Genomic DNA, 57,244 nt, shown 5'->3' on the forward strand with positions numbered 1-57,244 from the left:
CTATCGCGTACTTCCTCTGACTTGCGTGGTCGTCCACCCACGACACACCACCTACTCCCTGATCAGGAGCGGTGGCGCATCCACCGGTTGAGCCCGCCCTGAGTGACCGAACGGCACGTTCGCTCCACACACCCCGGTCGAACTCGCTTCCTTCGTCCACGCGCAACGAGAAAACCCCCGACTGCTCTGGGCAGTCGGGGGTTTTTCCGTAGTGCAGGTTATCCGAAGCGACCGGAGATGTAGTCCTCGGTGGCTTTCTGGCTGGGGTTGGAGAAGATCTTCTCCGTGTCGTCGATTTCGATGAGCTGGCCGGGCTTGCCGGTGGCTTCGAGGTTGAAGAATCCGGTCTGGTCGCTGACGCGTGCGGCCTGCTGCATGTTGTGCGTCACGATGACGATGGTGAAGTCTTTCTTGAGTTCACCGATGAGGTCTTCGATGGCGAGGGTGGAGATCGGGTCGAGGGCCGAGCAGGGCTCGTCCATCAGCAGTACGTCGGGCTGGACGGCGATGGCGCGGGCGATGCACAGGCGCTGCTGCTGGCCGCCGGAGAGTCCGCCGCCTGGCTTGTCGAGGCGATCCTTGACCTCGTTCCAGAGGTTCGCACCTTTGAGGGAACGCTCGGCGATTTCGTCGAGCTCCTTCTTGCTCTTGCCGCCCTGCAGCTTGAGGCCTGCGACGACGTTGTCGCGGATGGACATCGTCGGGAACGGGTTGGGGCGCTGGAAGACCATGCCGATGGTGCGTCGCACACCGACGGGGTCGACGCCTGCGCCGTAGATGTCCTCGCCGTCGAGCAGGACGGAGCCTTCGACGCGTGCGCCGGGGGTGACCTCGTGCATGCGGTTGAGGGAGCGGAGGACTGTCGACTTACCGCAGCCGGACGGTCCGATGAAGGCGGTGACGCCGCGCGGCGGGACTGCGAGGGTGACGTTCTGCACGGCGTGGAATTTGCCGTAGTAGATGTTCACGTCTTTGAGGTCGAGACGTTTTGCCATGGTCGGCTCCTGAAGTTTCGGGGTGGGCGTGTGACGGTCAGACGTTCTTCGGCGAGAAGAACTTCGAGACCAGCTTTGCGCCGATGTTGAGCAGGGCAATGATCAGGATCAGCGTCAGGGCTGCTCCCCACATGCGCTCGGAGGTGAGCGCGCCGGTTCCTGCTTTCTGCAGGTCGACCATCATGAGCGGCAGGGACGTCTGCGGCCCGGAGAACAGGTTGAAGTTGATCGCCGTGGCGGATCCCACCAGGATCAGCACCGGTGCGGTCTCTCCCATGACGCGGGCCAGGGCGAGCATGATGCCGGTGACGATGCCGGACAGTGCCGTCGGGACGACGATCTTGGCGATGGTCTTCCACTTGGGTACGCCGAGGGCGTAGGACGCCTCACGCAGGTCCTGAGGAACGATGCGGAGCATCTCCTCGGAGGACCGCACGATGACGGGAATCATCAGCAGGACGAGAGCGAACGACACGGCGAGGCCGGACCGTTCGAAGCCGAACGTGGCGATCCACAGTGCGTAGATGAACAGGGCTGCGACGATGGACGGAACACCGGTGAGGATGTCGACCATAAAGGTGGTCAGGCGAGCCAACCGCGTACCCGCACCGTATTCGACGAGGTAGATCGCGACGAACACGCCGATCGGGATGGAGATCAGGGCGCAGAACAAGCCTTGCGTCAGGGTTCCGACGATGGCGTGGTAGGCGCCACCACCGGCGATGAACTGGGTGATGCCTGCCTGCGAGTTCTGCCACCACGTCGGGGAGACGACGGCGGAGAGCCCGCGTGAGATCACCGTGTACAGAACCCAGACCAGCGGCACGAGCGCGATGAGGACGGCCAGGCTGACGAGGACGGTGGCAGCGCCGTTCGAGAACTTGCGACGCGCACTGACGCCCTTGAACGTGGGCTCTTTGACCGGGCGATCCATGGTTGCGGTCATGGCCTAGTCCTTCTTTCCTGCGATCGCGGCGCGAGCGCCTGCGTTGACCACGAAGGTGAGTACGAAGAGCACGAGGCCTGCGGCGATGTAGGCGCCGGCCTGCAGCTGGTTGTTGAACTCGCCTGCGGCAAGGGCAATCTTGGTCGCGAACGTGCTGCCACCGTCGAACAACGTCCATCCGAAGCTCGACTGGACGCTGCGGATGATGATGTACAGGGCGATGGTCTCACCGAGGGCGCGTCCGAGGCCGAGCATCGAGCCGGAGACGAAGCCGGACTTGCCGAACGGGATGACGGTGGTGCGAACGACTTCCCAGCGAGTGGCGCCGAGGGCGAGTGCAGCCTCGATCTGTCCGCGCGGGGTCTGTACGAACACCTCGCGGGTCACTGCGGCGATGATCGGCAGGATCATCACGGCCAGCACGATGCCACCGGTGAAGATGGTGCCGCCGCCCGCGATGGACACCGAACCGGTGGAGAACAGCGGGAACCAGCTCAGGTTCTCGTTCAGCCACTCTGCGAACGGGCTGATGGCGGGAGCAAGCACGTAGAGGCCCCAGAGGCCGAACACGATCGAGGGAACCGCGGCGAGCAGGTCGATGACGTACCCGAGTGGGCCTGCGACCTTCTTCGGCGCGTAGTTGGTCAGATAGATCGCGATTCCAAGTGCCACCGGCATGGCCAGGATCAGCGCGAAGATCGACACGGTCGCGGTCACCAGGAACAGGTCGCGAATACCGAAGATCATCGCGGAGGTGTTCGAGGTGTTCCACTGGCCGTTGTAGGTCAGGAAGTTGACCGTGTTGTTCTGCAACGACGGGATCGCGCGCCACAGCAGGAACACGCCGATGGCCGCGATGAGAACGATGACGAAGACACCCGAGCCCGTGGCGAGGGTGGAGAAGATCCGGTCACCTGGGCGCGTGACGGTGCCGCCCTTGGCTTTTTTGTCGGGCAATTGCTTGGGTTCTTCCGTGTTCCGCGGCACGCCGCCCGCGGAAATGCTCGCCGCAGATGGTTCGCCGGTGATCGAGTGGGTGTCGCTCATACCGCTCACGTCTCTCGTTTGGTGGCTTAGAGAGACGGGAGTCCCACCCGGGCGCCGCGGCTGTTGCTCGCGGCGCCCGAAGCGGGGTCTCGTCTCAATTGAATCAGGCGATCGCGTTGATCGCCGTCTCGAGGCGTTCCTTGAAGGACTCGGGCAGCGGGACGTATCCGGCTTCCTCGAGGCCCTGCTGGCCTTCGTTCGCTGCGCTCAGCAGGAACGACTTGACTGCTGCGGAGGTGTCGGCGTCGTAGCCGGCGGAGCAGACGATCTCGTAGGTGGCGAGAACCAGCGGGTAGCTGTCCGCTGCGTTCGACGCGTAGAGAGCGTCGATGTCGATTGCGAGGTCGTTGCCTTCACCGGAGAACTCGGCGGTGTCGATGGCTGCGCCTGCGGTCTCGCTGGACAGCTCGACGGGTCCGTTGCCGAAGTCGACCGCGGCGGTGCCGAGGCTTTCCTGGTCGGCGAAGCCCTTCTCGACGTAGGTGATGGAACCGGGGGTGGCTGCTACGGCCTGAGCGACGCCCGAGGATCCGTTGGCGCCTTCACCGACTCCACCGGCCCAGTCCGAGCTGTGGTCGAGGGTCCATGCCTCGGGTGCGGCTGCGGAGAGGAAGCGCTGGAAGTTGTCGCTGGTGCCCGAGGAATCGGAGCGGTAGATCGGGGTGATCGGGGTGGACGGCAGGGTCGCACCCTCGTTCAGTGCGGCGATCGCCGGGTCGTTCCACGTGGTGATCTGGCCGGTGAAGATACGTGCGGCGACGTCCGGGCTGACGACGAGGTTGTCGACGCCTTCGACGTTGTAGGCAACGGCGATCGGGCCGAAGACGAGGGGGAGGTTCCATGCCGGGTTGCCCTGGCAGCGCTCGGCTGCTGCTGCGGCCTGCTCGTCCTTGATGGTCGAGTCGGAGCCGGCGAAGTCGACGAGGCCCGCGACGAACTGGGTACGGCCGTTACCGGAACCGCTGGTCGTGTACTCGACGGCCTGCCCGGCGCAGACACCGGAGTAGATGGACGTGAAGTTCGACATCGCGTTCTGCTGAGCAGACGATCCTTCACCGGTCAGAGGGGTCTTGCCCTCACACGTTGCTGCCGAGTCCGTGCCCGCAGCAGATTCGACGTTCGCGTCACTGCCACATGCGGTCAGCAGCATGGCGCCGATCGCCACTGCGCCTACGAGAGACGCGCTGCGCTTGAGCTTCACCTGTTTCCTCCGGGGAATCTTGTGCCGTGTCTCGTGTCCGCACTCGGGTCGTGCGTGTCACGAGGATCGAGGTGCCGGCCCGTTTGTCGTTCCTCGCACCGGGCGGCGTCGGCGCCGCCCGCTGGAAAAGGTAAGGGCCGCCGGTGGACGGCTACCCCCGGGTTGGTTAACGGAAGATGAACAGAGTGGGCTGTATGTCCGGTTCTACGGACGTGCGTAGGCGACGTCGGTATGGAAACGCGTGAAACCGAGTCGCTCGTAGGTGTGCACGGCGGCAGCATTGTCCGATTCGACGTACAGGAGTACGTCTCGCAAATCCCTGCCACGCAGGTAGTGCAGGCCCGCGAGCGTCAGCACTCGGCCGAGCCCTCGGCCCTGAGCCTCGGGGTCGATGCCGACGACGTAGACCTCGCCGATCTCGTCTTCCCCCGCCTCGGCGGGGTGGACCTTGGTCCAGTGGAAGCCGAGGAGCGTGTCGGTCCCTTCCTCGAACGCGAGGAACACTCCGGCCGGGTCGAACCAGGCCTCGTCACGCCGTTCGGCGATGTCCTTCTCGGTCCATCCACCCTGCTCGGGGTGCCACGAGAACGCCGCGTTGTTGACGCGGAGCAATTCCGCGTCGTCCTGATGCCCTCGATACGTCCGAAGCGAAACATTGTCCGGCACAGTGACGTCCGGCAACGCAGGCTCGGCGAGTGGACGCCTGAGCTGAAGCAACTCGCGAGCGACCGACAGCCCGAGCGTCGACGCCAATGCCCGTGCGGCATCGATGTTTCCGTGCGCCCAGATCCGGGCCCCGGCCCCGCCGTCGGCGAAGGATCGGTCGATCAACTGTGTTCCGATTCCGCGAGCGCGGAACTCCGGGTCCACCACGATCTCGGTCATCGTGGGAGATCCGGGAGCGGTGCCCGCGTACCCGACGACGCGTGAACCGGCCGTCGCGACCAGATGGGTCGTGTCGTCGCCGGATCCGACGGATTTCAGTGCCTGCTCGGACAGCGGCGCCGTGCCGTCGACCTCGGTTGCGCGTGCGGCGATCGCCCGGATCTCGTCGACGACGTCTGGCGCCATCTCCGCGGAATCGATGCGAGCGATATCGATCGAGAGAGTCATCGTCGGTCAGTTCGTACTTCCGTTTGTCGCGCCGCCCAGTGAACTGAACTCGGCGCTGTCCGATTCGTTGTCGTCGTCGCCGTCGGGAGTCGCCGGGCCTCCCTTGGAGCTACGGCTGGGTCGCACGGCCTTGTAGCCGACGTTGCGGACGGTGCCGATGAGCGACTCGTATTCGCTTCCCAGCTTGGCCCGCAGACGCCGGACGTGGACGTCGACGGTTCTGGTGCCTCCGAAGAAGTCGTATCCCCACACTTCCTGGAGCAGCTGGGCACGGGTGAAGACACGTCCCGCATGCTGGGCCAGGTATTTGAGGAGTTCGAATTCCTTGTAGGTGAGGTCCAACGGTCGACCGCGCAACCGGGCCGTGTAGGTGCCCTCGTCGATGACGAGCTCACCGAGCGTGATCTTGCCCGATGCCTCGGGACTCGCGATGCCGCCCGACCTGCCCACGAGGAGCCGCAACCGCGCGTCGATCTCGGCGGGGCCGGTCCCGGGGAGCAGGATGTCGTCGAGACCCCACTCGGAGTTGACCGCGACGAGGCCGCCTTCGGTGAGCACCGCGACCACCGGAATCGCGGAACCGGTGCTACCGAGCAGCCGGCACAGTCCGCGCGCTGCGGCGAGGTCGGTACGGGCGTCCACCAGCGCGATGTCCGCGGAACCTGCCTCGAGCAGCGAGGAGACCTCGGTCGGAGCGGGCCGCACGTGGTGAGCCAACAATGCCAAAGACGGCAGTACGGCCTCCGGGTTCGGATCGGAGGTCAGAAGCAAGAGCTCCATTCAGCCTCCATTCTTACCGCTGTCACTCAAAGACTCCTTCGCCGAGGTCGAGTCCTTGTTCAGGCAACAAGACTAACCCGTCCGACATACCTGTCGCGTGCCGCCGTGCCCGAAAGCCCCGGCGGGCATCGGTCACAATGGGCGTCATGCGCAAACTGATCATCGGACTCGTGAGCCTGCTGGCACTTGCCGTCGTCGTGGACTTCGGAGCGGCCGCGTACTCCGAGTACCGCGTCTCACGCGCAATCCGCGACGGCGGAGATCTGACCTCCGACCCACAGGTGATCGTCCACGGGTTCCCGTTCCTGACCCAGGCCGCCGACGGCAAGTATCAGAACGTGGAGATTCGAGCCCAGGACGTACCGACCGACTACGTGGAGTCGACGACCATCGAGGCCAACCTCCGCGGCGTCGCGGTACCCCTCTCCGACCTCGTCGACGGGTCGGTGGGAGCAGTGCCCGTCGACGAACTCGACGGCCGAGTGCGCATCGAGGCGACCGACCTCGGACGGTTCCTCGGTATCGTCGACCTGCAGGTTTCCGCTCCCCCCGCGGACAAGTCGGACGGCACGGGCGGGTCGGGCGGCTCCGGTATGACCACGAACGGCGGCGTCGTCCTGACCGGCACGGTGCCCGTGGGTCCGATCGAGACCAAGGTCGCCGTCCAAGCGGACCTCATCCTCGACGGTGACAGCGTCGACATCGTTGCGAGCGACTTCTACTTCGGCCCGGAGGGGAACGCCGATTTCAGCATTCCGGACTTCGCGAAGCCTGCGGTTCTCGGGCTCTTCACCAAGACCATCGACAGGCAGACGCTGCCGTTCGGGATTCTGCCGACCGATGTCTACGCCGAGGGTTCGCAGATCGTGATCGAGGGCAATGCAAAGGACGTGACCATCGATCTCGAGCAGATCGAGAAGCCATGACCGGAATCACAATTCTCGTGGTGACGCTCGTCGTCGCCACGGTTGTCGGGCTGGTCCTCCGGTATCGATCCGGCAGGGTGCAGGTCACCGAGTCGCACGGTTCGATCGATCGCCGCGAGCTGCTTCTCGACGCCGGGGCCGTGCCGGGCGCGGCAACGGTGCTGCACTTCTCGGCGGAGTGGTGCGGTCCGTGTGCTGCTGTCCGCCGGGTCGTCGACCAGGTGATCGGCGGCTCGACCGACGGAGGAACACCGCCGAGCGGGCCACGTGAACTCGAGGTCGACATCGACGCTCACCCGATGCTCGCGAAGGAAATGGGCGTCCTGTCGCTACCGACGACGTTCGTGCTCGACGCCGAGCTGGTGGAACGAGCCAGGATTTCCGGCGTTCCGAAGGCCGACGCCCTGCGTTCCGCCCTCGAGAACCTGTAGTTCTGCTGGTCCGCGACGTCCGGTAGGATGCACGGTGTGTTCACCGCCCACGAGCTGATGCTCACCAGTCGCCGCACGGTCGATCTGTGCCGACTGGGCGGTTGTTGCTGTCGCTGCCACTGATCTCACCGCCGGCCTCGTGGCCGCGCATCCATCCGGTTCGAGATCGTCGGCGAATCTTTCGTGTTCGCCGCGCCCATGCAGTTGTCTGTCATCAGCCCAGCACGCAGGAGCACGCCGTTGTCCCCAGAATCTCCATCGCCCACAGCTTCCTCCGCCGCAGTCGACCAGGTCGATGTTCGGGGGCCACGCTTCGCGGCGTGGATCACCACGGCTGTCCTGGTACTCGTTCTGGTTCTGTCCACCTTCCAGACCACCGCTGCTGCGGTGCTCCTGGCAGTACAGGCCGTCGTGTTCGCGATCGGCGCTGCGCGGGGGCCGAGGAAGAGCCCGTACGGGGCGTTCTTCGGACACCTCGTCGCGCCGCGACTCGGACCGACCACCGAACGTGAACCCGTCGCACCGCTGAAGTTCGCTCAGCTCGTCGGCTTCCTGTTCGCTGCAGTCGGCGTCCTCGGCTTCGCGCTCGGCGCTCCCCTCGTGGGAACGATCGCGACCGGCTTCGCGCTGTTCGCGGCGTTCCTCAACGCAGCCTTCGCGTTCTGCCTGGGCTGCCAGATCTATCCCCTCGTAGCGCGACTGCGGACACAATCCGCACGCGCTTGATCGCTCGACCCCTCCACCGACCGAAGTAACGCAAAAGATCGAAAGGAAACCCATGGCTCGCTCCGACGTCCTGGTCTCTGCCGACTGGGCCGAGCAGAACCTGAACGCCCCGAAGACCGTCTTCGTCGAGGTCGACGAAGACGCAAGCGCCTACGACGGCGGTCACATCGAAGGCGCAGTGAAGCTCGACTGGCGCAAGGACCTCCAGGATGCGGTTCGTCGCGACTTCCTGAACCAGGAGCAGTTCTCCGATCTGCTCTCGTCGAAGGGCATCTCCAACGACGACACGGTCGTCCTCTACGGCGGCAACAACAACTGGTTCGCTGCATACGCGTACTGGTACTTCAAGCTGTACGGCCACAAGGACGTCAAGCTCATCGACGGTGGACGCAAGAAGTGGGAACTCGACGGCCGCCCGCTGTCGAAGGACGTCGTCACCCGTGACGCCGCGCAGTACCGCGCCGAGGCTCCCGACCTGTCGATCCGCGCGTTCCGCGACGAGGTCATCGACGCGATCGGCAACAAGAACCTCGTCGACGTGCGGTCGCCCGACGAGTTCTCCGGCAAGATCCTCGCCCCCGCTCACCTCCCGCAGGAGCAGGCACAGCAGCGCGGCCACGTCCCCGGCGCCATCAACATCCCGTGGAGCACCACTGCCAACGAGGACGGCACCTTCAAGGACGACGACGCTCTCGAGGCGCTCTACAAGGAAAAGGGATACGACGACGGCAAGGCCACCATCGCCTACTGCCGCATCGGCGAGCGTTCGAGCCACACCTGGTTCGTGCTGAAGGAACTTCTCGGCAAGTCGGACGTCAAGAACTACGACGGCAGCTGGGTAGAGTACGGCTCCCTCGTCGGAGCACCCATCGAGTTGGAGGTTCACTGATCATGTGTGCTGCACCCGTTCAGGGCCAGGCCATTCCGGCAGGCGTCGACGTCGAGAAGGAAACCGTCATCACCGGTCGTGTCCTCGGAGGCGACGGGGAGCCTGTGGGCGGTGCGTTCGTGCGCCTGCTCGACGGCACCGGTGAGTTCACCGCCGAGGTCGTCGCGTCGGGGACCGGAGACTTCCGTTTCTTCGCAGCTCCCGGCAATTGGACGCTGCGAGCACTGTCGGCGTCGGGCAACGGCCAGGCCGACATCGCGCCGGAGGGCGCAGGCATCCACTCGGCGGACGTGACCGTCGGAGTCTGATCTCTCCCGTAGACCGAAAGAACCCCCGCACCGATCGGTGCGGGGGTTCTTTTCTGTGTGGTGTCAGCCGTGCGTCGTCTCGGGAACGATTTCGGTCTTCGGCTCGGTCGACGGATCCGGCACCACGCTGTACTGCGGCGGGAAGACCCCGGGGGGAACCAGATTCAGCGACTCCAGGAACGCACCCAGATCACTGTCGCGCGTGACGGTGCCCGGGGTGGGCAACGTCTGCGGATTCGGCTCACGCGCAGCCTCGGGGAGGGGCTCGGCATCCGGCGCCGGGGGTGCGTCGTCGGTGTTCTTGCGTTCGCGTTCGGACTGCGCCAGATCGGTCACCCAGGCGACGATCTTCTCGCTCTCCCATTCGCGGCCGTCGCCCGGATTGTTGTTCCAGTACAGGAGGTGCTGGAGGAAGCCGATGAAGATGTACGGCCCGACGACGACGTCGACGATGCCCTTGTTGTTCTCGACGAGTCCCTCACCCTCCTGGCGGAGCTTCTCGCGCACCTTGTCCGCACCGGGGCCGAGAGCCCAGTTGAGATCGGCGAGGAGCTGGTCGGGAGTCAACTGCTCCCAGGCCTTCTGTTCATCGACCTCGTAGAGCTGATCGGACACCTTGAGCAGAACTTCGAGCAGCGTCTCGTCGGACTCGAGCCAGTCCTTGTTGGTGGCGATGTCGACGATGGCGCGGGTGGCGATGGAGCTCACGGCCCGCGCGAAATCGGCGACGGTCTGCAGCGGGTTGAGAATCGTCAACCGCATCTGCCCGAGAATGCCGAGAGCCAACTGCAGCGCGACGATGTTGTCCGGCGCGTCGCAGGCCAGATCGTACGGTCGGCACGACCACGTCACCTTGTCGTTCAGCGTTCCGTAATCTTTGGCGGTCTGCGACTGGAAGCCACCGTCGGTCGGGCCGGGCTCGTCGAAGTTCGGCACACCCGCCGGCCGGTACGGCGCACCGATCATGACGACTCCTGCGATGTCGTCCCCGGTGACCAGTGCGTTCGGATCACGATGGCCGAGCTCCATGGAGACGCGTTCGATGACTTCACCGCCGACGCTGTAACCGAGCAGGACGAACTTGGTGTTGTCGCCGCACTTGGTCTTGTACTCGTCGAGCAGGCGGTTGGTGGAGGCGATGCCCTCTGCGACGGACTGTTGGTAGGTGTCGACGTCGGAGAGCACGCCGACGCCGTAGGTCGACGGGTACGGAACGTAGAGCCAGCCGACGGAGCCAGGGCTGTTCGCGTTCGTTTGCCCGACGGGCAGTGTGACATTTCCCACCCAGTTCGACGCCGGGGACCGCGGCTCCTCGTTCAGGGGGTCGCGGTCGGCGTCGGAGTCCGTCGCACCGGAGACTGCGAGCATCAGCACGTCCGGGCAATCCTGGGCGTAATTGTTGGGGTCGATGTTCGGTTCGTCCGAGGATCCGGAGGACGAACCACTGTCCGCAGAGCCGCTGTCCGGGGCAGCGGAGGCTGCGGCGGGAACCACCAACAGCAGGGCCGTTGCAATTGTCGCGGTAGTGAACAGCCAAGAGCCAGCACGTGATCGGCGCTGCATGTACGGGTCCTTCCCCAGAACTTCGAAACGTTTTCGACAGCCGTCAGCGCCGGATCTCGATACTCCCCCGACCCGACGCCAGAAGAAACGTACCGTGCAGAACGCGATCTGTAGAGACGGGACGTGAATCGGACCATTCCTGTGGGCGATCGTCAGTGAGAAGCCACTATTGCGGTCACGACAATGTCGGGGCGCGGTTCGATCCTGGACCTGGCTGGGGTTAAACTCGGCGACGTGGTCATCTTCTTCGAGGTACTGCTCGCCGTCGCTGCAGTCGCCATCATCGCGTTCTCGCTCTATGTCGTCTACCGCCTGGTCACCGACGAATCGTGAGTGATCGCGCCGCCGACGAATCGGACGAGACCCGGTCTGCCAACGAGGCCATCGCCGAGGCAGCCGAGAAGTTCGCGTCCTCGTCGACGCGCAACATCCCCACGCTGCCGGATCTGCCGCATCCCGAGGACACGGCGAATCTGCGGCTGGGGCCGGATCTCAATCCCGCGCTGCTCGCACTGCTGCCGCTCGTCGGCGTGTGGCGCGGCGAAGGCGAGGGCCGCGACCCGGAATCGGGCGAGGAGTACGCCTTCGGTCAGCAGATCGTCGTCTCCCACGACGGCGGCGCGTACCTGGGCTGGGAATCGCGGTCCTGGCGTCTGGACTCCGACGGCAACTACGCGCACCCCGATCTCCGCGAGACGGGCTTCTGGCGGGTCAGTGGCGGCGACGGAGAGAAGGGCACCGAGAACGAAGAGGTCATCGAACTGCTTCTGACTCACAGCACCGGCGTCGTCGAGCTGTACTACGGCCACGCACTCAACCAGTCGTCGTGGGAACTCGCTACCGATGTCGTCATCCGGTCGACGTCGGGTGCGCTCGTCGGCGGCGCGAAGCGCCTGTACGGCATCGTCGAAGGTGCGGATCTCGCCTACGTCGAGGAACGCATCGGAGCCGACGGCGAACTCGCACCGCGACTCTCCGCCCGGCTCGCCCGGTACATCGGCTGATTCACTACGGCGGCTGATTCAGTACATCGGCTGATTTCAGCCCTACACACCATGAGCATGCGAACGGCCCCCGAGCCATACCTGCGCTGATGCAGGTCTCGGTCGGACGGACCGAGAGCTCGGGGGCCGGGTAGCTGCCGTGGATTCGCTCGCCGCTCGCGCGGTAAAAGAATCCGTCAGCGGTAGCGGCTAGCTGGCAGCCACCTCACGCGTCCTAGAGTTCTTCAACTTCAGACCACCTCCTCTCTCGTGTACTCGACAACGTACGCCCGGATTTCGAGGCTCGCAAAGGGTTTTTTCGAAGTTCGGCCGACAGCGAACGCCCGAGGTCCACGACCTGGTCCGCACGGGTGTCCGGCGGCAGCTGGTGAGTGACGAGAACAACCGTTCTGTCCTCGTCGACGAGGCCGCCGTCGCGATCGAGCAACCGCCGGATCAAGTCGGAACCGGACACGTCGTCGAGATGTTCGGTCGGCTCGTCGAGCAGCAGTACCGGCGCGTCCGACAGCAGGGCGCGTGCCAGCAGTAGGCGTCGACGCTGACCGCCGGACAGAGAGGCAGCACCGGCGACGAGAGTGGTGTCGACGCCGTCCGGGAGCTGGTCCAGCCAATCCCCCAAGCCGACCTTCGTCAGCGCCGCTCGTGCCTGGTCGGCGTCGACGTCGCCTCGGACGACCCGAAGATTCTCGAGTATCGACGTCTCGAACACGTGGGCGTCCTCGGCGAAGAACCGTGCGCCCGGCAGTTCTGCATCCCCCAGTCCACCGTCCGACGGCACGAGCCCTGCCAGTTCCATGAGCAGTGTCGTCTTGCCCACGCCGCTCGGCCCGACGACGGCGATTCTGGCGGCGTCGTGCGGTCCCTGAAGCGCCGCGCCTGTGCCCACCCGCCGAGGCTCGGGCGCGTCGGCGTCGTCCAACAGCGTCGTGATGCGCGACGCGGACAGACGCGCGCGCGTCAGAGTCACCGCTGCGGCGGGCAGGACCGATGTCGCTTCGAATGCCGCCAGTGGAACCAGCACGATGATGGCCAGGGCCATGGGCGACAGGGCGCTACCGGTGCTGCCGTACAGCGAGATTCCGACGAGCAACGATCCGAGCACGGATGCGCCGATGGACAGTGGGAGAGCCGCGTCGGCGAAGGCGGTGGGCATCGATGCGCGGTCGCGGGCGGTCACCGCGGCCCGGTTGGCGGCGGAGGCGTCGGCGAGGGTTCGTGTCAGTTTGCCCGCGACTCGCAGTTCCGGTGCGTGGTCGAGCGCGCGTACCGCGATGAGGGTGAATTCGGTTCGTGCGGCGACGCCTTCGGTTTCGGTGATCAGGGCTGCGCGTGCGGCCAGGATCGGTGCGACGACCCCGGCGAGCAGCAACGCGAGAAACAGGATCAGCGCCGCGCTCGGCGAGATCAGTGCAATCAGCACGGTTGCGCTGATCATCAGGATCGCGGACACGCAGATCGGAACGAGGGCGCGTACGACGACGTCGCCCATCGCGTCGATGTCGGCGCCTACCCGTGCCATCAGATCGCCGCGGCGTAGGTCCAGAGTTGCGCGAGCATTGCCGTCGGCGAGTCGCTCGTACAGCCTGGTGCGTGCCGATGTCATTCCGCGGAGGGCGGTGTCGTGGGTGGCGAGGCGTTCGAGGTAGCGGAAGACGCCACGGGAGATGCCGAGGGCTCGCACGGCGACGACGGCGACGGTCAGGTCGAGCACCGGCGGCATCTGCCATGCTCGCGTGATCAGCCAGGCGGAGACGGCGGCGAGCGTCAGAGCGCTGCCCAGAGTCGCGACGCCGGCAGCCACGCTCGTCGCCACTCTCGCGGGCCGCAGTTCGAACAGCGCGAGTGCTCGTCGGAGATCGGTGTACATCTACGCGGCCCTCACGTTCACCACGACGTCGGCCCACGCCAGAACCGACGGCCGGTGCCCGACGACTATCACGGTCTTTCCCTGGTCGGCGATCTCGCGCAGGGCGGTGAGGACGCGTGCCTCGGCTGCGTCGTCGAGATGCGCGGTCGGTTCGTCGAGCAGCAGGACGGGTTTGTCGGTGGACAGGACCCGGGTCAGGGCGAGCCTCTGCACTTGGCCGAGGGACAGGCCGACGCCGCCGGTGCCCACTCTCGTCTCCCATCCGTCGGGTAGTTCGGCGAGGACTCGGTCGAAACCGACTGCGGCAGCGGTGTCGCCGAGCAGATCGATGGTGCTGCCGGTGAATTCCAGGTTTTCCCGCAGGGTTCCCGGTACCAGTACGGGCCGTTGCGGCAGCCAGGCGATCTGATCCCACCACGATCGCAGGTCGAGGCTGCGGGCGTCCACGTCGCCGACGACCACTCGGCCCTCGCACGGCTCGGTGAGCCCGAGCAGGATGTTCAGCGCCGTCGATTTCCCTGCACCGTTGGGTCCGGCGAGCACGGTGACGGTCCCGGGCGCGATGTCGGCCGAAAGTTCGTACGGTGCAACGGTTCCCTCGGATTCCCGTTGCCGAGTCTGTCCGCGGGCTACGCTCCTCGCGGACACCGATTCGAATCGGATTCCGGTTCCTGCGGCATCGACGACGGCCGTTCCGGATGCGGTCGGTGCCCGTCGGTCCAGGATCGCGAATGCTCTGTCGGCGGCGGCAACTCCGTCTTCCGCGGCATGGAACTGGGCTCCGACGCGACGCAACGGCACGTACACCTCCGGTGCGAGTACGAGTGCGATGATGCCTGCCTCCAACGCCATGTCGCCGAACACGAGTCGCAGTCCGATACTGACGGCGACGAGGGCAACGCACAGCGTCGCAAGCAATTCCAACACCATCGAGGACAGGAACGCGATCTTCAGTGCCCGCATCGTCGCTCGGCGGTGCGCGTCGCCGAGCGCCTGGACTCTCGCCGCCGGGCCACGCTCGCGGCCCAGTGCGCGCAGCGTCGGAAGGCCGGCGACGAGATCGAGCAGTTGCGCGGACAATCTCGTCATCGATTCGAGCGTCTTCTCCGCGCGCCCCTTGGTCAGCAATCCGATCAGGATCATGAAGATCGGGATCAGCGGGAGAGTGAAGAAGATGATCAGAGCCGACGTGAGATCCTCGGTGAGGATGACCACGAGCGTGATGGGGGTGAGTGTCGCGGCCAGCACGAGCGACGGCACGTATCCGGTCAGGTACGGCGCGAGGCCGCCGAGTGCGCGCGTCACCACGATCGCGATCGACTCGCGTTCGGAGTCCAGGTCCCGGGGATCCATGTGCGACGCCGCATCGAGGACTTCGTTCTCGATCTCCTCCACGACTCGTGACGCGGCACGGTGGCCGTACCGCGCTTGCAACCACGCCGCGAGGGTGCGAACGACGATGGCGCCCAGGAGAATCCACAGCTGCGCTGCCCAGTCGGACATCTCGCGGGCGTCGGAGGTGATGACGCCCGCGAGGACGGTGCCGAGCATCACCGCGGACACGACGACGGCCGCGGTGTCGATCAGGGCGAGTACGACGATGAGGACGAGGTACCGACGGGCGGATCGCGAGTAGCGCCACAGCCGTGGGTCCACCGGTCCGCGGCCGGCCGTGACAGTCGTACTCACTTGGAACGACCGAGCGACAATCCGATCGAATCAGGAATGTGAGCGGTGGAAATGCGCTTGCGGAACACCCAGTACGTCCAGGCCTGGTAGCCGATCACGACGGGCGCCATGAACGCTGCTGCCCAGGTCATCACCTTCAGCGTGTACGGACTCGACGACGCGTTCTCGACGGTGAGACTGAAGGCGGGATCCGTCGTCGACGGCATGACGTCGGGGAACAGTGACCCGAACAGCAGCACGACGACGGCGATGACGGCCACCGTGGTGAACACGAACGCCCACCCTTCGCGGACCTTGGCCGTCAGCGCGACCACCGCGATCAACGATGCCGCGGCGACGCCGACGAGAATCCACGTCCACGTCGTGCCGTGGGCAAGTTGGGTCCACAGGGCGAATCCGCCGCCGACGATCAGAGCTGGGATCGACAGCCGCACAGCCATTCTCACCGCATCCTCGTGGACGTCGCCGGAGGTCTTGAGCGCAATGAAGACCGCTCCGTGGAGCGCGAAGACCAGTGCCATCGTCGCGCCGCCGAGCAGCGCGTACGGACCGAGCAGGTCGAGAAGCCCGGCTGTGACCTTCTTGTTCTCGTCGATCGCCACCCCGCTGACGATATTGGCGAACGCCACTCCCCACAACACTGCGGGCACCCACGATCCGATACCGATACCCAGGTCGCACCGCCGACGCCACACCGGATCGTCGATCTTGCCGCGGTACTCGATGGCGCAGATCCGCAGGATCAACGCGACGAGAATCAGCAGCAACGGGAGGTAGAAGCCGGCGAAGAGCGTGGCGTACCACTCAGGGAAGGCCGCGAACAACGCCCCGCCCGCCGTGATGAGCCATACCTCGTTGCCGTCCCAGACCGGCCCGATCGTGTTGAGAACAGCCCTGCGCCTCTTCTCCCCCACCTCTGCATCGGCGTGACGTTCCTCAGAGTCACTCCGCGGGCTCCGCTCCCGGCCGAGGAAAGGCATGAGCATTCCGACGCCGAAGTCGAAGCCTTCGAGGACGAAGTATCCGATGAACAGGACCGCTATCGCGATGAACCAGAATTCTTGAAGTCCCATGGTCGTCTTCCTCTAGTACGCGAACGAGAGTTGTTCGGAATCGACGTCCTCGTGGGGGTGCTCGTCGTGTTCGAGCGGTCCTTCGATCACGTAGCGCCTGATCAGGAAGAACCAGACACATCCGAGGGCGGCGTAGAGCAGTGTGAAGGTCACGAGCGAGGCGACGACCAGACCCACCGGGTGGTCGGACACGCCTTGGTCCACGGTCAACCGAATCTGGTCGATTCCGTTCAAATTCGGTGCCACCACCCACGGTTGGCGCCCCATCTCGGTGAAGATCCAACCGGCACTGTTGGCGAGGAACGGCGTCGGAATCGCGGCGAGGCTGAGCCACGAGAACCATTTCTGGTCCGGCACCCTTCCGCCGCGAGTGACCCACAGGCCGGCGAGGGCAAGCAGTGCCGATCCGGCGGCGAGGCCGATCATCATTCGGAATGCCCAGTAGGTGACGAACAGGTTGGGCTTGTAGTTACCCGGTCCGAACTGCTGCTCGTACTGTTCCTGCAGTTGGTTGACCCCTTGGACCGTTGCGCCGAAGTCGTTCTCGGCGAGGAAGGACGTCAGTCCGGGGATGGAGATCAGGTGTTCCACCGACTCGCAGTTGTTGTGGGTTCCGACGGTGAGAAGCGAGAACGATGCACCGGTCTCCGTATCGCACAACGATTCTGCCGACGCCATCTTCATGGGCTGCTGCTCGAACATCAGCTTGCCCTGGATGTCTCCGGTGATCGCGAGTGCGCCGCCCGCGACGATCATGACGACGAAGGACAGCCGAGCCGCAGGACGGAACATGCTGCGCGAGTTGTCGCTTCGCCCCTCGCCCGTCGATGTGCCGCGTGCCTCACGCACCATCCACCAGCCCGAGATGCCTGCCACGAAGGTCGCAGCCGTCAGGAACGCGCCTGCGACAGCGTGTGGGAATGCCGCGAGTGCGGTGCTGTTGGTCATCAACTCCCAGATGCTCGTCAATTCGGCACGACCGGTCTCGGGGTTGAAGCGTGCGCCGACGGGATGCTGCATCCAGGAGTTGGCGGCGATGATGAAGTAGGCCGATGCGTTCACGCCGATCGCGACGAGCCAGATGGTGGCCAGGTGAACGAGTTTCGGCAGTCGGTTCCAGCCGAAGATCCACAGGCCGAGGAACGTCGATTCGAGGAAGAATGCGACGAGCCCTTCGAGCGCGAGGGGTGCTCCGAAGACGTCGCCGACGAACCGCGAGTACTCGCTCCAGTTCATTCCGAATTGGAACTCCTGAACGATTCCGGTGGCGACGCCGAGGGCGAAGTTGATGAGGAAGAGCTTGCCGAAGAACTTGGTGAGGCGGTACCAGGAGTCCTTCCCGGTGATGACCCACATGGTCTGCATCGCCGCGATGATCGGTGCAAGACCGATCGTGAGCGGCACCAGGATGAAGTGGTAGACGGTGGTGATCCCGAACTGCCACCTCGAGACGTCCAAGGCGTCCATGGCTACTCCGAACTCTCGGCCCGCGGGGAAGATACCGCTGCTTACGGGCGTGCCCCAGCGAGTTCGAGAGTACTACTACGCGTAGTAGTAGCTCAAGCGTCGGCGGCGGAGTCTCCGATCGATTCGACCGCCAGATCGACCATGGAACGCACGTCCTCGGCGATGGCCGGGACCGGAAGTTCGACGCCGTTGAGCGTCGTCACGCGGGCGGCGAGGGTGATGCTCGAGATCAACCAAACACCATCTGCTGCAACGAGATCGGCAGGGTACACGTTCGCACGCTCGCAGGTGTACCCCTTGCTCGACGCGACCTGGAACAGTGCGTCGACCGTGGTTCCCGCGAGAATGCCCTGCTCCACCGGGGGTGTGACGAGAGTCTTACCGCGTGCGAGCACCACGGTGGACCGCGGACCCTCCAGCACTCGCCCTTCGCTGCTGGTGAAGATGACGTCGTCGGCTCCGAGACGCGCCGCGTGCCGTAGTGCTGCCATGTTGGTCGCGTAGGACAGCGTCTTGGCGCCGAGCAATCCCCACGGCGCAGACGCCGCGTAATCGACCGAGTAACCGCGGTTCAACGTGACCACCGAGACACCGTCGTCCCGCGCTTTCGTCACCCGTTCGTTCAGCGGCCCCACCGTCGCATAGCCCGTCGGTTCCCCTCCGCTCTCGCGACCGCGGCTGAGCACGAGCCGCAACGCACCCTCCGCGTCGGACGTCCGGGTCCATTCGTCCACTGCGAGGCCGACGACGAGACGCCACGAATCCAGGTCCGGTGTCGGCAGGTCGAGGGCAGCGGCCGACGCCGTCAAGCGGGCCAGGTGAAGTTCGACACCGCACGGCGCTCCGCCGCGTACCAGGAGAGTCTCGAACACCCCGTCTCCGCGTACGGCCGCGAGATCGTCCGCATGCAGCAGCGGAGCGTCCGCGTCGTGAACCTGCCCGTCCAAGGTGACTACTACGCGATCCGACATGAACGCAGCCTACGTGGGCCCTGATGTCCGTTTTCACGTCCCGCGACGACCCGCTGTCACCGTGTCGACCTACTATGGAGGACGTGTCGGATACTGCTGTGATCGCACCGAGCCCACTTCTGACTTTCCCCGACGCCGTGCCGTCCCCGGAGAACACGCCGGACAGTGCCGTCGCGTGGCATTACGGAAACCCGTTCGGCGAACAACGGGACGCGGTGTCGAACGCTGCGGTGATCGACCGGTCCCATCGCTTCGTGATCGCGATCAGCGGTGAAGAGCGGCTGACCTGGCTCAACACCATCTCCAGCCAGCTCGTGTCGAATCTGCCCGACGGGCACTCCGCGGAGAACCTCTCGCTCGACGTCAACGGGCGCGTCGAGCACCATTTCGTGCAGACCGATCTGGACGGTGTCACGTGGATCGACACCGAGGCCGCGCACGGCTCGGACCTGTTGTCGTTCCTGAAGAAGATGGTGTTCTGGTCCAAGGCGGAACCCCGTGAAGGCAGCGAACTCGCCGTGCTGAGCCTGCTGGGCGCCGAAGCCGAGGCTGTTCTGGCCGCCGTCGGCGTGCCGGTGCCCGCGGAGGTCTACGACGCCGCCCCGCTCACCGGTGGCGGTTTCGTACGCCGCATGCCGTGGCCGGGCCGCAACGCCTTCGACCTGCTGGTTCCCCGGGCCGCGTTGACCGAGTGGTTCACCAGGCTGCGCGACGCCGGCGCCTCTCCCGCCGGAACGTGGACGTACGAGGCCCTGCGCGTGGAGTCGATCCGGCCTCGAGTCGGCGTGGACACCGACGAGAAGACCATCCCGCACGAGGTGCGGTGGATCGGCGGTGTGACCGAACTCGGGGCAGTTCACCTCGAGAAGGGCTGCTACCGAGGACAGGAGACGGTGGCTCGGGTGCACAACCTGGGGCGGCCGCCTCGCCACCTCGTCCTGCTTCATCTCGACGGTTCCGCGGACGGCCGGCCTGCCACCGGGGATGCGGTGACCGCGGGTGGTCGCACGATCGGTCGCCTCGGCACCGTCGTCGATCACTTCGAACTCGGTCCGGTTGCGCTCGCGTTGGTCAAGCGAACCGTTCCTGCGGGAACCGAGCTCACCGCCGGTCCGTGTGCGGCCTCCATCGACCCGGATTCGATTCCCGATTACGACGACGTCCAGGCCGGCCGCGCCGCCGTCGACCGACTTCGCGGGCGATGATCGCTGGGCAGGTCGACGCGGTGTGCGTCGTGCACGCGGACGTTCCGGTGGGCCGTCGAGGTGTCGTGGACAGCGCCATCGACAAGCGGCCGGTCGATCACCCGGTGCTCGTGCACGCCGACGGGGTGACCGGTGACTACAGCCTGGACACCAAGTTCCACGGCGGCGGCGATCAGGCCGTCTACGCCTACGACTCGGCGGAGGCCGATCGGTGGGCTGCAGACCTGGGCCGGGAGATTCCGCCCGGGTGGTTCGGCGAGAACCTGCGGACGTCCGGGATCGCGGTCACCGACGCCGTCGTCGGTTCGCGGTGGCGTCTCGGTGAGGTGGTTCTCGAGGTGACCATCGCGCGCAAGCCGTGCTCGACGTTCGCTCGGTGGGTGGGCGAGCCCAACTGGGTCAAACGGTTCACCGAGCGTGGCGACGTCGGGGCCTATCTGCGGGTGATCACGCCGGGCGCTCTCGAAGGCGGTGTCGGCATCTCGGTGGAGGATGTTCCGTCGCACGGAGTGACCGTTCGAGACCTGTTTCTCGGCCGAAACCCCGAGGGTCTGACGGAGCTTCTCGGTCGCGGCGATCTGCCGGTCAAGGTGGAACGGGACGCCAAGCTCGCGCTCCGAAAACATACCCAATCGTGATTCTTACCGGGACTCAGCACATTTTCGCAGGTTGCGGGCACTGCCTGCGCCGCTGAGATGAAGCAAACAGGCCGGACACGTACTCCGTATGAGCATCCGAGCGATTCGCGCGCTAGAGTGTGTGCCAGGAAGAAATACCAAATCTAACGGGGCGCCCAAATTTCCCCAGGCCGCCCCGCAAGTCCGCGAGGGGGCAACGCCATGGGCCGAGGCAGGGCTAAGGCAAAGCAGACAAAGGTCGCTCGTGAGCTGAAGTACAGCTCGCCGACAACGGACTTGGAGAGTCTGCAAAGAGAGCTCTCCGGTCATTCGTCCAACTCCCACCGTGGCGGTATCACCTCGGGCGGCATTTCCTCTTCGGACGCGGACGGCTATTCCCGCGCCGAAGAAGACGAATACGAGGACTGGCGACGCTGACAGCGAGTTGACAACGAAGTGAGGGGGAGCCGCACGGCGGCTCCCCCTCATTGTCGTTCGTGCTGGTCGCTCAGAAGCGTGGGTGGTTACCCAGCAGAAGCGCTCGCTCGGTCGCGGACTTGTCGCTCGACTTCTTGACCGTTCCCAGAGTCCAGCAGTCGATGTGCCGCGCCGTCAACACGGCCAGTGCACGGTCGACGTCCTCGGGTGCGACGATGGCGACCATGCCGACGCCCATGTTGAACGTCTGCTCCATCTCGGCGCGCTCGACGCGGCCACGCTGGGCGATCAGCGAGAACACCGGCGCTGGGCTCCACGTCGTACGGTCGAGTTCTGCGACGAGGCCTGCAGGCATCACACGTCCGAGATTGTTGGCAAGCCCGCCGCCGGTGACGTGGCAGAACGTGCGCACGTCGGTTTCCGCGGCGAGTGCAAGGCAGTCCTTGGCGTAGATCTTCGTCGGCTCGAGCAATTCTTCGCCCAGGGTGCGGCCGAACTCCTCGACGTGCCCGCCGAGGTCCATGTGGTTGATCTCGAGCAGAACCTTGCGCGCCAGGGAGTATCCGTTGGAGTGCAGTCCCGACGAGCCCATCGCGATCACGACGTCACCGGGACGCACACGGTCCGGTCCGAGGACTGCATCAGCCTCGACGACGCCCACGCCGGTGGCGGAGAGGTCGTAGTCCCCGTCGGCCATGAGCCCGGGGTGCTCGGCCGTCTCGCCGCCGAGGAGCGCACAGCCGGCGATGACGCAGCCCTCTGCGATGCCCTTGACGAGTTCTGCGACCATCTCGGGGACGACGCGCCCCACGGCGATGTAGTCCTGCAGGAACAGCGGTTCGGCTCCGCACACGACGAGGTCGTCGACGACCATCGCGACGAGGTCGAGCCCGAGGGTGTCGTGCTTGCCGAGCGCCTGCGCGACGGCAATCTTGGTGCCGACGCCGTCGGTGGACGCAGCGAGAATCGGTTCGCGGTAGTCACCCTTGAGCGCGAAGAGGCCGGCGAATCCGCCCAGGCCACCCATGACCTCGGGACGCGATGCCTTCTTCGCCAGCGGCGCGAACAGCTCGACGGCCCGGTCACCCGCGGCGATGTCGACGCCGGCCGCAGCGTAGGAAGCACCACCCGAGGAGGTTGCGCTCTGTGGTCGGGTTTCCTCGGTCATGCGGCTCCAGCCTTGTACTCGTGATCGTTGCACACCAAATGCGCGCAATTGCGCTCTAACGGTACCGGAGTCCGATCCGTCGATGCAGGATGCCGTGGATGTAGCCGAGACTATTTAGTTCGCGTAACGTTCTTGTTGCGTCGATGTGCCGGTCGGGGGACTTCGGACCAGGAGGCAACATATGTGCGGAATCACGGGATGGGTGTCCTACGGGCGGGATCTACGTGGCGAAAATCGAACGCTGCGCGCCATGACCGACACCATGACCCGACGAGGACCCGATGACGAGGGACTGTGGACGTCCGAGCACGCAGCCCTCGGGCATCGTCGCCTCGCCATCATCGACCTACCCGGTGGCCATCAGCCGATGATCCACCGCAGGCTCGACGGCACCGAAGCCGTCATCGTCTACAGCGGCGAGACCTACAACTTCCGCGAGCTCCGCGGAGTGATCGGCGGCGACTTCCGAACCAGCAGTGACACCGAGGTGGTTCTTCGCGCCCACGAGAAGTGGGGCGAGAACGCGGTCCCACAACTCAACGGCATGTTCGCGTACGCACTGTGGGACACAGCAACCGAGGAACTCCTCCTCGTCCGCGACCGCCTGGGCGTCAAGCCCCTCTACTACCTCGAAACCGAGGACGGAGTCCTGTTCGGCTCCGAACCGAAAGCGATACTTGCCAATTCACTGGCCTCCAAGAACGTCGGTATCGACGGTCTGCGTCGACTCCTCGGTTTCGTCGCCGATCCGTCGAACGCGGTGTTCGACGGTATGAAGGAAGTTCCGCCCGGTCACGTCGTTCGAGTGACCGCGCACGGTGCACACGAAGTGAAATACTGGGGCCTCGACGATCACGAGCACACCCATGACCTCGACACCACGATCCGCACGGTTCGAGAGCTGCTGGACGACACTGCATCTCGCCAGCTCATCGCCGACGTTCCTCTGTGCACACTCCTGTCGGGAGGGCTCGACTCGTCGGCGTTGACCGCACTCGCGGCCGGCCGGCTCGCCGCCGAGGGCACAGGACCTGTGCGGTCGTTCGCCGTCGACTTCGTGGGGTACGCGGACAACTTCGTCGCCGACGGTCTCCGCGACGCGCCCGACACGAAGTTCGTGCAGGACGTGGCCCAGCACGTGGCGTCGGACCACCGAGACATCGTGCTGAGCAACGACGACCTGCTCGATCCGGTTCACCGGGCAGCCGTGCTGGCCGCACGGGACTACCCGGGACTCGGCGACATGGACACCTCGCTGTATCTGCTGTTCAAGGCCGTACGCGAGCAATCGACGGTGGCGCTGTCCGGCGAGTCCGCGGACGAGGTGTTCGGCGGGTACGCCGATTTCCACGACCCGAACGTGGTTGCCGCCGATACGTTCCCATGGCTGGCCGGGTCGATGGCGCAGGGCAGGGACACGACGTCGCCGTTCTCGCTCGATCTGCAACGTCAGCTCGACATGGAGGGGTACTACGAGAATGAGTATCGGCGGGCGCTGGCGGAAGTTCCGAGACGACCCGGTGACGAGGGCCTGGAAGCCCGGATGCGCGAGATCTCCTACCTCTACCTGACTCGCTTCCTTCCGTTGCTGCTCGAGCGCAAGGACAGGATGAGCATGGCCGTGGGGCTGGAGGTTCGGGTGCCGTTCTGCGATCACCGCCTGGTGCAGTACGTGTTCGGTACACCCTGGGCGTTCAAGACCTTCGACGGCCGCGAGAAGAGCCTTCTGCGTGCCGCGACGGCGGATCTACTGCCGCAGTCGGTCGTGCAGCGTGTGAAGAGCCCGTACCCGAGCACCCAGGATCCGCAGTACTCGATGACGATCCTGCAGGAGCTCGGCGCCGTTCTGGACGATTCCAACGCACCGATCGCGGCCCTGCTGGACCGAACCGGCGTCGAGAAGATCCTGGGCGCTCAGAACGATCCGCACGCCCGGCATGCCGCGGAGCGGGTAGTCGGCATCAACTCCTGGCTGGCCGATCACACCATAAGTCTGTAGCGGCTCCGCCGCACGTCAGCGGATCAGGGCCTGCTGAGAGCACTCACGTTGGCGTTGGTGGATTCCGACGCCTGTCCGGCGGCGGTGGCGAGCATGCCTTCGAGGACGTGCTTGCCCAGTGCGTTGTCGGCGGGAAGCTCGATGGGGTACTTGCCCGTGAAACATGCGGTGCACAGCCGAGATTCGGGCTGCTCCGACGCCGCGATCATGCCTTCGGTGGAGATGTAACCGAGGGAGTCGGCACCGATGGCTTGACGCACCCCTTCGAGGATTCCGTCCTCGGAGTCGACGCCGTTGGCGATCAACTCGGCGGGAGACGCGAAGTCGATACCGTAGAAGCATGGCCAGCGGACGGGCGGCGACGCGATCCGTACGTGGATCTCGAGCGCACCGGCTTCCCGCAGCATCCTGATCAGGGCGCGCTGAGTATTGCCGCGCACGATCGAATCGTCCACGACCACGAGCCTTTTGCCCCGAATGACCTCTTTGAGGGGGTTGAGCTTGAGGCGGATTCCGAGTTGCCGGATGGTCTGCGACGGCTGGATGAACGTACGTCCCACGTAGGCGTTCTTCATCAGTCCCTGGCCGTACGGAATTCCGGAGCCCTGCGCGAATCCGACGGCAGCGGGCGTTCCCGACTCGGGAACCGGAATCACCAGGTCACCCTCGGCGGGGTGCTCCTCGGCGAGCCGACGACCGATCTCGACGCGAGTGGAGTGCACCGAACGGCCACCGATGACGGAGTCCGGGCGCGCGAGGTAGACGTACTCGAACACGCAGCCCTTGGGTTCCGGCGCCGCGAACCGCGAGGAGCGAACACCGTCGGCGTCGATGGCCAGGAGTTCGCCCGGCTCGATGTCACGCACGAATGCGGCTCCGACGATGTCGAGCGCTGCGGTCTCGCTGGCGACGACCCATCCTCGGTCCAGGCGTCCGAGGGACAGCGGACGGATTCCGTGGGGATCACGCGCGGCGTACAGCGTGTGCTCGTCCATGAAGGTGAGGCAGAATGCGCCCTTCAGAGTGGGGAGCAGTTCCATCGCAGCTTGCTCGATGGTGCGGTCTGCGGCCTTGTGCGCCAGCAGTGCGGTGACGACATCGGAATCCGACGTGCCGTTGCCCTGCAACCGGTCGCTGATCAGGCCCTCTTCGCGGGCTCGCGTCGCCAGTTCGGCGAAGTTGACGAGGTTGCCGTTGTGGCCGAGGGCGATACCCGTACCGGCCGTCGTGGTCCGGAAGATCGGCTGCGCGTTCTCCCACGTCACCGAGCCGCTGGTGGAGTAGCGGCAGTGTCCGATGGCGACGTGCCCCGGCATGGCGCCGAGGGTCTGCTCGTCGAACACCTGGCTGACCAGGCCGAGATCTTTGAACACCAGGACCTGGGAACCGTCGGAGACGGCGATGCCGGCAGCTTCCTGGCCTCTGTGCTGCAATGCGTACAGGCCGTAATAGGAGAGCTTGGCTACATCCTCCCCCGGGGCCCACACTCCGAATACGCCGCATTCTTCCCGAGGTTCGTTCTCGGGTTCGTCTACAGGCTTGCCTACCAGAAGATTTGGACTGTCGACCGAGATATCGGCAGAGGTCACAACACTGCTCCCTTGGGGGACGGGGCGGGGGGCATGTACCAGTCTACGGGCACACAGGCCATGCCAACGCATCGTGGGCGAGTGACATTCCCCGGTTGTCTGTTTTGCGGTAACCGGCTGTCCACTTGGCCTACGTCAGGCACGCAGGATCGGTAACCAATGTCCGACTTCGCTCGCCCTGCTGCCCGACGCCGTGATCGAACCGTCGTTCAGCGCGTCGTCGAATGCTCGGACTCCGGTCGCGACCTCCAGCCACGTGCGCGGATCGGTCTCGACCACATTGGGAGGTGTGCCCCTGGTGTGCCGCGGGCCGACGATGCACTGCACCGCGACGAACGGCGGAACCCGAACCTCGACGCTGGATCCCGGCGCCACCTGGGCCAAGGTGCGAGCGGTGGTGCGGACGGCGTCGGCGACGGCCGCGCGCGGCGGCTTGTCGAGGGAGGCGTCGCGCACCCAGTCGGCGACGGCCAGAACGGCGGTTCGAACCTGCTCGGGGGTGACCGTCTTACTCGGAGCCATGCCGATCAGCCTATTCGGGTCGTTCCTGCAGGCTCCACTCCCGGCTCAGGACGCGGTCCCCAGTGCACAGAAGTCCGCCCGGCAGGTCACATTCGGCCCTGCGAGGTCGAATTGTGTGCAGCCAGGACCGCTCCGGAGGCGTTCACCCCGTAGTGAAGAAGCATCGGCGCGAGCACGCTGCCACTTCTTCGGTGCAGCCACGAGAACAACGCACCCGCCAGCATGGTTCCGGCAACAGTTCCGATCACGGAATCCCCGGCAGCACGGGCGGGATGGATGTGCCAGAGGCCGAAGAACACCGGCGACAGCGACGGGGACACGTCGTCGAACACGGCTCTGAACACCAGCTCTTCGGTGACGACGGTTCCGATCGGGATCCGAAACAACACCCACTCGGCGAGGTTGTCGTCCGACGGTCGAACTCGGGTGGCCAGCGCGGGTACGGATGCGATCACGACCGAAGCCAGGGCGGGTACCGCCGCCGCACCGAGCCCCCACTTCAGACCGCTTCGCCATTTGCTCGACCCGAGCGGAGCCCGTGTCACTGCGGCCAGCGAAATCCCGAACGCTGCGTTCACCACCGTGCGCGGTCGGTCAGGCAAGTTCAGCGCAGGTACGACGGCCGTACTCCATGCCGTCGTGACCGCGCCCAGAGCGAGACCTTTCACTTCTCGGGGCCGTCGCGACCTGCGTATTCGTCCATCACGGCGCGCACTTTCTCGGTGTCCTCCGCAGTCCATCCTGCGGGCGCCGCAACGGCGACCCAGCCGTCGAGAACGAGGGTCCCGTAGTTGTGACCGTGACCGTCGGGCACGCCCGCGGCGTTGGTCAGATCGGCTGCGACTTGCCAGAAGGTGACGATCGGGAACCAGCGCATGTCGGGCAGACGGTCGGGGCCAGGAGCTTCCGACAGCCAGTCGGGGCGCTCGAACAGCAGGTCGGGCGACCACCAGACGACCGGGTCGGACGCGTGCTGCACGTAGAGGATGCGGGGACTGAGCCACGGCTGACCCTCGGGCGGGATCCCGGACGAGTTGTCGGCGAAACGGACGACGAGACCATCGGCGTAGACGGGCCGTACTTCGGGGCTACCCGGGTCGCGGCGGTTCTTGAACTGGGACCACAGCCGGTTCGCGTTCGGCGGCCCGACCCACAGGACGCCGTCGACGCTGTCCCGGATCTCGGCGAGACCGTCGAAGGCACCTTCACCGGACTGCGTTCCGAGGCTTTCGCCGTAGACGTACAGCTTGGGCCTGGTGGCCTCCGGTTCCTGTAGCCAGCGCTCGTGGACCTTGTCGATCAACGCCTTACCCGCCTCGGCCGCTTTGTCGCGTTCGGCGAGGAACGAGATCCAACTGGGTAGGTAGGAGTACTGCGCGGCGACGGTGGCGACGTCGCCGCCGAACATCAGTTCCTCGGCTTCGATCGCGGTGGGGTTGACCCATCCGGTTCCCGTGGTCGGGACGACGACCAGGGCCTGACGCTCGAAGGCTCCGGTGCGTTCGAGTTCCTGTACGACGATGTCGAGCCGCTCGTCCTGTGTCTCGGCGGTCTCCAACCCGGCGTAGGCGCGGATCGGTTCCAGCGCAGGCTGTCCGAGGCCGTAAGAGATCTCCTGTGCGCTCAGTCCGCTGGAGACGAAGTTGCGTCCTTCGAATCCGAGGGTGTCCCAGGGCGCGAGAGATTGTGGGCTGCCGGATCGCTCGGGTTCGGTGGGTTGTTCTGCGCCTTCGCGAGTTTCGTTGTTCTGCAGGCTGAAGATCGAATTGGTCACGTCGGAGACTGCCCGCAGCAGAACACCTTGGACGAGCGCGATGACCAGAACGACGATGAGGACGACCCCGATGACGTTCGCGACCTCACGGGGCATCTTGACGACCTTGTTGAGCTGGCGCGCGACGAAGCGAACCAGGTCACGCAGCACACGCATGCCCGAGATGAACAGCGCGGCGACGCCGATGCTCAACGCACCGGTGCGGAAGTATCCGGTGGTGGTCGTTCCCTCGGCGTCCATCAACGCGGCAAGTTCGCGCTGCCATCCGGCGGACAGGTACAGCATGTACAGCGATGCGAGGATCGCGAGCGGCGGGATGGCGAACTTGACGTAGAGCTCGACCCGACGCGGCATGGGCCACCACGTCTTCCGGTCGAGGTACCACCTCCGAGCCGCCCAGCCGACGGCCACGCCGAAGCCGTAACCGATGGCCGCGTTGATTCCGCCGATCAGTCCCTGGAACAACCAGTCACGCGGCAGCAGCGACGGTGTCAGCGACCAGCAGAAGAACAGCGCGCTGAAGACGATGCCCGTGAAATCGAGTTTCAGCAGCCCCCACGCCCACATGACGAGGGGATGCCGTTCGGGAGAAGGCACCGCGAACTCGATCGGCAGACGGTGATGCGTGTGTTCACGCTCGACCGTGTCGACGGCCCCTTCCGATGCCTCTCCCCCGCTCACTGCCCTACCCGAAAAGTCTGGGAAGGGTGCTCTCGAAAGTGTCACGGAGTTCGGTCATCTCGACGGCGAACTGGCCCTGAACTTCGATCTCGTCCGAACCCTCGTCGACGACGCCGATGCGCGTCCACGGGAGGTTACGGGCGGTGCACATGCCGGTGAAGCGAGTCTCCTCGGTGCGCGGCACAGCGACGAGCACGCGGCCGGAGGACTCGGAGAACAAGGTGACGAACGGGTCGGCGCCTTCGGGAAGCAGGATGCGGCAACCGGTTTCGCCCGCCAACGCTGCTTCGACGACAGCCTGAGCCAGGCCGCCCTCGGAGAGATCGTGCGCGGCGGAGATCAGTCCGTCACGAGATCCGGCGAGCAGAATGTCGGCGAGCAGCTGCTCGCGGGCCAGATCGACCTTCGGCGGCACGCCACCGAGATGATCGTGCTCGACCTGTGCCCAGATGGATCCGTCGAACTCGTCGTGGGTGTCGCCGAGGAGGATCAGTGTCTCGCCGGGCTCGAGGCCGAGGCCGGTGGGGACGCGGCGGTGCACGTCGTCGATGACACCGAGGACTCCGACGACCGGCGTCGGGAGGATCGCTTCGGAGCCCGTCTGGTTGTAGAAGCTGACGTTTCCGCCGGTGACGGGAATGCCGAGGGTGACGCAGCCGTCGGCGAGACCGCGAACGGCCTGCTGGAACTGCCACATGACGCCCGGATCCTCGGGTGATCCGAAGTTGAGGCAGTTGGTGACGGCCTTCGGGGTCGCACCGGTGACGGCGACGTTGCGGAACGCCTCGGCGAGCGCGAGTTGTGCGCCCTGGTACGGGTCGAGTGCGGTGTACCGGCCCGACGCGTCCGTGGCCAGCGCGATACCGCGGCCCGTCGTCTCGTCGATCCGAATCACACCGGCGTCAGCGTTCTCGGCGAGCACGGTATTCCCGCGGACGTAGCGGTCGTACTGCTCGGTGATGAACTTGCGGCTGCAGAGCTGTGGGCTGCCGATCATCTTCAGCAGCGTTGCCTTCAGTTCCTCGGCGGTCTCGGGGCGCTTCAGCGACGCGGTGGTGTTCGCGACGAGTGCGTCCTGAGCGGCGGGACGCTGCACGGGCCGCGAGTACACCGGGCCCTCGTGGGCGACGGTCTTCGGCGGAACGTCGACGACGGTCTCCCCGTGCCACGTGATCTCGAGGTTGTCACCGTCGGTGACCTCGCCGATCACCGTCGCGAGAACATCCCACTTCTTGCAGACGGCCATGAACTTGTCGACGTTCTCCGGCGTCACCACGGCGCACATGCGTTCCTGGGACTCGCTCGAGAGCACCTCGGCCGGGGTCATGCCGGTAGCGCGCATCGGGACCTGCTCGAGCGCGATGTGCATGCCACCACTGCCTGCCGACGCGAGTTCGGACGTCGCGCAGGACAATCCGGCGCCGCCGAGGTCCTGGATCCCGACGACGAGCTTCTCGGCATACAGCTCGAGACACGCCTCGATGAGGACCTTCTCGGTGAACGGGTCGCCGACCTGAACGGCAGGAAGCTTCTTCCTGCTTTTCGATGGTCCAGCTCCGGCTCCGCCTTCGTGTTCCGCTCCGGTCTCATCACCGTCGAACGTCTCCGAGGCCAGCACGGACACGCCACCGATGCCGTCGAGACCCGTGCGAGCGCCGAACAGGATGATCTTGTTGCCCAGGCCCGACGCGAACGCGAGATGCATGTCCTCGACGCGCATGACACCTGCACACAGAGCGTTGAGCAGTGGGTTGCCCGCGTAGGAGGCGTCGAACACCGTTTCGCCGCCGACGTTGGGGAGGCCGAGCGAGTTTCCGTAGCCGCCGACGCCGGAGACGATGCCCGAGAGGACGCGACGTGTATCGGGCGCATCTGCAGCACCGAAACGCAGCTGGTCCATGACGGCGATGGGCCGCGCGCCCATGGCCATGATGTCGCGGACGATGCCGCCGACGCCCGTCGCCGCACCCTGGTAGGGCTCGACGTACGACGGGTGGTTGTGGCTTTCCACCTTGAACGTGACGGCCCATCCGTCACCGACGTCGACGACGCCTGCGTTCTCGCCGATGCCCGCGAGCATCGACTTACGCATCTCGTCGGTGGTGGTCTCGCCGAAGTACTTCAGGTGCACCTTGGAGGACTTGTAGGAGCAGTGCTCGCTCCACATGACGGAGTACATCGCCAGCTCGGCATCCGTCGGCCTGCGACCGAGGATTTCCTTGATGCGGGCGTACTCGTCGTCCTTGAGTCCGAGTTCTTTGTACGGCTGCGCAACATCCGGCGTAGCGACTGCGGCGGAGACAGTGTCAATTTTCACAAAGCTGTCGGACACGAGGAGTGGGGTCCCTTCCTGGAGCGAAATGCCAGGGGGAGTCTATCCGTGCAGGGTGACAGGCCCCAAAAGCAGCGTGCAAACATTGTGCCGTGGATACCCCTTCTGTCGCCTCTTCAGGCTCCGCTCCCATCGCGTTGACGGAGAACGATCTGGACGAATCGGGCGTCCTGACGCCTCAGATGGTGGTCAAGGGTGTGGATGTCCCCAGAAAAGCCGTTGTCTGCTTCTTCGCGGAAGTGATCGAGTCCATAGCCGGTCAGGGCAAGGCACGCGTCCTGTCGGTGCTTCGATCCGAGCACGGCGAGCATCCCGTCTACGAGATCGAGCGGGGCGGTGAACGGCTCGCCGTGTTCCATCCGGGAGTCGGCGCACCCCTGGCCGCACTGTTCCTCGAAGAGGCGATCGCGCTCGGCTGCTCGGAGTTCGTCGCCGTCGGGGGCGCGGGAGCACTGACCGATCAGCTCGGCATGGGTCACGTCATGGTTGTCGACAGCGCTGTCCGCGACGAGGGAACGTCGTTCCACTACCTCCCGCCCGGACGGGTCGTCGACGCCGATCCTGCAGGCGTCACGGTGCTGCAGAACGTGCTGACGGAGGCCGGGATCGCGCACGTCACGGGTCGATCCTGGACCACCGACGCTTTGTACCGCGAAACCCGAAGCAGAGTCTCCCGGCGCGTCGACGAGGGCTGCCTGACGGTCGACATGGAAGCGTCGGCGTTCTGCGCGGTCGCCCGGTATCGCGGCGTGCGGTTCGCGCAACTGCTGTACGCGGGCGACTCCCTGGCCGCGGACTGGGAGCACCGCGGCTGGACCAAGGCAGGCACCGTCCGCGAGCAACTGTTCTGGCTCGCGGCCGACGCGTGCCTGCAGCTGAGCTAGCTAGGCCAACGGAGCCAGGAACGCAGCGAGGGCGTCGGCGTAGGCCTTCACATCGGAGGCGCCCATGAGCTCGCGTGCGCTGTGCATGGCGAGCTGTGCGGCACCGACGTCGACGGTCGACAGGCCCGTCCGTGAGGCCGTGATCGGGCCGATCGTCGAACCGCAGGGCAGATCGGCGCGGTGAACGTAGCGCTGCAGTGGCACCCCCGCCTGGTCGCAGGCCAGTGCGAATGCTCCTGCACCCGCGGAATCCGTTGCGTACCTGAGGTTCTGGTTGACCTTGAGCACGGGCCCTCCACCGAGTTCGATGCGATGCGCGGGTTCGTGTCGGTCCGGGTAGTTCGGATGCGTCGCGTGCGCCATGTCACCGGAGGCGCAGATGGATCCGGCCATGGTGCGGAGAAACTCCTCGCGACCGCCGCCGCGGCCCAACACGATTCGCTCGAGCACCGTGTTGAGCAGGTCCGAGAACGCGCCACGGTCGGACATGCTGCCGACTTCCTCGTGGTCGAACAATGCCAGCACCGGGGTGACGTCCGCCGGATTCTGCACTGCCGCAATCAAAGCCTGAGTACCCGCGTAGCACGTTCCCTGGTTGTCGAGCCTCGGTGCGCTGACCAGTTCGCTCTGAGCGCCGACGACTGCGCTGGGCGCGAGGTCGTGCGTCATCAGCTCCCACCCGAGAACCGTCGACGGGTCGACGCCTTCGCGTTCCGCGACGAACGAGATGAACGATCGCGGTGAGTTACCCACGCCCCAAATGGCATTGACGTGTCGTTGCGGGTCCAAGGTCACGCCCTTGCGATCCTCGGACAGGTGAATTGCGAGCTGCGGGACACGGAGAATCGGTTCGTCGACCTTGACGAGCACCTCACGCAGCCCGTTGCCGTCGCGCACACTGAGTCGACCGGACACACCGAGATCGCGGTCGAGCCACGAATTGAGCCACGCTCCCCCGTACGGCTCGAGGCCGACCATCTGCCATCCCGCCGACTCCAGATCAGGGTGCTGCTTGACGCGCAGGTTGGGGCTGTCGGTGTGTCCGCCGACGATCCGGAATGCGGCGCTGCTGCTCTCGGTACTCCATGCGACGAGCGACCCGCCGCGGATGAGGTAGTACCGCCCTGCCTCGGCCGGCCAGGCTTCGGTCTCGTCGACGCGGACGAAACCTACCTCCTCGAGCTGCACCGCTACGGTGCGGCACACATGGAACGGCGACGGCGACACGTCGACGAAATTGCACAGACCAGCGGCAGACGCAAGAGACGACATGGGAACCATTGTGTCAGTAGCTGCGTCGAACAGAGCAAGGACCACACATCGACTCGGGGGCGTCATGAATCATCTGGCAGCGCAGGCATCGGGACCGGCTACGACAGCCATCGTCCGCAAGAAAGTGATCGAGGCATTCGGCAGGCACGGGGTGAAGCTGACGAAGATCGACGCCACCACTCTGAAGACCGACGACGGCCACCACGTGACGCTCGAGAATCTGACGGCACGCTGCCTCGGTGCTCCGCGGAAGTACTGGGGCGAGATCATCGAGATCCATGTCGCAACCATGCTCGAGTCACAGCGACTGAGTGACCCGCAGTATCTGCTGAACATGCCGGACGACGAGTTCTACATGCGATTGCGTGAGCGGGTCACTGCGCCGAGCGCGTTGCCGGGCAGGGGCGACTTCCGCTATTCGACTCCGCTGGTCGATGCGCCGAATTCACCACGCCGAGTGCTGAACTTGACGTTTCCGGACCTTGCGTTGACTCTCGAAGGTCGGTATCTGGAGAATCGAGACCTCGAGGCCGCGTGGGCGTTCGGTCGCGACAACACAGCCGCGATGACCTTCGACGATCGCGAAACACTGACCAAGGACGATGTGACGATCGACGTGTGCAAAGGCGATTCGATCTATCTCGCATCCAAGGTCGCGAACATGCCCACGCTGATCGCCGATCACCTCGGCGATTCACCGTTCGGCGTTCTGTTCGTCGTTCCCAATGCCTACGAGATCGACTACTACAAACCCTTCGAGTTCGACGCCACCGTTCGTGCGTCGACACTGCTCGTGCAGTTGGCGCGCATATTCTCTCGGGACACCCCGAATCCGCTGTCCCAGGATCTCTACTTCTGGCGTGACGGGCAGTACTGCCAGGTCAACGGTAGTTCGTCGGCAGATCTGTTCGAGCGGACTCTCGCCGAGCTCTAGTGCGCGCCCGAGACGCAGAATGCGTTTCCGTCCGGATCGGTCAGGGTGACCCAGCGGAATTCGCCCATCGTGTGCTCGTCGACCTTGGACGCACCCGAATCGACCAGAGCCGTCACCTCGGTGTCGAGATCCGCCGTCGTCAGATCCAGGTGGATTCGGTTCTTGCCCGGCGTCGGGTCGTCGACCTTCTGGAAGGCAAGGCGGTACGGCGCCGAGGGCAGCGAGACGGTGTAGAACCACCCGTCGTTCTCTTCTTCGATGGTTCCGCCGGTCCTGGCCGCCCACCACGTCGCGAGCGGTCCAGGATCGGAGGAGTCGATCGTGATCATCACCGGTGTCAGGGTCATGCGTCGGAGAATAGACCCTGCTTCCTGCTAGGCCGAGACGATTGCGTCCAGTGCCGAGTAGAAGATGCCGAGGCCGTCGTCGCTGGGGCCGGTGAGGGGCTCGGTGGCGTGCTCGGGATGCGGCATGAGTCCGACGACGCGGCCGTTGGGCGAGGAGATTCCGGCGATGTCCCGCTGGCTACCGTTCGGGTTGGATCCGCTGTAGCGGAACACGACGCGGCCTTCGCCCTCGAGCTCGTCGAGCACGTTCTGTGATGCCTGGAACCGGCCTTCGGCGTTCTTGACCGGGATCAGGATCTCGGCACCCGTCTCGTAGCGCGACGACCACGCGGTGTCCGAGTTCTCCACTTTCAGCCACTGGTCGCGGCAGACGAAGTGCAGGCCCTCGTTGCGGGTCAGCGCGCCGGGAAGCAGGCCGACTTCACACAGAACTTGGAAGCCGTTGCAGATGCCGAGGACCGGCATGCCGCTTTCGGCCGCCTTGACGACGGATTCCATGACGGGTGCGAACCGGGCGATCGCGCCTGCACGCAGGTAGTCGCCGTAGGAGAACCCGCCGGGGACGACGATGGCGTCCACGTTCTTCAGGTCCGCGTCGGCGTGCCACAGACTGACGGCCTCGCCGCCGGCGAGCGTCACGGCGCGGGAGGCGTCGACGTCGTCGAGAGTTCCGGGGAAGGTGATGACCCCCACGCGGGCGGACGAGTTGCGTGTGCTCATGCTTCTCGGGTGACCTTCCAGTCCTCGATGACGGTGTTCGCGAGGAGCGATTCCGCGATCTTCTCGAGCTCGGCGTCGTCGACGCTGTCGTCGACCTCCAACTCGAACCGCTTGCCCTGCCTGACGTCGGAGACGCCTGCTACGCCGAGACGACCAAGCGCGCCTGCGATGGCCTGACCCTGCGGGTCGAGGATTTCGGCCTTGGGCATGACATCGACAACTACTCGGGCCACGAGGGAGCTCCTTGGATAAGACAAATACCGGCGGTGAAGAGTTTACGCAGCACCAGCGCGAGCCGCGAAACTGCGCTTAGTGTGGAGGAATGAAGCTGACGCACTTCGGACATTCCTGTGTACTCGTCGAGCTGAACGGCACCACGGTGCTGTTCGATCCCGGCAACTTCTCACACGGCTTCGAGGGCATCACCGGGCTCGACGCCATTCTGATCACCCACCAGCACCCCGACCACGTCGACCTCGAGCGTCTTCCTGCACTGGTGGACGGCAATCCGAACGCAGCGTTGTTCGCGGATCCGATGACCGCGTCGCAACTCGGCGAGCGGTGGACGGCCACACACGCGGGCCAGACGTTCTCCGTCGGCGGCATCCAGGTGAGTGGTGTCGGCGGAACCCATGCCGTCATCCACCCCGAACTGCCCGTGATCGACAACACTGGCTATCTGCTGGGGACACCGGAGAATCCGGGGCAACTGTTCCATCCCGGCGACTCGTTGTTCGTTCCCGAGCAGAAGGTGGACGTGCTGGCGCTCCCGACTGCGGCGCCGTGGTCGAAGCTCTCGGAGAACGTCGAGTTTCTGCGCGCAGTCGCACCTCGGACCGCGTTCCCGATCCACCAGGCCGTCGTCGCCGAGGAGGCCAGGGGAATCTACTACGGCCGGTTCAAGGACATGGCCGACGAGAACACCGAATTCCGCGAGCTTCCTCAGGAATCCTCCCTCTCCATGTGAGTAAAAATATAGGCCGGGGACAGGAGCGGAGCCTGCGGAGCGACCCGATGGCACTGTCATCTCCACTCACATCAACCGGTCACCTCGGGCGGCAGAGTGTCCAGCATGATCACGGAGCTCCCGTCCCACTGGTAGCGGATTGCGGCGGGGCCACCGGCGGGTGCTGCGAACGCCTCGTCGGCGACGAGCCAGCGATAGTTCACGGTGATCGTGTCGGCGGTCTGGGTTGCAACACTCGTGAAGCTGTACGGCGCTGCCGTCGCCGTGCCGAGGTACACACCGTTGCCGAAGAACAGAATGTGCTCCGGTGTGCTCGCGGTTGCATACGGCGACGCCGCAGCTTCCACCCACGTGAACGCCGCACAGGGATCACCTGTCCGGCCTGCGGTCCAGGCTTCGTCCGGGAAGTATCGCGGAATGGATGCCACAGCATCGGCGACCACGGCAGCGTCCACACATGTCTTCGGCTGGACCGGGGTCACTGTCGGAGCTGCGTCCGCCGTCGGGATCCTGATGTCCGACGGAAGGGCAGGGACCGGCGACGGAACCACGACCGACGGCAGCGCGCCCACCGAGGGTGCAACCGTCGGCGTCGCGGCCTGCTGCCCCGGCGCGGCAGTGGATTCCGACACTGCGGTCGCTGTGCCGCCATCGGTGTTTCCGCAGGCCACAGCGGCCATCATGCAGAGGGTCACGAGCACGATTCTTTTCATGGCGCCGCCTCGACATCGATTGCATCGTCGAGGGTTACATCCACTGGACCAGGTGGTCCGTTACGTCACGATCTCATAACCCCGCGAGCGGTCAGGCTGCTCTCACCCTGCGAACGTGTTCGTACACGCCCGGTGTTGCACCGCTGTAGAGCGCCAGGTCGACCGCGTCCAGGATTGCCTGCCGGGGACCGCTGCGGCCCAGTTGTTTTGCGCTGACCGCCAATCGGACGGTGCCGCCGCGTCGGGCGGTACGTCCGGCGCCGATGACCAGTGCTCGACACCACCAGGGTTCGGCTTTGAAGCCTTCGCCGATGCCCAGGACTCGTGCCCGTACGAGCGATCCCGATTCCAGATCGTGAATTGCACTGAGGCCGGCGATCATTCGAAAGCCGGCCTCGGGCAGAGCGGCAACTGCTCCGGGTGATGCGATCCACCTCGGCGCTGCGAACACCCTTGTGCGCAAGCCGGTCTGCTCCATGACCCGGTCGGCGGCCATGAGCCGCAGCCGTGCTTCGTGACGTGGAAGTGCTGCGAATTCGGCTCGGCGACGCTTGGTCGCGGCCTGGTCGTACCCGTGCAGGACTATCGCATCCCCCAGGTCCCGACGCCCTCGCAGCCAGTCCTGGGTGTTCTCGTCTTTCGTGAGCCGGTACTTGTCCTTCAGCCGCGGCGCAACGAGAAGCGACTGCGCGACGCCACGCTTGTCCAGTTCGAGGGCGAACTCCGCTGCGTTGTCGCAGGTGTCGTCCCTGATTCCGCTCACCGACACGATCAGTGCTCCAGACATGCCGCGAGCCTCGCACACCGATGTGAACGAGGCTCGACGGCAGAATTGATCGCGTCTAAACGGCGATGTTCTCCTTGGGCAGGATCTTGTCGATCGCAGCCAGTACTTCAGGGGCGTCCGGCTCGGTACGTGGGCGGAAGCGGTTGGTGACGACGCCCTCGGGTGAGATCAGGAACTTCTCGAAGTTCCACTGGATGTCTCCTGCGACGCCTTCTGCGTCCTCGGTCTTGGTGAGCTCCGCGTAGAGCGGGTGCCGGTTCTCTCCGTTGACCTCGATCTTCTCCGTGATGGGGAAGGTGACGCCGTAGGTGGTGGAGCAGAACGTTTCGATTTCCTCGGCGGTGCCGGGCTCCTGACCACCGAACTGGTTGCAAGGAACGCCGATGACGGACAGTCCCTTCGCCGAGTATTCGGTGGCAAGCTTCTCGAGTGTGGCGTACTGAGGCGTCAGGCCGCACTTCGAGGCGACATTCACCACGAGGACGGCTCTGCCCGCGTACTCGTCGAGCGAGGTGGGCGCACCGCCCAGCGTGTTGATGCCGATGTTCTGGACTTCAGTCATTCCACGAACTTACCTGTGGGTACCGACTTCTGGTGAGTTGGCTGTCCGAACACACAAGAGCGACCCTCCGAGTGGGAGGGCCGCTCTTGTACTACACGCCTGGTGACGGGGGGTGCGCGTCACCAGGCGGGGTCTTTTACGCCTTGGCTGCGGCTTTATCGAGCTCGACGCGCTTGTCGTCTTCCGGGAGATGGTCGTCGACCATGGTCTCCTCGTCGAACGGCAGGTCTCCGTCGAGGACGGTCTTGACGCGTGACGCGTCGATCGTCTTGGTCCAGGTTCCCACGAGAAGGGTTGCAACTGCGTTGCCGGAGAAGTTCGTGAGTGCCCGGGCCTCGGACATGAACCGGTCGATGCCGACGATCATGCCGACGCCGTCGAGCAGTTCGGGGCGGTGGCTCTGCAGGCCGCCCGCGAGGGTTGCCAGACCGGCACCGGAGACTCCGGCAGCACCCTTCGACGCGATGATCATGAAGAGCAGCAAGGAGAACTGCTCGGGGATCGAGAGCGGCATGTTCATCGCGTCGGCGATGAAGATCGACGCCATGGTCAGGTAGATGGCGGTGCCGTCGAGGTTGAACGAGTATCCGGTCGGGACGACGATGCCGACGGTGGTGCGCTCGACGCCGACATGCTCCATCTTGGCGATCAGACGCGGCAGAGCCGACTCGGACGAGCTCGTCGCGACGATGAGCAGGTATTCGCGCCCCAGGTACTTGGCCAGCTTGAAGATCGAGAAGCCGGACACGAACTTCAGGATCAGGCCGAGGAAGCCGAACACGAAGATGAAGCACGTGATGTAGAACGCCAGCATCAGTGTGCCGAGCTGAACGACAGCGTCGAATCCGGTCTTGCCGACCACACCGGCGATGGCGCCGAAAGCGCCGATCGGGGCGAGCCACAGGATCATCGTCAGGATGCGGAACACGAGCTTCTGCACTGCGCCGATGCCCTTGAGGATGCCCTCGCCCTGCTTGCCCATGGCCTGGAGTGCGAAGCCGACGAGGATGGCGACGAACAACGTCTGCAGCACCGAGCCTGCGGTCAAGGACGACAACAGCGACTCGGGGATGATTCCGGCGATGAAGTCCATCGTGCCGCCTGCACCTTCGGCGTCCTCGGCGTACTCCGAACCACCGCCTGGCACGATGTTCAGGCCGGTGCCTGGCTGGATCAAGTTGCCGACGACCATGCCGATGCCGAGGGCGATCGTCGACATTCCGATGAAGTAGGCGAGCGCGAGCCCGCCGACCTTGCCGACACTGGCTGCAGCTTTGACCGAGCCGATGCCGAGAACGATGGTGCAGAAGATGACCGGGCTGATCATCATCTTGATCAAGCTGACGAAGAGGGTGCCGAGCACTGCGAGCTCGACACCGAAGTCCTTCCACAGGAGACCGACGGCAACACCGGCGACCACGGCGATGATCACCGCGATGTAGAGCCAGTGCGTCTTGTCGCGCTTCTTCTTCGGTTCCGGCGCCGGATTCCGGTTTTCAGCATCGATGCTGGTAGTCATGGGTACGTCCTTTGTGACTAATGGAGTGAGTTGGATCACGCCTTGCTAGAGGACGATGTTGGTGGAATTCGTGACCGTAGTCACGAATACGTTCATTCTGTTCACGAGAACCGGGTACGAAACAAAGGAACGAAACGTGGCGAAGCGTCCGACGAGCGTTGCAGGGCAAGTTCTGATCCTGCAATTGATCGTCATGGCCGTCATCGTGCTTGCCGGCGGGTTCCTGACCATCGTCAACGAGCGGTCCAACAGCGACGAGGCGACCCGCCGCGAGGTCATCGCCGTCGCGGCGAGCATCGCCAACGAACCGTCGACGCCGACGGCGATCGCCTCGGACGACCCCACTGCGTACCTGCAACCGGAGACCGAACGGATCCGAAAGGTCACCGGCGTCGACTTCATCGTCGTGATGGCGCCGGACCGAACTCGTTTCACTCACACCACCGTCGACCTGATCGGTCAGCCGTTCAGCGGCAACATCGATCGCGCACTCGAGGGTGAGACGTTCACCGAGACCTACGTCGGGTCGCTCGGTCCCTCGATCCGCGCGGTGACGCCGGTGACCGACTCCACCGGCGCCATCGTCGGCCTGGTGTCGGCCGGGGTGACGAGGGACAAGATCAGCGATCAGTTCCTGGCCGGGCTTCCTCTCATCGTCGGGGTGGTGATCTCGGCCTTCATCGTCGCCGCCGGCGGCTCGGTGGCACTGAGCCGACGACTTCGTCGTCAGACGTTGGGCATGGCGCCGGACGAGTTGCGTTCGATGTACGAGCATCACGACGCCGTTCTGCACTCCATCAGCGAAGGGTTGCTCGTGTTCGGCAAGCGGGACACGGCGGAAATCGTCAACGACGAGGCCAGGCGGCTCCTCGATCTCCCCGACGGCCCTGTTCGACGGACGGACCTGCCGGAATCACTGCAGCACATGACGTCCGGCGGCGAACTCCACCTGACCGAAACCCGCGTGCTGGTCGTCAACTCCGACCCGGTGATGTGGGAGGGTCGACGCCTCGGCGACGTTCTCACGATCCGCGATCGAACGGAATTGCAAGGGGTGATCGGTGAACTCGATTCGGTGCGGAGCTTCGCCGAATCGCTGCGTTCGCAGGCGCACGAGTCCGCGAATCGCCTGCACACCGTCATCACGATGGTGGAACTCGGTCGGCCGCAGGAAGCTGTCGAGTTCGCGACTGCGGACCTCGAACTGTCGCAGAACTTGATCGACCGATTGATGAGTGCCGTGGGTGAACCCGCACTGGCCGCCTTGTTGTTGGGCAAAGTCAGTCAGGCAGCCGAGCAGAGCGTCGAACTCACGATCACCGAGGACACAGCACTCGAACATGCCGGCATCGTCACTCCGCGGGAATTGGTCACGCTGGTCGGTAATTTGATAGACAATGCAATCGATGCGTCGAAGGAAGCAGAGCAGCCGTGGGTCGAAGTGACGGTGCGTGATTCGGAATCGGAGCTGATGGTTCGGGTGTCCGACAGCGGCCCGGGGATGCCCGCCGACGTACTGAGAACTGCACTGACCCGCGGATACTCGACCAAATCCGGGTCGCGCGGCCTGGGTCTGGCTTTGGTGACACAGGTGGTCAATCGGTACCGCGGATCACTGACCTCCGAGGTCACCTACGGTTCGGTGTTGACCGCGACCATTCCGCTGGGGAGGCCCTCGTGATCCGAGTGTTGATAGTCGAGGACGAACCGTTGATCGCCGAGGCGCATCGCAGCTACGTCGAGCGCGTTCCGGGTTTCACCGTCGTCGCCCTGGCGCACACAGGGTCGGCCGCACTGCGGGCCGCAGCCGAAGCCGTCGAACCGATCGACCTGGTGCTGCTGGACATCGGCCTGCCCGATTCCAACGGCATCGACGTCGCCGCAGCGCTCGGCGGCCTCCGGCCCAGCCCGGACGTCATCGCCATCACGTCGGAGCGTGACCTCTCGGTGGTCCGATCCGCCGTGGCCCACGGTGTCGTTCTGTACCTACTGAAGCCGTTCACGTTCGCCGCGTTTCGGGACAAGCTGGACCGGTACCGCGAGTTCCACGACGCCCTTCCCGCGGGAGAGAACGCCGCGAGCCAGCGGGACATAGACCGCGCGATGTCCCACCTGCGCACCGCGGACGAACGCGCCTCGACCCCGAAAGGCATTGCACCGCAGACGATGGACGGCGTCACCGCAATCGTCCGCGACGCCCCCGACGGGCTCAACGCGTCCGAGGCCGCCAAGCTCGTCGGAGTCTCGCGCGTGACGGCCTGGCGGTACCTCGAGCGCCTCGCCGACGACGGCCTGGTCACCCGGAACACCGAGTACGGAAAGGCCGGTCGCCCGCAGGTCAGGTACGTCTGGCGCTGACACTCACATACGGGCGCCGGTCTGCTGCACGATCCAGGCGTATTCGAAGGCGGCTTCCTTCCACTTCTCGTATCGTCCACTGACGCCGCCGTGGCCTGCGCTCATCTCGGTCTTGAGCAGCAGGTCGGAGTCACCGGTCTTGGTGGCACGCAGTGCGGCAACCCATTTGGCGGGCTCGACGTAGAGCACACGGGTGTCGTTGATGGACGTGATCGCGAGGATCGCTGGGTAGTCCTTGGCTTCGACGTTCTCGTAGGGACTGTACGACTTCATGTAGTCGTACACCTCCTTGTCCGCCAACGGATTGCCCCACTCGTCCCACTCGATGACCGTGAGCGGCAGCGACGGGTCGAGAATGGAGGTCAGTGGATCGACGAACGGAACGTTCGCGAGGATGCCGTTGAACAGCTCCGGCGCCAGGTTCGCGACAGCACCCATCAGAAGCCCGCCCGCGCTACCACCGTCGGCGAGGAGGTGTTTCGGCGCCGTCCGACCCGTGTCGATCAGATGCTGTGCAGCGGAGACGAAATCGGTGAACGTGTTCTTCTTGGTGAGAGTCTTGCCGTTCTCGTACCAGTGGCGGCCCATCTCGCCGCCACCGCGCACGTGTGCGACGACGAAGACGATTCCGCGGTCCAGTAGCGAGAGCCTGGCTACGGAGAACGCCGGATCCATCGATGCTTCGTACGATCCGTAGCCGTACAGCAGGGTCGGAGCAGGGCCTTCGGGAACGTCCTTGCGCAGCACGATGGACAGCGGAATGCGGGTCCCGTCGGCCGCGACGGCCCACTCTCGATGCTGGACGTAGTCGTCGGCGCGGAAATCACCCAGGACGGGCTGCGCCTTACGGAGCAGCAACTCGCCTGATTTCACGTCGTAGTCGTACACCTGCCCAGGGGTGATGAACGAGGTGTAGACAAGACGAAGAAGTGGCTGCGTCCACTCGGGGTTCGAGCCGGCGCCGACGGCGAAGAGTTCTTCCTCGAACTCGAGTTCCTCGTAGTCGCCGTACCCCTCGGGTCCGATCGGCCAGATAGCCAGCCGTGTCAACGCTTCTCGGCGGTAGTTGAGTACGAGATGGTCGGCGAACGCGTCGACGTCCTCGAGCCTGACGTCGTCGCGGTGCGGAATCAGAATGGTCTGGTTCGACGGATCGTCGACGGGTGCGTCGGCGAGGAGGAAGTTCTCCGCCTTCTCGCCGTCGGTTCCCCAGCCGTTGACGGAGCCGTTGTGCTGGATCAGGAATCGATCCTCACCGTTCACCACGGCATGCTCGACGCTGTACTCCACACCGGTTTCGCGCGGGAGTACGACGCGGAATTCGCCTTCCGGATTCTCGGATTCCAGGACGAGGCATTCGGAGGTGATCTTGGAGCCGACCCAGATCATCAGGTACTTCTCGCTACGGGTGGAGCCGAATCCGACCCAGTAGCTCTCGTCCGGCTCGTGGAAGACCTTGACGTCCTCGGAGGATGGTGTGCCGAGCTTGTGCCGCCACACGGTGTCGGGACGCCAGGATTCGTCGACGGTTTGGTAGAAGACGTGGCCGTGGTCGATCGACCAGGTCGCTCCGGTGGAGACCTTCTCGATGGTGTCGGGCAGCATCTCATCGGTGCGCAGGTCCTTGAAACGCAACGTGTACCGCTCGTCGCCCTCGGTGTCGGTCGAGTAGGCCAGGAGGTTACCGTCCTGGCTGATCGAGAATGCTCCGAGGGAGAAGAAGGTGTGCCCCTCGGCCTCGATGTTGGAATCGAGAAGGACTTGCTCGCCCGGCACCTCACCGGACAGAGTGGGAGGTGTCCAGTCGTCGGGAGAATCCACGGCGCAACGGCATTGGAGGCCGTAGGACTTGCCTTCGATGGTCCGCGAGTAGTACCACCAGTCGCCCATACGCGTCGGGACCGACAGGTCTGTCTCCTGGGTGCGTGACTTGATCTCGTCGAAGATCTGTCCGCGGAGTTCCTCGAGACCGGCGGTCTGCTGCTCGGTGTAGGCGTTCTCGGCTTCGAGGTAGGCGATCACCTCGGCATCTTCCTTGTCCCGCAGCCACTCGTAGTTGTCGACGACGGTGTCGCCGTGGTGGGTCCGTTCGAGGGGAACCTTCTTGGCAATCGGTGGAGTAACTGTCATGGCTTGACCCAATCGTCGAAGTTGAGGCCCGAAATGCGTTCGTAGGCCTCGATGTACCGTGCACGAGTCGCCGCGACGACGTCGTCGGGAAGAGCGGGCGGCGGCGTGTCACCGTGACGGTCCCAGCCCGATTCGCCCGTCAGCCAGTCGCGGACGTACTGCTTGTCGAAGCTCGGCTGAACGCGACCTTCCTCGTAGCTGTCGGCCGGCCAGTACCGCGAGGAATCCGGGGTGAGCACCTCGTCGGCGAGAACCAGGTTGCCGTCGGCGTCCTGCCCGAATTCGAACTTGGTGTCGGCGAGGATGATTCCGCGGTCGAGTGCGAAATTGGCAGCTCGGGCGTAGATCTCGAGGGTGTCCTCGCGAAGTTTGAACGCCAGTTCCTCCCCGACCTTGTCGACGACGGCGGCGTAGTCGACGTTCTCGTCGTGCTCGCCGAGAGCCGCTTTGGCGGCGGGAGTGAAGATGGGCTCGTCGAGCTTGCTCGATTCGACGAGACCGTCCGGCAGCGCGACGCCACAGACGGCACCGGTCCGCTGGTAATCCGCAAGACCCGACCCCGTCAAGTACCCGCGGGCGACGCACTCGATCGGAACCATCTCGAGGCGCTTCACCACCAACGCCCGTCCGAGGAGTTCCTGCGGAATTCGCTCGTCGAGGGGATCACCGGCGAGGTGGTTCACTCCCCCGAGTTCTTCGAAGAAGAACACGCTCATCGCCGTCAGGACACGTCCCTTGTCGGGGATCGGCGTGTCGAGGACGTGGTCGTAGGCGGAGATGCGGTCGCTCGCGACGAGAAGGAGGTGCTCGTCGTCGACGATGTAGAGATCGCGAACCTTGCCGCCGGCCAGATGCTGGTAGCTACTGAGTGTTGGGCGCACGAAACCAACCCTATCTGGGCCTGATGTCGTCGTGTGTCGGCGTCGGGAGAAGAATGGTTGGTGATGGCAACCAACGAGATCGCAGACGTCGGCTTCCGCTCCGAACGTGGGCCCGTACTCATAGCCCTGATGCTGAGCACCTCGCTCGTCGCGCTGGACTCGACGATCATCGCGACGGCTGTGTTGACGATCGTCGACGATCTCGGTGGTTTCAGCCAGTTCCCGTGGCTGTTCTCGATCTATCTGCTGGCCCAGGCCGTGTCCGTGCCGATCTACGGGAAGCTTGCCGACTTGTTCGGCCGCAAGAAGGTCATGCTGTGGGGCATCAGCGTGTTCCTCCTCGGCTCGATTCTGTGCGGCCTGGCGTGGTCGATGCCCGCGTTGATCGCTTTCCGGGCGGTCCAGGGACTCGGGGCGGGGGCGGTGCAGCCGATGTCCGTCACGATCGCGGGCGACATCTACACCCTGCAGGAACGCGCCAAAGCCCAGGGCTACCTGGCCAGCGTGTGGGCCATGTCGGCAGTGCTGGGGCCTGCACTCGGCGGTGTGTTCTCCGAGTTCCTGTCCTGGCGCTGGATCTTCTTCGTCAACATCCCACTGTGCGCACTGGCCGCCTGGATGCTGATCCGACGCTTCCACGAAGGGCCCGTCGACCGCTCGAAACCCACGATCGACTACCTCGGTGCGGGTCTGCTCACCGTCGGCGCGGCTGCGTTGCTTCTCGGGTTGCTGGAAGGCGGGCAGTCCTGGGCATGGGGCTCGGGGATGTCGGTCGGGATCTTCGCCCTCGGCCTTGTCTCGCTGGCATTGTTCACCTGGCAGCAGACCCGCGCTCCCGAGCCGATCCTGCCGCTGTGGGTGTTCACGCGACGCGTCCTCATCGTCAGCAGTGTCGTGTCTCTGCTCGTCGGCGCTGTGGTGCTGGGCCTGACGTCCTACGTTCCGACGTTCGTCCAGGGCGTCCTCGGCACCGGGGCGATCGTGGCCGGGTTCGCGCTGGCGACGTTGACACTCGGCTGGCCGATCGCGGCATCGTTGTCGGGCAAGTTCTATCTACGCTTCGGATTCCGAGCGACGGCGTTGACGGGTGGTTCGATCGCAGTCGTCGGGACCGGATTGGCAACGCTGATCGGCGCGAGCGCGCAGATCTGGATGATCGCCGCGGTGTGTTTCGTCGTCGGTCTCGGTATGGGTCTGATCGCAAGCCCGACGCTGATCGCGGCGCAATCCTCGGTCGACTGGTCGGAGCGAGGAGTGGCGACGTCGACCAACATGTTCGCCCGCTCCATCGGCAGCGCCGTGGGCGTCGCGATCTTCGGGGCGATCGTGAACTCGCGCGTCTCGGGGGATCCAGAACCGGAACAGCTGTCCGACGCTATTCATCTGGTCTTCCTGGGCGTCTTCGGTGCGGCAGTACTCATGCTCCTCGCCGCAACGTTGATGCCCAAGGCGGCTCCGCCGCAGGTGAGTCGACGGGCATCTCAGCCGTGACGATCTACTGGGCGAACAGCGTCTGCACCTGATCCAGGGTCGAGATAACCCCGTCGTAATCCGGTCGGTAGCTCGTAGCAGGCAGCTCGAAGACGTTGCCGGACGCAAAGGCAGGCAGACTCGCGTAGGCGGGATCCTGTTTCAATTCGTCCAAGCTACGACCGGAACGACGATGATGACGGGTGCGCTCGCCACCGGAGCCAGGAGTTCGGGGCTGATGATGAACGAGTCACCCGAGCCGTAGAGCTCGGGGTTGTCGGCTTTGGTGAGCACGTCGTCCGGTTCGAGGCCGACGTTCTTCAGCAACTCCGGCAACGTTGCAGTCTGCGGGATGAACGCGGGCTCGTTGGTGCTCAGCGACAACAGGTACGACACGGGCGATCCCGGCACCGTGATGGCCCCTTTTACTTCGGCGACCTTGTCGTCGTATGCCTCGAGCAATCCGGCAACCTTGTCCGACTCACCCGCAGCGTCGGCAACGGCTTCGAGCTGCCCCTGCCACGTGTTGACGGACGCGGGTATCAGAACAGTCGGCGCGATGGCGGTCAGCTGGTCGTATGCTTCGTCTGCCTGGACGGCGGAAATTCCCTGTCCGCCACCGATGATGAGGTCGGGCTCTGCCTGTGCGATCGCCTCGATGTTCAGCGCTTCGCCTGCGGGCAGTTCTTCGGTGCCCTGCTCCTCCGCCTTCTCGGCCCACTGCGGTGGGAACCCGCCGTCGAGGTTGGTCACGCCCAGAAGCCGCGTGTCGGTGATGGCGATCGGTGCGTCGAGGGTGAAGAGGTATCCGGCCAGTCCTGCAGACAGCACCGCGATGCGTTGCGGATCGGCCGGCACGGTGACGTCTCCCTTGTCGGTCGAGATCACCCTGGTCTCGCTGCTTGCGGCTCCCGTCTCGGTGTCGTCGCCGGACGAGTTGTCGCTACTGCATGCGGTGAGACCGATCGTCACTGCGGCGAGCGCGGCGATCACGCGCACACTGCGCCGCCGAAGAAGTGAACCGGACAACGTAAATCCTTTCGAAAGCGCGAGACATCAGTAGTGCTCGACCAACTCAGCATTCTAGATCGATCACTCGCAGTTGTGGTGGGTCAGCTTTTGCGGTGCACCACACCGCGCGAGACGAGATCGACCGTCAGGACCACCGCCAATGTCTGAGCGAGCAAGAGTCCGGTCAACACGAGTATCTGCACGGCTCCGGCCTGGATGGCCGAACCGCTGGCCAACAGCACACCCACGAAAGCTCCGGGCAGTGTCACGAGCCCGACCGTCCGCGTCTGATCCAACCCAGGCAGCAGCGCGTCCCCGGCAGTGGGACGAACGACTTCGAGCCGCGAATCACGTTCGGTGAGGCCGAGACTCAACGCGGCTTCTACTTCACCGTGCCGCTCGGACAGTGCATCCAGAGCTCGACGAGCCGCAAGCGACGTCGCTGTCATCGTGCCGCCCAGAATGATGCCACCGACGGGCACGATCGCAATCCCCTCGGCAGGAACGACTCCCGTCGACAAACACAATGGAACGACGACGCCGATACCCACGGCCAGCGGGACCGTCAACCACAGCCCGGATCTCCCGGCCTCCGAACGACGAATGGACGTGAAGGCAGCCGCAGCGAACATGACGACCAACACCAGCAACGAAGACCACAGATGAGCGAGCGCCGCGGCCAGGACCAGCGACACCGCGGCCAACTGCAGGAACCCACGGCCAGCTGCCGACGGCACCGTCCACACTCGCCCGATGGCAGAAACTCGATACACCAAGGCCGCCAGCAGGACCATGACCACGCACAGGACTGCAAGGGGAACGCCGGGCTCGACCAGGGAAGAACTCACCCGCAGATTATCCACGTGAGTGGAAATATAGGCGGGAGCCTACATTTCCACTCACAGACCGACGCGCTCCAGCATGGCGTCGAACTCCTCGCTGGCCTCGGCTTGACTGCGGCCTGCGGCCAATGCGCCGTTGTACACCGCCAGTGCTTCTTCCTGGTACTTCTTGTATTTTTCCAGCCACTGCTCGGAGTTGGCGCGCCAGTACCCGATGATCTCGAATCGAGTCACCGGGTAGCCGAGCTCCTTCCGGAAGTACTTTCGCACGACGCGGGACGACGCAGCCTCACCGGCGAACCAGATGTAACCCTCGCCGTCGGGCAGTTCCCACTGACGTGCCGCGTCTTCGAGCACACTCGCGGAATCACCGTTGCCGGAGCCGAATCGCCAGTCGTACGTCACGTCGCCGGCTGTCTCGAACTCCTGCTTGTCACTGCGCTCGAGCACCTCGACGATCGCGTGAGCTTGTGCGCCACTCGGCAATTCCTCGATGATGCGTCCGAGCGCAGGCAGACCCGTCATGTCTGCGACGAGCAACTGCCACTGCGCCGTAGCCGGGATGTTGTACCAGGAACGTGGCCGCGTCCACAGCAAAACCTGGCCGACCGTCGCGTTCAGCGCCCAGGTGGCAGCAACACCGCCTTCGTGCGCGACGAAATCGATGACAAGGTGCCCGGAGTCGGCATCGAACCGACGGACGGTGTAGTTGCGGCCCTCGGGCGCATCCTCGATGCCGTGGAACCACCATTCGCCGTCGACCTCGGTCATCGCAGGCGGACGATCCTCACCCTCACGCGCGAAGAACAACGTCACGCATTCGTCGGGGGCCCCGATGCTCACGTAGTCGGCAACGTCCTCACCACCGAACGTCACCCGCACCATGTGCTTGGTGATCTGCTCGACGGCAACAACTTCGGCGTAGTAGAAACCCTTGCTCATTCTTCCTCGTCCAGATGTTCGTGGGTATCGGAGACACCTCGGCGCCAATATCCCGTGATCGAGCTGTCCCCCTTGCCCAAACCCAGATCCTTCCGGATCCAGGACCGCAGCGGACGTATGTCCCCGGCCTCGCCGGCGAGCCAGACGAACACCGAAGCGCCGTCCGGAATCTTCGTCGATCGTACTGCCGTCTCGAGCCCCGACGCCTCACCGTGCGGCGTCACAATCCAGTGGACGTCGATTCCACCCGGCGGGTCCAGCTTCTGAATGCTCGATTCGGTGTGCACTTCGATGTACACGTCTCCGCGGGTGTCACGCGGCATCTCCTCCACCCAGCGAGCGATCGCAGGCAGCGCGGTCTCGTCGCCGACGATGACGAAATGGTCGTATCCCGGATCGATGATCACCCCGCCGGGAGGTCCCGCGACATGAAGGGTGTCACCCGGCCTTGCCGCGATCGCCCACCCCGATGCGAGCCCATGTCGGTGCACGACGAAATCGATATCGATCTCCCGCTCCTCGAAACGGTACTTCCGGACTGTGTACTCACGGGTGGTCGGGAAGGGCTCCGGCCAATCGAGATGGTCGCCGTCGGGCACCGGGAGCCGCAGCTCACCGGTGTCGACGTCGGGGAAGATGAGCTTGACGTGCTCGTCGGCGACCTGACTGACAAATCCATCGGTCCCGGCTCCACCGAACGTCACGCGGATCATCGTGTCGGTGATCATCTCGGTCCGGACGACCTCTGCCGCTCGGATCTTGATGGGATAAGGCTGGCGTCGGGCGGGCGTAGGCACTACAGGCTCCTGATCGATTAGCATTCGAAGTTAGGCTAACCTATAGAACTAGTCGGGCGCACCCCCTGTGATTCGTCGAACCCCTACGGCCAACCCCGTCGACGCGTCCGCTCGCAGCACCGGAACCCCACCGTCCATCCCCTCCCACTGGAACACGAGCCTGCCGACGTATGACATCCGCCTGGAATCCGCCCAAGCACATCCCCGTTTTCTTCGACATTCCGGACACGCCGCCGCAGCGTCGAATCAGAATCCGCGACGGCATGTCGCCGCTACGCCTCTCGGCGTCGATCATCCGATCGGCAGGCTGGCATGCGGCACTCGGGTGCCTGCTCCTGGTGCTGTACAACACCGCGACGACGCTCGTTCCGCTGGCATTGGGTGCAGCCATCGACCGCGGCATCGGGCCGGTTACCACGGGCACCCCTGCCGGTGAGGCCGTCGGTGGGTTCCTGCAGTGGCTTGCCGTCATCGCAGGCCTCTATGTGGTCATGAACTTGACGTATCGCTTCGGCGGGCGCATCGGTTGGTTCGCTGTACAGCGAGCGAAGTACGAGCTGTCGTCGCGAGTCATCGAGCGCATCCTCGACGCACGCGGAACCGCAGGCGGACCGCAGCTGCCAGGGCGGCTGCTGTCGGTGGCAACCTCCGACAGCGACCGGGCCAGCAGCGCACTCTATTTCGCGGTGTATCCACTCGGCCATATCGTCGCAATCGTCGTCGCGGCTGTGTCGCTCTTCGCCATCCACCCGGTTCTAGGCTTGACCGTCATACTCGGGTCGCCATTGCTGTTGGCGCTCATGGCGTTTGTCGCGCGTCCACTGCAGAGACGCGCAGAGGAAGAACAAGATGCCGTCGCGGACGCGGCAGGCATCGCCGCCGATCTGGTGTCCGGCTACCGAGTGATCACGGGCATCCACGCTCAGCGCGCCGCCACTGACCATTATCGAGGTGTGTCCCGATCGGCCCTGCGCGGCACACTCGCGGCCAACAGGGCAGAGGGCGCGGTCATCGGCATCAACAATGCGCTGACCGGTCTGTTCGCGGGCGTGGTGACCGTCATCGCTGCAATGCTCACGTTCAACGGCTCCATCACGATCGGCGGCCTTATCGCCGCTGCCGCCATGGCCCAGGTGCTTCTCGATCCGCTGAGAAGTCTCATCGAGGACGCCGCAACGTTGGGTGCGATGGTGTTGGCGTCGGCCAAGCGTGTTCTCGATCAACTGCACATCGGCCCCGATCCGGAGGCGCTCGGAACCGCTCCGATCCCGGAGTCCCCGACGCTTCGGATCCACTCGCCCCAGATGACCGACCCGATTCTCGTCACGCCCGGCGAGTTTCTCGTGATCGACCCGTCCGCGATCGATGCCGACGGGCTCGTCGCCGCGATGACCTTGACCTCGCGCGGCGAGCAAGACAAGACCCCGGGCATCACACTCGACGGACGTCCCTTGCGAGAACATGACCCGGCCGAGGTCCGCCGCCGAATACTCGTCTCACCCCATCAGCCGGACCTCCTCGAACCGACGTTGTTTGCCAACGTGGCGTCCGCGGAGGCAGTTCCGGGGTCGGACGAGCACACCAGCGCCCGCGGCGCGCTGCAGGCAGCCCGCTGCGACGGCCTGGAGCACGAACTTCGCGACGGCTACGACACCGATATCGGCGACGGCGGCAGAACCCTGTCCGGTGGCCAACGCCAACGCGTCGCACTCGCCCGCGCACTGCATCGCCGTCCGCCGGTACTCGTTCTGCACGATCCCACGAATTCCGTGGACTCGGCCACCGAGCACGACATCGCCACCAGGGTACGTTCTGCGCGAGAAGGATTGACCACGATCGTCATCACGTCCTCGCCCGCCTTTCATGCAGTGTCCACGCACAGCATCGCAGGAGAACATTCGTGAGCGATACCGAAATGCAGCGTCTGCCGGTCGCCGACTGGCGCGAGATGCGTAACGAGATAACAGAACTCGCCGAGGGCAAGAAGCTGAGGATCGCGGGCATCCTCCTACTTCTGCTGATCTCGGCAGCCACGACGCTCGTCCTTCCACTGACCATCGGGTGGATCGTCGACACAGTCACCGCCAGTGAAGCGTCGGGAATTCCAGCGGTGTTCTGGTGGCAGTTGACTGCACTGGTGGCCGCTGCCCTCATCGGCGGCGTCGTCGAGTTCTTCGGCATGGTGGCGCTCGGACGCGTCATCGACACGATGGTCGCGGACCTGCGCGAGAAGTTCATGGCGGCGACACTGGATCTGACGGAGACCGAGGTGGAACGAGTGGGTGTCGGAGACATCGTGACTCGTGCCGCATCCGACACGCGGAACGTGTCCGACGAACTCCCAGCAATTCTGCCGACGCTGTCAGCAGCGATCTTCACGATCGTGCTGACCGTCATCGGGGCAGCGGCCATCGACTGGCGCTTCGGCATCGCGTTCTTGCTTGCCGCGCCGTTGTACGTACGGGCATTGAGGTGGTACCTCCCCGCGGTGCCGCCGGTGTACGGCGCACTGCGCTCGGCAGACAGCACCCGCGGCGAACGCGTACTCACCACACTCACGGCGCTTCCAACCGTTACCGCATTTCAGGTAGGCGATGCACGTATCAACGACATCCAGAGCGCAACATGGGATGTGGCACGGTGGGAGGTGCGCGCTCGAATCATGCAGAACCGTTTCTTCAGCCGCATCAACCTCGCCGAGGCGGTCTGCCTGCTCCTGATCGTCGGATGTGGTTTCGTTCTGGCTGCGCGGTACGGCACGTCACTGGGTTCGATCACCGCCGCCTCGCTGTTGTTCCTGCAGGTCACCGGACCGATCTCGATGCTGATGTTCGTCATGGACGACTTGCAGTCCGCCGCAGCATCTCTCGCTCGGGTCGTGGGTGTCACGAAGAACTACGCCGCCCCGGCCGCCGCGCCGGACTCGACCGTGAGGCGAACCGGCCCCGTCGTCTCGGTTCGTGATGCATCCTTCTCCTATCTGCCGGAGCACCCCGTGCTGAACGGCGTCGATCTGACGCTCCACGCCGGGGAGCACCTCGCGATCGTCGGCACGAGCGGTTCGGGCAAGACAACGCTCGCCCGTCTGATCGCCGGCGTGCGCGAGCCGGGCGGCGGAACCATCGAGGCATCGGTACACCGATCGCGGATCGCGTACCTGAACCAAGAGGGACGAGTCTTCTCGGCAACACTGCGCGAGAATCTGGCGTTCGCCGCGCCGGATGCTTCGGACGAGTCACTTACGCACGCACTGTCACTCGTCGGCGGGGATGTCCTTCTCAGCTCGCTCCCCGGTGGCCTCGACACCGAACTCGGCGAGGAAGGTCACCGCATCACCGCGGCGGACGTTCAGCTGCTCGCGCTGGCCAGGCTGGTCCTGCACGACCCCGCGGTGGCGATTCTGGACGAGGCCACGGCAGAGGCAGATTCGCGCAACTCGGCTCTGCTCGACGAGGCCACAGCGAAGGCACTACATGGCCGGTCGGCGATCGTCATCGCGCACCGACTCTCGCAGGCGCGTGCGTGCGACCGTATCGTCGTCCTCGAGCGGGGGTCCATCGTCGAGGAAGGCACCCACGACGAGCTACTCGATGCCGCGGGCCGCTACGCCGAACTGTGGGCCGTGTACAGCGCCGACATACAACCCCATTCCGAGGTAAGGCTAGGTTAAGCTGAGCTAGGTTAGGCTATCAATGTCAGCCTCGCCGGACCTACGCCGAGGAGCACCCGTGAAGACCTGCATCGCCACCGTGTCACTCGGCGGAACGCTCGAGGACAAACTCGACGGCATCGCCGCGGCAGGCTTCGACGGCGTCGAAATTCTCGACGCCGACCTGACGGCTGCATCATCGAGCACCGCAGACATCCGTCGGCGATGCGACGACCTCGGATTGACAGTCGACCTCTACCAACCGTTCAGGCGCGCCGAAGGTGTCACCGAAACCGAATTCGCCGACGTACTCCAACGTTTCCACCGCGAAAGCGACATCATGGAGGCGCTCGGCGGAGATGCAATCCTCGTCGTCTCCAACACCGACGACGACGCCATCGACGACCGAGACCTCTCCGCCTCGCAATTGCACGCACTCGGCGAGGCCGCAGCAGAACATGGCGCCACCGTCATGTTCGAAGCGCTGGCCTGGGGCACCCACATCAACCGCATCGCCGACGGCGAAGATGCACTGAGGCGCGCCGACCACCCGTCGTTGTCACTCGTCGTCGACACCTTCCACCTCTATGCGGTGGGAGACGGAATCGAACAGATCCACGCCCTCGACCCCCGCGGTATCGGCTTTCTTCAGGTCGCCGACGCCCCGTGGATGGATCTCGAGCTGATCCAGTGGAGCCGAAATCACCGCTGCTTTCCCGGAGACGGCGAGTTCGACGTACTCGCCCCCGTTGCCGGCGTGATCGAAGCCGGATACACCGGTCCGCTTTCACTGGAAATCTTCAACCCCGGATACCGCGAACGCCCCGCAGCCGACGTCGCGGCACACGGGGCAGAATCGCTCGACGCCTTGGTTTCTCGTCTGCATTACACCACAACGTGAGCGGAAATGTAGGCCTGACCAACATTTCCGCTCACATAGGAAGGGATAGATGACCGCGTCCACTCACGACCTCGCACCCCTCGTCCTGGACGGAGTCGTCCCCTATCCACCGGAGTTCGCGCAGCGCTACCGGGATGAGGGCATCTGGGTGGACCAGACGTTCACGGAGTTTCTGTTCAGCTCGATCGAGCAGCACTCGGAGGAGACTGCACTGATCTTCGGTGACACCCGGATCACGTACGGCCACCTGGGCGAGCGGATTCTGACGCTCGCGGCCGGGTTCGAGCGTCTCGGAATCCGGCGCGGCGACCGCGTCGTGGTCCACCTCCCGAACATTCCCGACTATGTGGCGCTGGTGTTCGCACTCTACGAGATCGGCGCAGTACCCGTCCTCACCCCGATCGCGTTGCGCCTGCACGAAATCGGTTACATCGTCGAAGAATCCGGTGCCCGCGGGTACATCGCCACCGCCGCGCACGACGGGAACGATCTCGCAGCCCTCGCAGCCGAGCTGAAGTCGACGTCGTCCACACTCGAACACACGATCATTGTCGACGCCGATGGACTTGAACCGCTTCTTACACAGGGCACACTGGAACATCGTCGACGATCGCTCCCGTCGGACGTCGCTTTCCTGGCATTGTCGGGAGGCACGACCGATCGCCCCAAGCTTGTCCCGCACACCCACGAGACGTACCTCGCCTCCGTGCGGGCGGCAGCCGCGATGACCGACATCATCTCGGACACAGTGCAACTCGTCGTGCTACCGATGTCGCACAGCTTCGCGATGCGCTCCCCCGGTTACCTGTCCACTCTCGCTGCCGGCGGCACAGTCGTCATGGCGCCCAACGGGAGTCCGGACGTGAGCTTCCCCCTCATCGCCGAGCATGGTGTGACCATCGTCGCGCTGGTTCCCCCGCTCGCGCTGGCGTGGTTGAACTCGTCACTGAAAGAGCGATACGACCTGTCCACGCTCGCCGTCATCCAGGTCGGCGGGGCGAAGTTCAGCCCCGACTCGGCGCGACGAGTTCGGCCTGAACTCGGGGCGACGGTCCAGCAGTCCTTCGGTATGGCCGAGGGCCTGCACACCTTCACACGACTCGATGCGGACGAGGACATCATCACCACTCGCCAGGGGCGCCCGACCACCGACTACGACGAAATCCGCGTCGTCGGCTCTCATGGCCAGAATGTCGACAGCGGCACCGCCGGTGACCTTCTGACCCGTGGACCGTCGACCATCCGCGGTTACTACAACGCCCCTCAGCACCAGAACGTGTTCACCGAGGACGGCTTCTACCGCACGGGTGACATTGTCGTCCAGGGCGCCGACGGTTACCTGACGGTCACCGGACGCTCGAAGGATCAGATCAACCGTGGCGGGGAGAAAGTCGCACCCGCAGAGGTGGAAGACCTGCTGCTGGCGCACGAGTCGATCCACGAGGCCTCCGTCCAGGGCATTCCCGACGCCGTCCTCGGTGAGCGTGTCAAAGCATTCCTGCTCCCACGCGAGGGTGTGGATCCGAAATCGTTGTCGCTGCCCAAGGTTCGGCAGTTCCTGAAGGCCAAGGGGCTCGCGACGTACAAGCTTCCTGACGTCGTCGAATTGGTCACCGAGTTCGAACGCACCGCCGTCGGAAAAATCAGCAAGAGAAAGTAGAACCGCTTCGCGTGTCGACGAGTGTGGGGCCGGATCCTTTCCCGGCCCCACACTCTCGCGTCCCTACGTTTTCTGCGCAGACTGCTGCAGGTCCTCCAGAACCGCAAGCCAGCGTTCCAGCCGTGGATCCTCTGCCAACACGATGTAGTCCACCTTCTCCACCCCTGCGCTGCGCCACTGCTCGACGAGTTGCATCACGCGCACGGAATCCATTCCCTGCTCGCGCAAATCCAATTCGTGGTCGAGCTCGTCGACCTCCACGTACAGCACGTTCGCCACATCTTCCTGTACCTGTTCGCTGCTCAGTGTCATTGCTGTTCGGCTCCTTCGTCGCCTGGTTCCAGTCGTCGGGTGAGCTGCGCACCCCAGTGGGCTCGTCCGCGCGCGGTGAGGATCACCGACGTGTGGTTTTCGCCGTCGGCCACAGTGATCACGGCCCGCGGGAGATGGACACGCCAGGCGCCCCGTCCAGCGGCGAGCCCCTCCGCCTCGGAGTTGTCGATGGTTTCCCCGGCCAACACGACGAGCGAGCCGCAGTCGAGTCGGCCGCTGGTCGGTTGAGCCATGAGTTGTTCAC

Annotated in this window: 55 protein-coding genes (1 of these 55 cut by a window edge); 20 read left to right on the top strand and 35 right to left on the bottom strand. The window is 64.9% G+C overall.

Features of this window, described 5'->3' with window-relative positions:
- Nucleotides 1-218: 218 nt before the first annotated feature.
- From pstB to CH292_RS03775, 6 genes are all read right to left on the bottom strand, one after another.
- Entirely contained in the window at nt 219-995 is a 777-nt protein-coding gene (gene pstB, locus CH292_RS03750; protein ID WP_019667346.1) for a phosphate ABC transporter ATP-binding protein PstB, read from the bottom strand.
- 37 nt (nt 996-1,032) lie between these two features.
- On the bottom strand, nt 1,033-1,941 hold the full coding sequence (gene pstA, locus CH292_RS03755) for a phosphate ABC transporter permease PstA (protein ID WP_020111542.1): 909 nt from the start codon (nt 1,939-1,941) through the stop codon (nt 1,033-1,035).
- A 3-nt stretch (nt 1,942-1,944) separates the two neighbouring features.
- Nucleotides 1,945-2,988, bottom strand: coding sequence for a phosphate ABC transporter permease subunit PstC (pstC, locus tag CH292_RS03760; RefSeq protein WP_020111543.1), 1,044 nt, complete (start codon nt 2,986-2,988; stop codon nt 1,945-1,947).
- A 103-nt stretch (nt 2,989-3,091) separates the two neighbouring features.
- A complete protein-coding gene (gene pstS / locus CH292_RS03765) occupies nt 3,092-4,189 on the bottom strand; it encodes a phosphate ABC transporter substrate-binding protein PstS (RefSeq protein WP_019667349.1) in 1,098 nt (365 codons plus the stop codon).
- Nucleotides 4,190-4,393: 204 nt separating this feature from the next.
- The gene (gene mshD, locus CH292_RS03770) at nt 4,394-5,302 is read right to left on the bottom strand and encodes a mycothiol synthase (RefSeq protein ID WP_094654019.1); all 909 of its coding nucleotides are present in this window, start codon (nt 5,300-5,302) and stop codon (nt 4,394-4,396) included.
- A gap of 6 nt (nt 5,303-5,308) precedes the next feature.
- Complete coding sequence (locus CH292_RS03775) at nt 5,309-6,082, bottom strand: response regulator transcription factor (protein WP_033190675.1); 774 nt, start codon at nt 6,080-6,082, stop codon at nt 5,309-5,311.
- 146 nt (nt 6,083-6,228) lie between these two features.
- On the opposite strand from CH292_RS03775, the gene CH292_RS03780 reads away from it, so the two are divergent.
- From CH292_RS03780 to CH292_RS03800, 5 genes are all read left to right on the top strand, one after another.
- Complete coding sequence (locus CH292_RS03780; RefSeq protein WP_026348174.1) at nt 6,229-7,008, top strand: LmeA family phospholipid-binding protein; 780 nt, start codon at nt 6,229-6,231, stop codon at nt 7,006-7,008.
- A complete protein-coding gene (locus tag CH292_RS03785) occupies nt 7,005-7,439 on the top strand; it encodes a thioredoxin family protein (protein ID WP_094654020.1) in 435 nt (144 codons plus the stop codon). Before CH292_RS03780 ends, CH292_RS03785 begins: the two co-directional genes overlap by 4 nt.
- A gap of 183 nt (nt 7,440-7,622) precedes the next feature.
- The gene (locus CH292_RS03790; protein WP_020111546.1) at nt 7,623-8,165 is read left to right on the top strand and encodes a DUF4395 domain-containing protein; all 543 of its coding nucleotides are present in this window, start codon (nt 7,623-7,625) and stop codon (nt 8,163-8,165) included.
- A 52-nt stretch (nt 8,166-8,217) separates the two neighbouring features.
- Nucleotides 8,218-9,054 carry a sulfurtransferase gene (locus tag CH292_RS03795; RefSeq protein ID WP_019667355.1) on the top strand — a complete coding sequence of 279 codons (837 nt, stop codon included), beginning with the start codon at nt 8,218-8,220 and terminating at the stop codon, nt 9,052-9,054.
- Nucleotides 9,055-9,056: 2 nt separating this feature from the next.
- Nucleotides 9,057-9,362 carry a DUF1416 domain-containing protein gene (locus CH292_RS03800; protein WP_019667356.1) on the top strand — a complete coding sequence of 102 codons (306 nt, stop codon included), beginning with the start codon at nt 9,057-9,059 and terminating at the stop codon, nt 9,360-9,362.
- Nucleotides 9,363-9,425: 63 nt separating this feature from the next.
- Here CH292_RS03800 and CH292_RS03805 read toward each other — a convergent pair whose 3' ends face one another.
- Nucleotides 9,426-10,925: a cutinase family protein gene (locus tag CH292_RS03805; RefSeq protein WP_094627338.1), complete on the bottom strand. Its 1,500-nt coding sequence runs from the start codon at nt 10,923-10,925 to the stop codon at nt 9,426-9,428.
- A 329-nt stretch (nt 10,926-11,254) separates the two neighbouring features.
- Between CH292_RS03805 and CH292_RS03810 the strand changes: the two genes are divergently transcribed.
- The gene (locus CH292_RS03810) at nt 11,255-11,929 is read left to right on the top strand and encodes an FABP family protein (protein WP_019667359.1); all 675 of its coding nucleotides are present in this window, start codon (nt 11,255-11,257) and stop codon (nt 11,927-11,929) included.
- Nucleotides 11,930-12,143: 214 nt separating this feature from the next.
- On the opposite strand, the gene CH292_RS03815 is transcribed toward CH292_RS03810, so the two are convergent.
- The 5 genes from CH292_RS03815 to CH292_RS03835 form a co-directional block, all read right to left on the bottom strand.
- The gene (locus CH292_RS03815; RefSeq protein ID WP_094627337.1) at nt 12,144-13,796 is read right to left on the bottom strand and encodes an amino acid ABC transporter ATP-binding/permease protein; all 1,653 of its coding nucleotides are present in this window, start codon (nt 13,794-13,796) and stop codon (nt 12,144-12,146) included.
- Nucleotides 13,797-15,485, bottom strand: coding sequence for a thiol reductant ABC exporter subunit CydD (gene cydD, locus CH292_RS03820; RefSeq protein WP_020111549.1), 1,689 nt, complete (start codon nt 15,483-15,485; stop codon nt 13,797-13,799).
- Nucleotides 15,482-16,558 (bottom strand): cytochrome d ubiquinol oxidase subunit II, encoded by a 1,077-nt coding sequence (gene cydB / locus CH292_RS03825; protein WP_094654021.1) that lies wholly within the window; start codon nt 16,556-16,558, stop codon nt 15,482-15,484. The genes cydD and cydB overlap by 4 nt, the downstream gene beginning before the upstream one ends.
- A 12-nt stretch (nt 16,559-16,570) precedes the next feature.
- Nucleotides 16,571-18,025: a cytochrome ubiquinol oxidase subunit I gene (locus CH292_RS03830; protein WP_020111551.1), complete on the bottom strand. Its 1,455-nt coding sequence runs from the start codon at nt 18,023-18,025 to the stop codon at nt 16,571-16,573.
- A 92-nt stretch (nt 18,026-18,117) separates the two neighbouring features.
- Nucleotides 18,118-18,996 (bottom strand): aminodeoxychorismate lyase, encoded by an 879-nt coding sequence (locus CH292_RS03835; protein ID WP_019667364.1) that lies wholly within the window; start codon nt 18,994-18,996, stop codon nt 18,118-18,120.
- Nucleotides 18,997-19,070: 74 nt separating this feature from the next.
- Here CH292_RS03835 and CH292_RS03840 point away from each other — a divergent pair, with 74 nt between their 5' ends.
- The 3 genes from CH292_RS03840 to CH292_RS03850 all read left to right on the top strand — a co-directional run bounded on the left by CH292_RS03840 (nt 19,071) and on the right by CH292_RS03850 (nt 21,256).
- Nucleotides 19,071-20,201 carry a folate-binding protein YgfZ gene (locus CH292_RS03840; RefSeq protein ID WP_094654022.1) on the top strand — a complete coding sequence of 377 codons (1,131 nt, stop codon included), beginning with the start codon at nt 19,071-19,073 and terminating at the stop codon, nt 20,199-20,201.
- Nucleotides 20,198-20,839, top strand: a complete 642-nt coding sequence (locus CH292_RS03845) for an MOSC domain-containing protein (RefSeq protein WP_020111552.1) — start codon at nt 20,198-20,200, stop codon at nt 20,837-20,839. The genes CH292_RS03840 and CH292_RS03845 overlap by 4 nt, the downstream gene beginning before the upstream one ends.
- Nucleotides 20,840-21,040: 201 nt before the next feature.
- On the top strand, nt 21,041-21,256 hold the full coding sequence (locus CH292_RS03850; protein ID WP_080732843.1) for a DUF3073 domain-containing protein: 216 nt from the start codon (nt 21,041-21,043) through the stop codon (nt 21,254-21,256).
- A gap of 70 nt (nt 21,257-21,326) precedes the next feature.
- On the opposite strand, the gene purM is transcribed toward CH292_RS03850, so the two are convergent.
- Nucleotides 21,327-22,424, bottom strand: a complete 1,098-nt coding sequence (gene purM, locus CH292_RS03855; protein ID WP_019667367.1) for a phosphoribosylformylglycinamidine cyclo-ligase — start codon at nt 22,422-22,424, stop codon at nt 21,327-21,329.
- A 181-nt stretch (nt 22,425-22,605) separates the two neighbouring features.
- On the opposite strand from purM, the gene asnB reads away from it, so the two are divergent.
- Entirely contained in the window at nt 22,606-24,423 is a 1,818-nt protein-coding gene (gene asnB, locus CH292_RS03860; RefSeq protein ID WP_094654023.1) for an asparagine synthase (glutamine-hydrolyzing), read from the top strand.
- A gap of 23 nt (nt 24,424-24,446) precedes the next feature.
- Here asnB and purF read toward each other — a convergent pair whose 3' ends face one another.
- The 5 genes from purF to purL all read right to left on the bottom strand — a co-directional run bounded on the left by purF (nt 24,447) and on the right by purL (nt 31,306).
- A complete protein-coding gene (gene purF, locus CH292_RS03865) occupies nt 24,447-26,012 on the bottom strand; it encodes an amidophosphoribosyltransferase (protein WP_026348179.1) in 1,566 nt (521 codons plus the stop codon).
- Nucleotides 26,013-26,147: 135 nt separating this feature from the next.
- Nucleotides 26,148-26,534, bottom strand: a complete 387-nt coding sequence (locus tag CH292_RS03870; protein ID WP_019667370.1) for a sterol carrier family protein — start codon at nt 26,532-26,534, stop codon at nt 26,148-26,150.
- Between the two features lie 86 nt (nt 26,535-26,620).
- Complete coding sequence (locus CH292_RS03875; RefSeq protein ID WP_094654024.1) at nt 26,621-27,202, bottom strand: CPBP family intramembrane glutamic endopeptidase; 582 nt, start codon at nt 27,200-27,202, stop codon at nt 26,621-26,623.
- On the bottom strand, nt 27,199-28,989 hold the full coding sequence (locus tag CH292_RS03880) for an alpha/beta-hydrolase family protein (RefSeq protein WP_094654025.1): 1,791 nt from the start codon (nt 28,987-28,989) through the stop codon (nt 27,199-27,201). Before CH292_RS03880 ends, CH292_RS03875 begins: the two co-directional genes overlap by 4 nt.
- Nucleotides 28,990-28,993: 4 nt before the next feature.
- Entirely contained in the window at nt 28,994-31,306 is a 2,313-nt protein-coding gene (purL, locus tag CH292_RS03885; protein ID WP_094627359.1) for a phosphoribosylformylglycinamidine synthase subunit PurL, read from the bottom strand.
- 107 nt (nt 31,307-31,413) lie between these two features.
- On the opposite strand from purL, the gene CH292_RS03890 reads away from it, so the two are divergent.
- Nucleotides 31,414-32,205: a nucleoside phosphorylase gene (locus CH292_RS03890; protein ID WP_230621130.1), complete on the top strand. Its 792-nt coding sequence runs from the start codon at nt 31,414-31,416 to the stop codon at nt 32,203-32,205.
- On the opposite strand, the gene CH292_RS03895 is transcribed toward CH292_RS03890, so the two are convergent.
- Nucleotides 32,206-33,486, bottom strand: coding sequence for a M18 family aminopeptidase (locus tag CH292_RS03895; RefSeq protein ID WP_094627327.1), 1,281 nt, complete (start codon nt 33,484-33,486; stop codon nt 32,206-32,208).
- A gap of 55 nt (nt 33,487-33,541) precedes the next feature.
- On the opposite strand from CH292_RS03895, the gene CH292_RS03900 reads away from it, so the two are divergent.
- Nucleotides 33,542-34,411, top strand: a complete 870-nt coding sequence (locus CH292_RS03900) for a hypothetical protein (RefSeq protein WP_033190665.1) — start codon at nt 33,542-33,544, stop codon at nt 34,409-34,411.
- On the opposite strand, the gene CH292_RS03905 is transcribed toward CH292_RS03900, so the two are convergent.
- The 3 genes from CH292_RS03905 to purS are packed head-to-tail and all read right to left on the bottom strand — an operon-like array spanning nt 34,408 to nt 35,711.
- A complete protein-coding gene (locus tag CH292_RS03905; protein ID WP_019667377.1) occupies nt 34,408-34,758 on the bottom strand; it encodes a VOC family protein in 351 nt (116 codons plus the stop codon). The genes CH292_RS03900 and CH292_RS03905 overlap by 4 nt on opposite strands.
- 27 nt (nt 34,759-34,785) lie before the next feature.
- The gene (purQ, locus tag CH292_RS03910; protein WP_094654026.1) at nt 34,786-35,478 is read right to left on the bottom strand and encodes a phosphoribosylformylglycinamidine synthase subunit PurQ; all 693 of its coding nucleotides are present in this window, start codon (nt 35,476-35,478) and stop codon (nt 34,786-34,788) included.
- The gene (gene purS / locus CH292_RS03915; protein ID WP_026348182.1) at nt 35,475-35,711 is read right to left on the bottom strand and encodes a phosphoribosylformylglycinamidine synthase subunit PurS; all 237 of its coding nucleotides are present in this window, start codon (nt 35,709-35,711) and stop codon (nt 35,475-35,477) included. The genes purQ and purS overlap by 4 nt, the downstream gene beginning before the upstream one ends.
- Nucleotides 35,712-35,800: 89 nt before the next feature.
- On the opposite strand from purS, the gene CH292_RS03920 reads away from it, so the two are divergent.
- Nucleotides 35,801-36,445 (top strand): MBL fold metallo-hydrolase, encoded by a 645-nt coding sequence (locus CH292_RS03920; protein WP_094654027.1) that lies wholly within the window; start codon nt 35,801-35,803, stop codon nt 36,443-36,445.
- A 71-nt stretch (nt 36,446-36,516) separates the two neighbouring features.
- On the opposite strand, the gene CH292_RS03925 is transcribed toward CH292_RS03920, so the two are convergent.
- The 4 genes from CH292_RS03925 to CH292_RS03940 form a co-directional block, all read right to left on the bottom strand.
- Complete coding sequence (locus CH292_RS03925; RefSeq protein WP_094654028.1) at nt 36,517-37,158, bottom strand: LppP/LprE family lipoprotein; 642 nt, start codon at nt 37,156-37,158, stop codon at nt 36,517-36,519.
- 91 nt (nt 37,159-37,249) lie between these two features.
- On the bottom strand, nt 37,250-37,945 hold the full coding sequence (locus CH292_RS03930; protein ID WP_019667382.1) for a DUF2334 domain-containing protein: 696 nt from the start codon (nt 37,943-37,945) through the stop codon (nt 37,250-37,252).
- Nucleotides 37,946-38,000: 55 nt separating this feature from the next.
- Nucleotides 38,001-38,507: a glutathione peroxidase gene (locus tag CH292_RS03935; protein ID WP_019667383.1), complete on the bottom strand. Its 507-nt coding sequence runs from the start codon at nt 38,505-38,507 to the stop codon at nt 38,001-38,003.
- Between the two features lie 136 nt (nt 38,508-38,643).
- Nucleotides 38,644-40,026, bottom strand: a complete 1,383-nt coding sequence (locus tag CH292_RS03940) for a C4-dicarboxylate transporter DctA (RefSeq protein WP_019667384.1) — start codon at nt 40,024-40,026, stop codon at nt 38,644-38,646.
- A 193-nt stretch (nt 40,027-40,219) separates the two neighbouring features.
- Here CH292_RS03940 and CH292_RS03945 point away from each other — a divergent pair, with 193 nt between their 5' ends.
- Both CH292_RS03945 and CH292_RS03950 read left to right on the top strand, forming a co-directional pair.
- Nucleotides 40,220-41,707 (top strand): sensor histidine kinase, encoded by a 1,488-nt coding sequence (locus CH292_RS03945; protein ID WP_230621146.1) that lies wholly within the window; start codon nt 40,220-40,222, stop codon nt 41,705-41,707.
- Nucleotides 41,704-42,384, top strand: coding sequence for a response regulator (locus tag CH292_RS03950; protein WP_019667386.1), 681 nt, complete (start codon nt 41,704-41,706; stop codon nt 42,382-42,384). Before CH292_RS03945 ends, CH292_RS03950 begins: the two co-directional genes overlap by 4 nt.
- A 3-nt stretch (nt 42,385-42,387) precedes the next feature.
- On the opposite strand, the gene CH292_RS03955 is transcribed toward CH292_RS03950, so the two are convergent.
- On the bottom strand, nt 42,388-44,514 hold the full coding sequence (locus tag CH292_RS03955) for a S9 family peptidase (RefSeq protein WP_094627324.1): 2,127 nt from the start codon (nt 44,512-44,514) through the stop codon (nt 42,388-42,390).
- Nucleotides 44,511-45,395, bottom strand: a complete 885-nt coding sequence (locus CH292_RS03960; protein ID WP_094654029.1) for a phosphoribosylaminoimidazolesuccinocarboxamide synthase — start codon at nt 45,393-45,395, stop codon at nt 44,511-44,513. The genes CH292_RS03955 and CH292_RS03960 overlap by 4 nt, the downstream gene beginning before the upstream one ends.
- A gap of 63 nt (nt 45,396-45,458) precedes the next feature.
- Here CH292_RS03960 and CH292_RS03965 point away from each other — a divergent pair, with 63 nt between their 5' ends.
- A complete protein-coding gene (locus CH292_RS03965) occupies nt 45,459-46,886 on the top strand; it encodes an MDR family MFS transporter (RefSeq protein ID WP_094654033.1) in 1,428 nt (475 codons plus the stop codon).
- 4 nt (nt 46,887-46,890) lie between these two features.
- Here CH292_RS03965 and CH292_RS29240 read toward each other — a convergent pair whose 3' ends face one another.
- The 5 genes from CH292_RS29240 to CH292_RS03985 form a co-directional block, all read right to left on the bottom strand.
- On the bottom strand, nt 46,891-47,031 hold the full coding sequence (locus tag CH292_RS29240; protein ID WP_256977905.1) for a hypothetical protein: 141 nt from the start codon (nt 47,029-47,031) through the stop codon (nt 46,891-46,893).
- Nucleotides 47,028-47,894, bottom strand: a complete 867-nt coding sequence (locus CH292_RS03970; RefSeq protein ID WP_256977906.1) for an ABC transporter substrate-binding protein — start codon at nt 47,892-47,894, stop codon at nt 47,028-47,030. Before CH292_RS03970 ends, CH292_RS29240 begins: the two co-directional genes overlap by 4 nt.
- 83 nt (nt 47,895-47,977) lie before the next feature.
- Nucleotides 47,978-48,724: an ABC transporter permease gene (locus CH292_RS03975; protein ID WP_033190660.1), complete on the bottom strand. Its 747-nt coding sequence runs from the start codon at nt 48,722-48,724 to the stop codon at nt 47,978-47,980.
- A 51-nt stretch (nt 48,725-48,775) separates the two neighbouring features.
- Complete coding sequence (locus CH292_RS03980) at nt 48,776-49,660, bottom strand: siderophore-interacting protein (RefSeq protein WP_037104959.1); 885 nt, start codon at nt 49,658-49,660, stop codon at nt 48,776-48,778.
- Complete coding sequence (locus tag CH292_RS03985; RefSeq protein ID WP_094654030.1) at nt 49,657-50,457, bottom strand: siderophore-interacting protein; 801 nt, start codon at nt 50,455-50,457, stop codon at nt 49,657-49,659. The genes CH292_RS03980 and CH292_RS03985 overlap by 4 nt, the downstream gene beginning before the upstream one ends.
- Nucleotides 50,458-50,627: 170 nt before the next feature.
- Between CH292_RS03985 and CH292_RS03990 the strand changes: the two genes are divergently transcribed.
- Genes CH292_RS03990 through CH292_RS04005 form a run of 4 tightly spaced genes read left to right on the top strand, consistent with a single transcriptional unit; the run spans nt 50,628 to nt 56,667 of the window.
- Nucleotides 50,628-52,361, top strand: coding sequence for an ABC transporter ATP-binding protein (locus CH292_RS03990; RefSeq protein WP_094627320.1), 1,734 nt, complete (start codon nt 50,628-50,630; stop codon nt 52,359-52,361).
- Nucleotides 52,358-54,127: an ABC transporter ATP-binding protein gene (locus CH292_RS03995; RefSeq protein WP_231383820.1), complete on the top strand. Its 1,770-nt coding sequence runs from the start codon at nt 52,358-52,360 to the stop codon at nt 54,125-54,127. Before CH292_RS03990 ends, CH292_RS03995 begins: the two co-directional genes overlap by 4 nt.
- A 58-nt stretch (nt 54,128-54,185) precedes the next feature.
- Nucleotides 54,186-55,007, top strand: a complete 822-nt coding sequence (locus tag CH292_RS04000) for a sugar phosphate isomerase/epimerase (protein WP_094654031.1) — start codon at nt 54,186-54,188, stop codon at nt 55,005-55,007.
- Between the two features lie 49 nt (nt 55,008-55,056).
- Nucleotides 55,057-56,667, top strand: coding sequence for a (2,3-dihydroxybenzoyl)adenylate synthase (locus CH292_RS04005; protein WP_094654032.1), 1,611 nt, complete (start codon nt 55,057-55,059; stop codon nt 56,665-56,667).
- Nucleotides 56,668-56,730: 63 nt separating this feature from the next.
- Here the strand turns inward: CH292_RS04005 and CH292_RS04010 are convergent, their stop codons facing one another.
- Both CH292_RS04010 and CH292_RS04015 read right to left on the bottom strand, forming a co-directional pair.
- Entirely contained in the window at nt 56,731-56,979 is a 249-nt protein-coding gene (locus tag CH292_RS04010) for a phosphopantetheine-binding protein (protein ID WP_019667398.1), read from the bottom strand.
- On the bottom strand, nt 56,976-57,244 hold part of the coding region annotated (locus CH292_RS04015) for a thioesterase domain-containing protein (RefSeq protein ID WP_256977907.1) (this coding region is incomplete at its 5' end). The annotated region continues 1,147 nt past the right edge of the window; 269 of 1,416 annotated nt are visible. The genes CH292_RS04010 and CH292_RS04015, both read right to left, overlap by 4 nt.

The organism is Rhodococcus sp. 14-2470-1a (assembly GCF_002259425.1).
Taxonomy (GTDB): Bacteria; Actinomycetota; Actinomycetes; order Mycobacteriales; family Mycobacteriaceae; genus Rhodococcoides; species Rhodococcoides fascians_E.

What these genes read in the sequence shown, in the direction of transcription:
- pstA (WP_020111542.1), bottom strand. Translation starts at nt 1,941, where the DNA reads ATGACCGCAACCATGGATCGCCCGGTCAAAGAGCCCACGTTCAAGGGC.
- pstC (WP_020111543.1), bottom strand. Translation starts at nt 2,988, where the DNA reads ATGAGCGACACCCACTCGATCACCGGCGAACCATCTGCGGCGAGCATT.
- mshD (WP_094654019.1), bottom strand. Translation starts at nt 5,302, where the DNA reads ATGACTCTCTCGATCGATATCGCTCGCATCGATTCCGCGGAGATGGCG.
- CH292_RS03845 (WP_020111552.1), top strand. Translation starts at nt 20,198, where the DNA reads ATGATCGCTGGGCAGGTCGACGCGGTGTGCGTCGTGCACGCGGACGTT.
- CH292_RS03935 (WP_019667383.1), bottom strand. Translation starts at nt 38,507, where the DNA reads ATGACTGAAGTCCAGAACATCGGCATCAACACGCTGGGCGGTGCGCCC.
- CH292_RS03900 (WP_033190665.1), top strand. Translation starts at nt 33,542, where the DNA reads ATGAATCATCTGGCAGCGCAGGCATCGGGACCGGCTACGACAGCCATC.
- CH292_RS03925 (WP_094654028.1), bottom strand. Translation starts at nt 37,158, where the DNA reads ATGAAAAGAATCGTGCTCGTGACCCTCTGCATGATGGCCGCTGTGGCC.
- CH292_RS03930 (WP_019667382.1), bottom strand. Translation starts at nt 37,945, where the DNA reads ATGTCTGGAGCACTGATCGTGTCGGTGAGCGGAATCAGGGACGACACC.
- CH292_RS03835 (WP_019667364.1), bottom strand. Translation starts at nt 18,996, where the DNA reads ATGTCGGATCGCGTAGTAGTCACCTTGGACGGGCAGGTTCACGACGCG.
- pstB (WP_019667346.1), bottom strand. Translation starts at nt 995, where the DNA reads ATGGCAAAACGTCTCGACCTCAAAGACGTGAACATCTACTACGGCAAA.
- CH292_RS03850 (WP_080732843.1), top strand. Translation starts at nt 21,041, where the DNA reads ATGGGCCGAGGCAGGGCTAAGGCAAAGCAGACAAAGGTCGCTCGTGAG.
- purM (WP_019667367.1), bottom strand. Translation starts at nt 22,424, where the DNA reads ATGACCGAGGAAACCCGACCACAGAGCGCAACCTCCTCGGGTGGTGCT.
- CH292_RS03830 (WP_020111551.1), bottom strand. Translation starts at nt 18,025, where the DNA reads ATGGACGCCTTGGACGTCTCGAGGTGGCAGTTCGGGATCACCACCGTC.
- asnB (WP_094654023.1), top strand. Translation starts at nt 22,606, where the DNA reads ATGTGCGGAATCACGGGATGGGTGTCCTACGGGCGGGATCTACGTGGC.
- CH292_RS03840 (WP_094654022.1), top strand. Translation starts at nt 19,071, where the DNA reads ATGGAGGACGTGTCGGATACTGCTGTGATCGCACCGAGCCCACTTCTG.
- CH292_RS03895 (WP_094627327.1), bottom strand. Translation starts at nt 33,486, where the DNA reads ATGGTTCCCATGTCGTCTCTTGCGTCTGCCGCTGGTCTGTGCAATTTC.
- CH292_RS03775 (WP_033190675.1), bottom strand. Translation starts at nt 6,082, where the DNA reads ATGGAGCTCTTGCTTCTGACCTCCGATCCGAACCCGGAGGCCGTACTG.
- CH292_RS03800 (WP_019667356.1), top strand. Translation starts at nt 9,057, where the DNA reads ATGTGTGCTGCACCCGTTCAGGGCCAGGCCATTCCGGCAGGCGTCGAC.
- CH292_RS04010 (WP_019667398.1), bottom strand. Translation starts at nt 56,979, where the DNA reads ATGACACTGAGCAGCGAACAGGTACAGGAAGATGTGGCGAACGTGCTG.
- CH292_RS03940 (WP_019667384.1), bottom strand. Translation starts at nt 40,026, where the DNA reads ATGACTACCAGCATCGATGCTGAAAACCGGAATCCGGCGCCGGAACCG.
- CH292_RS03920 (WP_094654027.1), top strand. Translation starts at nt 35,801, where the DNA reads ATGAAGCTGACGCACTTCGGACATTCCTGTGTACTCGTCGAGCTGAAC.
- CH292_RS03815 (WP_094627337.1), bottom strand. Translation starts at nt 13,796, where the DNA reads ATGTACACCGATCTCCGACGAGCACTCGCGCTGTTCGAACTGCGGCCC.
- CH292_RS03955 (WP_094627324.1), bottom strand. Translation starts at nt 44,514, where the DNA reads ATGACAGTTACTCCACCGATTGCCAAGAAGGTTCCCCTCGAACGGACC.
- CH292_RS03945 (WP_230621146.1), top strand. Translation starts at nt 40,220, where the DNA reads ATGGCCGTCATCGTGCTTGCCGGCGGGTTCCTGACCATCGTCAACGAG.
- CH292_RS03905 (WP_019667377.1), bottom strand. Translation starts at nt 34,758, where the DNA reads ATGACCCTGACACCGGTGATGATCACGATCGACTCCTCCGATCCTGGA.
- purQ (WP_094654026.1), bottom strand. Translation starts at nt 35,478, where the DNA reads ATGAGCACACGCAACTCGTCCGCCCGCGTGGGGGTCATCACCTTCCCC.
- cydB (WP_094654021.1), bottom strand. Translation starts at nt 16,558, where the DNA reads ATGGGACTTCAAGAATTCTGGTTCATCGCGATAGCGGTCCTGTTCATC.
- CH292_RS04005 (WP_094654032.1), top strand. Translation starts at nt 55,057, where the DNA reads ATGACCGCGTCCACTCACGACCTCGCACCCCTCGTCCTGGACGGAGTC.
- CH292_RS03980 (WP_037104959.1), bottom strand. Translation starts at nt 49,660, where the DNA reads ATGAGCAAGGGTTTCTACTACGCCGAAGTTGTTGCCGTCGAGCAGATC.
- CH292_RS03795 (WP_019667355.1), top strand. Translation starts at nt 8,218, where the DNA reads ATGGCTCGCTCCGACGTCCTGGTCTCTGCCGACTGGGCCGAGCAGAAC.
- CH292_RS03780 (WP_026348174.1), top strand. Translation starts at nt 6,229, where the DNA reads ATGCGCAAACTGATCATCGGACTCGTGAGCCTGCTGGCACTTGCCGTC.
- CH292_RS03785 (WP_094654020.1), top strand. Translation starts at nt 7,005, where the DNA reads ATGACCGGAATCACAATTCTCGTGGTGACGCTCGTCGTCGCCACGGTT.
- CH292_RS03965 (WP_094654033.1), top strand. Translation starts at nt 45,459, where the DNA reads ATGGCAACCAACGAGATCGCAGACGTCGGCTTCCGCTCCGAACGTGGG.
- CH292_RS03990 (WP_094627320.1), top strand. Translation starts at nt 50,628, where the DNA reads ATGACATCCGCCTGGAATCCGCCCAAGCACATCCCCGTTTTCTTCGAC.
- CH292_RS03805 (WP_094627338.1), bottom strand. Translation starts at nt 10,925, where the DNA reads ATGCAGCGCCGATCACGTGCTGGCTCTTGGCTGTTCACTACCGCGACA.
- CH292_RS03870 (WP_019667370.1), bottom strand. Translation starts at nt 26,534, where the DNA reads ATGGCTCCGAGTAAGACGGTCACCCCCGAGCAGGTTCGAACCGCCGTT.